This window comes from Sphingomonas bacterium (assembly GCF_028292945.1).
Classification (GTDB): Bacteria; Pseudomonadota; Alphaproteobacteria; order Sphingomonadales; family Sphingomonadaceae; genus Sphingomonas.
The window spans coordinates 1-56,956 of the sequence record NZ_JAQGLJ010000017.1; the positions used below are offsets into that span (position 1 = coordinate 1).

The following is a 56,956-nucleotide window of genomic DNA, read 5'->3' on the forward strand; positions in this document are numbered from 1 at the left end:
GGACGACGCGGCTGCCGACCGCGAACTCCTGGCGCATCTCGTCCTCGAAGGTCGGCATCGTCCTGCCGTCGAGCAGCAGCTTGAGGCTGACCTTCATCGTCTGCGGCGATTTGGTGCGCAGCGTCGCCAGGGTGGTGCGAGCGAATTCGCTGTGGTCCGCCTCCAGCGCGGCGATGACGTCTTCCAGCCGGTCCGACGCAAACAGCCGGTCGATTTCGTCGAGGTTCTCCATCACCACGGCGCCAGGGCCGGTCACGACCTTGCCATCCAACACCTCGCCGATGGCGTCAGGTCGCGCGGCGATCTCCGCCTTCACCTCGAGCAGCGATGCCGACGGGATGTAGTGCGTCGCCAGCCCCAGAAACGTGCATTCCGAGCCATCGAGCCGATGCCCGGTCAGCGCCAGATACTGGCCCATGCGTCCCGGCAATCGCGACAGATACCAGCCCGCGCCGACATCGGGGAACAGGCCGATCCCGGTCTCGGGCATCGCGAACCGCGTGTTTTCCGTCGCGACGCGGTATTTGCACGGCAGCGACAACCCAACGCCGCCGCCCATCGTCACCCCGTCCATGAACGCCACCGTCGGCTTCGCGTAAGTGAACAGCTTGTGGTTGAGCCGATATTCGGTGTGGAAGAACGCGCGCGCCGCGACCCCGTCCGCCGCGCCGGAGTCCGCCAGCATGCGGATGTCGCCGCCCGCGCAGAAGCCTCTTCCTTCGGCATGGTCGATGATGACCGCGCGCACGGAGTCGTCGGTCCGCCACTCCTCCAGCGCCGCCAGCATCGCTTCGCACATCGCGGTGTTGAGCGCGTGGAGCTGCTTGGGACGGTTGAGCCGCAGCCGGGCCATCGCGCCCTGGCGCTCGATCAGGACCTCGCTCATTGCCGCAGCAACTCCCGCCCGACGATCATGCGCATCACCTGATTGGTCCCCTCGAGGATGGAATGCACGCGCAGGTCGCGCCAGAAGCGTTCGATCGGATAGTCGCGCAGATACCCGTAGCCGCCGTGAAGCTGCAGCGCGCGGTCGACGATGGACGAGCCGTTGTCGGTCGCGAGCCGCTTCGCCATCGCCGAAAAGCGCGACTTGTCGGGGCTGTTCGCGGTCACCTTGGCCGCCGCGATGTAGAGCAGCGCGCGCGCCGCCTCCAGGTCGGTCGCCATGTCGGCGAGCGTGAACTGCGTGTTCTGGAAATCCGCGATCGGCTGGCCGAATTGCTGGCGCTCCTTGGTATAGGCGATGCTCTCGTCAAGGCACCGCTGCGCGCCGCCCAGCGAACAGGCGCCGATGTTGAGCCGCCCACCGTCCAGCCCCGCCATGGCGATGCGGAACCCCTCGCCCACCCCGCCGACCGCGTTGGCGACCGGCACGCGGCAGTCCTCGAAGATCACCTGGGCGGTTGGGCTCGCGTTCCAGCCCAGCTTCTTCTCGGGCGCGCCGAACGACAGGCCGGGCGTGCCGTTCTCGACCACCAGGCAGCTGATGCCCTTCGACTTCTCGTCCGATGTCCGCACCATGCAGACATAGAGGTCGTTGTAGCCGGCACCGGAAATGAACTGCTTGGTGCCGTTGAGCACATAATGGTCGCCGTCCAGCACGGCGCGCGTCGTCAGCGCGGCGGCGTCGGAGCCGGAGCCGGGCTCGGTCAGGCAATAGCTGGCGATCTTCGTCATGCCGACCAGATCGGGCAGGAACCGCGCCTTGATCTCCGCCGAGCCGTAGCGCTCGATCATCCACGTCGCCATGTTGTGGATCGAGATGAACGCACTGGTCGCGGGGCAGCCATAAGCCATCGCCTCCATGATCAGCGCCGCCTCCAGCCGCCCCAGGCCGATGCCGCCATTGTCTTCGGCGATATAGATCGCGCCGAAGCCCAGCTCGCCCGCGGCCTTCCATACCTCGACGGGATAGTGGTGCTTCTCATCCCATTCGCCCGCGAATGGCGTGATCCGGTCGGCGGTGAAGCGCCGTGCGAGCTCCTGGATTTCGCGCTGGTCGTCGGTCAGGTCAAACTGGTTCATCGCCGTCGACTGCTCCCGCGGCTGCGACGCGTCAACCGGGACTCAGCGCATCCAGCACAGCACGGATGCGGTCGAGCCGTTCGGCCGGGTCCTCGATCCGCTCGGCCAGCAGCAGCCGGCCGTTCTTCTCGATCAGCCCGGCCGCAACAGCGTCGCCGGCGATGTCCCTGCGCGGGGTGAAGGCGATCGCGGCGGGGCCGGCGTCGATCCGCTCGATCAGCGCCTCGGCGGCGAGGAGACGGACGGCGGCAGCGTCGAGCAGCGTGCGCGCCTCGGGCGGCGGCGAACCGAACCGATCCTCCAGCTCGGCCGTGAACGCATCGAGCGCGCCGGCGTCGGCCACTCGAGCCAGGCGGGCGTACAACGTGATGCGCGTCTCCTCCTCCGGCACCCACTCGGCGGGCCAGCAGCCGACGACGCCCAGGTTCAGCTCCGGCGTCCAGCGGTCGACCGCCTCCCCGCGCGCGACGCGCAGCCCTGCCTCCAGCAGATACTGGTACAGGTCGACGCCGATCAGCTTCATGTGCCCGGCCTGCTGATCGCCGATCAGGTCGCCCGCGCCACGCATGTCGAGATCGCGCGCGGCGATCGCAAACCCGGCGCCCAGCCGGTCGAAAGCCTCCAGCGTCTTCAGCCGTTTGACCGTCGCAGGCGCGATCGGGTGGTCGGGATCGGTCAGCAGCAGCACCTGCCCGCGCCGGCTGCCGCGCCCTACCCGGCCGCGCAGCTGATGGAGCTGAGACAGACCGAAGCGATCCGCACGCCACACGATCATGGTGTTCGCGCGCGGCACGTCCAGCCCCGCCTCGATGATGTTGGTGGCGAGCAGCACGTCGCCTGCCCCGCTCGCGAACGCGACCATTGCGTCGTCGATTTCGCCGACCGGCAGCTTGCCGTGTGCCTCGCCGATGGTCAGTTCGGGCACCAGCTTCTTCAGCCGCGCAGCCATCGGCGCCATGTCCTCGATCCGGCTGACGACGACGAAGCTCTGCCCGCCGCGCCCCTTTTCGCGGCGCAGCGCGGTGCGGACCGTCACCTCGTCCCATTCGGCGATCGCGGTGCGGATCGGCTGGCGGCGCGCGGGCGGGGTGGCGATGATCGACAGCTGTTGCAGCCCGACCAGCGCGGTCTGCAAGGTGCGCGGGATCGGTGTCGCCGACAGCGACAGGACATGCGTCGCGTCGCCGCCGAGCGCGCGCAGCTTGGCCTTGTCGGCCGCGCCGAACCGCTGCTCCTCGTCGATCACGGTCAAAGCGAGGTTCTTGTAAGCGGCGGTGACGACAGCGCCGGTGCCGATCACCACGCCGATCGAGCCGTCCGCCAGCCCCGCCTTGACGCGCTTCTTCTCGGCGGCGTTCGAAAGCCGGGACAGGCCGGCGACCTCGACGCCGGTGCCGGCGAACCGCCTGGCAAACGTGTCGAGATGCTGCCGCACCAGCACGGTGGTGGGCGCGGTGATCGCCACCTGCGCGCCTGCCAACGCGGCGACGGCAGCGGCGCGCAGCGCGACCTCGGTCTTGCCGTAGCCGACATCGCCGATCACCAGCCGATCCATCGGCTTGCCGCTGGCGAGGTCGGCGCGGACGGCGGTGATGGCGCGCGCCTGGTCGGTCGTCTCGGTGAACGCAAAGCCGGCGGCGAAGCGTTCGTACGCGGCAACATCGGGCTCGAGCACAGGAGCCTCGCGCCCGTCGCGCTCGGCGGCAAGGCGGGTCAGCTCCTTCGCGCTCTCCGCGATCGCGGCGTCGATCGCGCCGCGCCGCTTGGCCCAGGACGAGCCGTCGAGCTTGTCGAGCGTCACCGCATCGGCGTCCGCGCCATAGCGCCAGATCCGATCCGCCTCGGCCACCGGCACGAGGCGGCGGTCGTCGCCGGCATAGGTCAGCGCGATCGCGTCACCGTCCGGGAGCGATTCCAGTCCCGCGACCACGCCGATGCCGAAATCCTCGTGTACCACCACGTCGCCGATATGAATCTCGCCGACATGGGCACCGAACGGATCGGCGGCCAGGTCGCCCGTATCGGTCACGGCACGACTTCCGAGCAGATCGGCGGCGGCGATCGCGGTCACCATCTCTCCCCGCCAGCCGGTGTCGACAGGCATGACCAGGCTCAGCAGCGCGCCAGGCGACGCGGCGCGCACGGCGGCCCAGCTGTCGACCGGCTCGATCGACTGCTTCAGCGTTGCCGTGGCGCGCGCGCCGAGGAAGCGAAGATCCCGCTCGCCGCCGACCAGCACGATGCGCTCGCCGGCGTCCAGCAACGGCCTGGCGAAGCGGGCGAACGCACGCGCCGGGTTGCGGCCCTCGACGAAGCGCGGGATCGGCTCGCCTTTGGCCACGGGCACCTCCGTCACGCGGCCCATGAGCGACGCGTTCCAGCTCTTCGCATCCAGCACCGGCTCGCGTCCCCCGGCATCCTTGGCGAGCGCCACGAAACGGTCGCGCCGCTCCTCGACGCCCGGCTCGATCAGCACGATCGCGTCGGGCAGATGATCGAACAGCGACGCGGCCTCGTCGCTGTGCGGCTCGGCCAACCGGCCGACCTCCAGCCGCTCGATCGCTTCGGTGCCCAGCTGCGTGGCGGGGTCGTAGTGGCGGATCGCGGCGACCGTGCCGTCGACGATCTCGAGCCGCGCGGGGCTGCCGGCATCGGCGGGGAAGATGTCGATAGTGCCCCCACGCGCCGCCATCTCGCCCGGCTCGTCGACGCGATCGTCGGCGAAATAGCCGATTTCCAGCAGCATTGCGACGAACTGGTCGGAATCGAGCGCGTCGCCCACCACGACGACCGGCAACGCGACGTCATAGGCGGCGGGGTGCGCCTGCAGACGCGCGGCGGCCTCGGCGGTGGTGACCAGCGCGACGCGTGCGCCCTCCTTGCGCGCAACGAACACGCCGTGCAGCGCCGACACGCGCCGGCCGACATTGGCGGGCGAGGCCGGGCTGGCGTCGCCCGGCAAGGCGTCGCTGGACGGCAGGTGCAGCACGCGCGCGCGCGGGGCCGCTGCGGCCAGCGCGGCGGCCGCCGCCTCGGCACGCTGCTCATCGGCGAGGACGAGGAGGACATCGCCCTGCTCAAGCAAATCGGCCGCACGCGCGGCCACCGCGCCGACCGGCGCGCGTTGGATATTGGTCAATGCAGGAAGCTCCCTCTCGGTCCGGTAACGAGAGGGTGAGCGCCGTGTTCCAACATGCGCTTAGCGACGGTAATCAATGTTATGTCGCTCAACGAAGCGAGATAGCGCCTCCCAAAATCGCGACGATCAGCGACCTGCTTGCGGCCAGCATCGCGCCGAGCCGTACGGTAAGGCGAAGTTCAAGTTCCTTGATTTCCCGACGCAGGCGAAGCTCCGTCTCGCCAAGGTGACCGTCCAGCTTTGACTCGGTTTCCTTCAGATCCCGCTGTTTAACTAGATTGTCGAGCACAACACCGTCGAGCGCGTCCGCCAACTCCTCCGCAACAGCCCGCGCCATCCCAGCCGCCTCCATGCGGCGGACGAAACGTTGCTGTCGAACTGGTGAGTCACGACCATAACGTAAGCGGCACCCAGAGGCCCGTCACCCCATCGTCGGGATGACGAACGCGTCCTGCACCCTGCTCGGACCGCCGTCCTCGCTGCCGCGCGGGAGGGCCGAACCATCAGGCCAGCGCTGCGTCACCGTCTTGGTGCGGGTCCAGAACCTGACCCCTTCCATGCCGTGCTGGTTGGTGTCGCCGAACGCGCTGCGCTTCCAGCCGCCGAAGCTGTGGTACGCCACCGGCACCGGGATCGGCACGTTGATGCCGACCATGCCGACCTCGACCCGCGCCGCGAACTCGCGCGCGGCGTGGCCGTTGCGGGTGAAGATCGCGACGCCGTTGCCATACTGGTGCTCGCTGGGCAGCCGCACCGCGGTCTCGAAGTCGGGCGCGCGGACGATCTGGAGGACGGGGCCGAAGATCTCCTCCTTGTAGCTCTGCATCTGCGGCGTCACGCGATCGAACAGGCTGGGTCCGATGAAGAACCCCTCCTCATGCCCTTGCAAGCTGAAGCCGCGCCCGTCGACGACCAGCTCCGCGCCCTCATCGACGCCCGTCTGGATCCAGTTCTCGACGCGGGTCTTGTGCGCGGCGTTGACCACCGGGCCGTAATGCGCGTCCGCGTCGGTGCTCACCCCGACCCGCAGCGCCGCCATCGCCGGGATCATCTTGTCCCGCAGCGCGTCCGCCGTCTTGTCGCCGACCGGCACCACCACCGGCAGCGCCATGCAGCGCTCGCCCGCGCTCCCGAACGCAGCGCCGGACAAGTCCGCCACCACCTGGTCGAGATCGGCGTCGGGCATGACGATGCCGTGGTTCTTCGCTCCGCCCATCGCCTGCACGCGCTTGCCCGCGTCGACCCCGCGCCGGTAGACATAATGCGCGATGTCCGACGAGCCGACGAAGCTGACCGCCTTGATGTCGGGATGATCGAGGATCGCGTCGACCATCTCCTTGTCGCCATGGACGACCTGCAGAATGCCCTCAGGGGCACCCGCTTCCAGCATCAGTTCGGCGAGGCGCACCGGCACGCTCGGATCACGCTCGGACGGCTTGAGAATGAAAGCGTTGCCGCACGCGATGGCGACACCGAACATCCACATCGGGATCATCGCGGGGAAGTTGAACGGGGTGATCCCCGCGCCGATGCCCAAGGGCGTCCGCATGGAATAGACGTCGATCCCGGGCCCGGCGCCGTGGGTGTATTCACCCTTCAGCACATGGGGGATGCCGCAGGCGAACTCGATCACCTCCAGCCCGCGCTGTATGTCGCCCTTGGAGTCAGCGATCACCTTGCCGTGCTCGGACGACAGCAGGTGGGCGAGCGCGTCCATGTTCGCCTCGACCAGCTCCTTGAACCGGAACATGACGCGGGCGCGGCGCTGCGGGTTGGTCGCCGCCCAGCCGGGCTGCGCCTTGCGCGCGGCGGCAACGGCGATCTCCAGCTCGGCGCTGCCGCCCAGCGTGACGCTCGCCTGCACCTGGCCCGTGTTGGGGTCGAACACGTCGGACCTGCGCGTGCCGCCGCCGGCCCCGCCGACGATCAGATGATCGATTTGCCGCATGAAAACTCTCCTTGCGCGTCCTTTGGCACAGCGAAGCGAGACTGTCAGCGGGCGCTATGGTCTTCCGGCGGGCACCCACAGCGTGCGGCCATCCACCTCCACGGCGGCAACGCGGATGCCGAACACGGCGGCGAGATGATCCGGCGTCAGCACCTGCGCCGCCGGTCCGGCCGCGACGACGCGCCCCCCATCGAGCAGGATCGCGTCGTCGGCCGCGACCTGCGCCTGCAGAAGATCGTGGACCACCACCGCCACCCCCGCCCCGCCGGCCGCATGAGCGCGCAGCCGCTGCACCATGTCGATCTGATTCGCCGGGTCGAGCGCCGCCAGCGGCTCGTCGGCGAGCAGATAACGCGGGCTCCCGGCGAAGACCCGCGCGAGCAGGACGCGCGCGCGCTCCCCCCCCGACAGGGTGGCGACGGGGCGATCGGCGAAAGCGGCGGTGGCGGTCGCCTCCATCGCGTCGGCGACGGCGGTGGCGTTCTCGGCCGGCGAGGACCGGTGCGGATGGCGGCCGAGCGCCACCACCTCGCGCGCGCGCAGGTTCCAGTGAATGGCGGCATCCTGCGGCAGATAACCGATGCACCGCGCTTTCACATGGGGGTCGAGCGAAGTCACCTCGTCGCCACCCATCAGGACGCGGCCCTGCGTCGCAATCAAGCCGCACGCGGCGCGCAGCAGCGTCGACTTGCCCGCGCCGTTCGGGCCGAGGATCGCCGTGACGCGGCCAGGCGCGATCTTCGCGGTGACATCGTCCAGCACGATGGCACCGCCAAGCTTCACCGTAACGCCGACGAAGCTCAGCGCCATGACTGGCCCCCGCCGCGAAGCAGCAGCGCCAGGAAGAACGGCGCGCCGAGCAGCGCCATCGCCACCCCCAGCCGCACCTCGCCCGCACCTGGCGTCAGCCGCACCAGGCTGTCGGCGGCGAGCACGAGCGCCGCGCCGGCCAGCGCCGACGGCAGCAACAGCGCCGCCGGCCGCGCGCCGAACACCGGGCGCAGCAGATGCGGCACGACCAGCCCGACGAACCCGATCACCCCCGTCGCCGCGACGCCCGCGCCGACCACCAGCCCGGTGCCGGCGATCACCAGCAGCTGGACCCGCTCCATCCGCACACCCAGCGAGCGCGCCGCGTCCTCGCCCAGTGCGAGCGCGTCGAGCGAGCGGCCCGTCATGAAGAGCAGCGCCCCACCCACGATCATCGCCGGCGCGGCGCGCGCGAGGTCGGGCCAGCTGCGATCGGTCAGCGCGCCGAGCATCCAGTCGATCACCTCCGCCAGCGCCCATGGGTTCGGCGCGATCGCGATCAGGAACGCGGTCAGCGCCCCCGCGAGGCTCGCCAGCACCGTCCCCGCGAGCACGAACACCACCGGTCCGGCGGCCCGCCAGCTCAGCACCGCCAGCAGCGCCATCGCCGCGCCCGCGCCCGCCATCGCCGCGCCGAACACGCCCGCCTGCCCGCTCCCGAACAGGATCGCGGCCACCGCACCCAATGCTGCGGTCGACGACACGCCGACTACCGCCGGGTCGGCGAGCGGATTGCGCAGGAAGCCCTGCAACACCGCGCCCGACAGCCCCAGCGTGGCTCCGAGCAAGAGGCCGAGCAGCGCGCGCGGCATCCGCAGCTCGACGATGATGCGCGCGAGCGGGTCGCTGCCGAACCAGGCGGTGGGCGGCACCCAGACCTTGCCCGCCCCCAGCGACAACACAAGCAGCAGCGCGACCAGCGCTGTCACTGCCGTCAGCTTGGCTGCACGGCTCACGGCAAACTCGCCCTGATCGCGCGCAGCCGCGCCAGTGCGGGAATGATCGACGGCCCGCCGCAATTGATCAGTTCGCGGGGAAAGCTCGCCTGCGGAACATCAGGCAGCAGCTTGCGCCGCAGGTCGCGGGTCCGGCCGGCTCTGTCGGGCGCGATCACCACCGCCGGCGGGGTGGCCGCGAGCACCTCCACCGGCAGCCGCCCGGTATAGCGCAGACCGTAATCGGCGGCGGCATTGCGGAACCCGGCGCGGCGGAGCAGCTCGTCGAGCAGCGTGCCCGAACCGTTGGCGAGATCGCCGGAGAGGAGGAGAAGGGCGGAAGGAGTGTCTGGCGAGACGCCCTCCCGCTCTTCCTTCCCCGGCGGAAGCCGGGGAAGGGCCGAGGCAACAGCGCGCTCGACTTCCCCTGCCACCCGCTCCCCCCGCTCCCTCTCCCCAACCGCCGCCGCGACCTGGCGCACCTGCGCGACACTCGCCGCCACCGTCACAGGCGAGTCGAGCAGCACCACCCGCAACCCTGCCCGCGTATAAGCCGCCCGCGTCGCCGCCGGAGTGAAGGTCGATGCGAGCACCAACGACGGGCGCAGCGCGATCACCTCCTCCGCTGTGCCCGCCGTCACGCGGAACCGGCTCGCGACGGCCGACGGGATCGATGTCGCCCCTGGATCCTGCGAATAGTGGCTGATGGCGGCGATTCGCGCCGGCTCGACCAGCCGCACGAGCATCGCGTCGGCGCAGGGGTTCACCGAAACGATGCCGCCGCCGCCACGCACCTGCGTGCAGCCGGCGAGCAGGAGGAGGGTGGCGAGTGCCTTCAATCCAGCCTCAGCCGGATGCCGCCATAGGCCGCGCGACCGATGCTGCCATAGCCGGCGGCGGTCTGGTACGCCGCGTCGGCGGCGTTCTCGACGCGGCCATAGAGGCTCAGGCGATCGCCGAGCGGCAGTTCGGCGCGCACGCTCACCAGCGCGTAGCCGTCGAGGCGGACGCTGTTCGCGGCATTGTCGAAGCTGTCGCCGACCAGCGACACCGTGCCCCCGATCCGCAATCCGAACGGAAAACGGTAGTCGGCGTCAACGCTTGCGGTCTCCCCCGGGCGGCGCGCGAGGTCGCGACCCCGGTTCGCGCCCGCCGACCGGTTCTCGGCATTCAGGATCGTCACCTGCCCGCGCAGGGTGAGCGCGTCGGTGGGTTGCAGCGACAGCTCGATCTCGACGCCCTCCGCCCTGGCGCGGGCGATATTGTCGTAGGTCCCGAACGGGCGCCCGACGCAGATCGACCCCGCGGTCGCACGCTCAGCCGCCGAACAGGAGCGAAAGGCGATCTGATTGCGCGTGTCGCGGTGGAAGTAGGTCACTCCCACCGCCGCGCGTCCGTCCAACAGCGTCTGCTGGACGCCGGCATCGAAGCTCCACGCCTCCTCGGGCTGCAGCGTCGCGTTGCCGAACGAGGAGAAGAGCTGGAACAAGGTCGGCGCCTTGAACCCCTCGCCATAGCTCCCGCGCAGCACGGTGCCGCCGCCCAGCGCCAGCGCCGCGTCCGCCCCGGCGGTCACCTGCCCGCCGAAACTGTCGTGATCGTCATATCGCACGCCGCCGGTCACCGTCAGCGCCGCCACCGGCTTGACGATCGCCTGGCCATGGACGCTGGTGACGCCGGTGTCGGCAAAGGTGAAGCCATCATCAAAGCGGCTGTCCTCCCGCTCCGCGCCGACGACCAGGCGCAGGCCGTCGCTCAATCGCGCGTCCGCCTGATATTCGAACCGCTCGGTCCGGCCACGTGCGAGGAAGGAAGGCGTCGCGCTCGCCGCCGTCGCGAAATTGTCGCGGTCGATGTCGGCGATCGTGAACGCGACGCGATTGGCGACCGGGCCGACGCGGACGTTCAGCCCGGCATAGCCGTACAGTTCCTGCGCCGTGGAGCGTTCGGGCGTGTCGCCAAACGCATAGGTCGGTGGCGCGAACCCGTCGATCTGCGTGCGACTGTCGGCATAATAACCGCGCAGGTCGAGGCCGATCCCCTCGGCAATTGCCAGCCCCAGCCGTCCGGTCGCGCCGATCTGGCGATAGCCGTCGCGTTCGAGCCCGTTCGCCGCCGAGGAAATGCCGTCGGTGCGCAGCAGCCCTGCGTTGAGCGAACCCGACAGCGCGCCGGTGCGGCCCGACACGCCGGCAGTGGCATAGAGATGCTCGGCATAACCGCCCTCGATCTGCGCGCGCCCGGTCACATCGCCGTCGCGCAGTCGCGCCGGATCGGCCGTGACGACGTTGACGACGCCGCCGATCGCCTGGCTTCCCCAGGGCACCGAGTTGGGGCCGCGCAGCACCTCCACCCGCTCGACCGACCCGGCCAGCAAGGTGGCGAAGTCGAACCCGCCGCCCGGCGACGACGGATCGTTGACGCGGACGCCGTCGATCACGACCAGCGTCTGCTCCGCCTCCGCGCCGCGCAGCCGCACGGCGGTGAAGCCGCCGATCGCGCCGTTGCGAGTGACCGAAACGCCGGGTGTGGTGGCGAGGATGTCGGACAGCGCCACGGTCTGGCGGCGGTCGAGGTCGGCGCGGGTGACGACGGTGATCGCCTGGCCGGTGTCGGTGCGGTCCTGCTCGACGCGGGTGGCGGTGACGACGACGTCGCGGGGAGAAGTCGGCGTCAGCACGCCCTCGTTATTGCAGGCATCGCCGGGCTGATCGGATGGACAAGGCGGTACGGTCTGCGCGTGAAGCGGTGCGCTCGCAAGCAGCGCCACCCCGGCCAGGGTCGGAGAGGTAAACAGGGAGAAACAGGACACAGCAAAATCCTCAAACGCGAGGCGACCGACGGCCGGACGCCTTTCTGGCGTCGCTCACGCGAGGATTTCCCCTCGTTCGCCCGGCACACCCCGTCCGCGCAAAGGATCGACCGTGACGGGCAGGTCTCCTGGCTCCCGGCTCGAACGCGAACTCTCCACCTTCCCAGGCTTGCGCCCAGTGGCATACGGAGAGCCGCTTGCCGGTCACAGTTGCGGGGGCAGCGCCAGTCTTGGACTGGACTTCCCTTTTCAGCCTCTCGCGAGGCACCTGTCACGCGCGGCCCTGTGGCCTAGCGGGGTCGGTAGCGCAACCCCAGCCACAATGTGCGCGGCGTCGCGCGCTCCACCACACCGGGTCCGCTGATCCCGGCCTCCACGCGCGCGTCGGTGACGTTCTCGCCACGCGCTTCCAGCGCCAGAGCCGCGGTGAGCGGCAGCGCTAGGTATGCGTCGAGCGTCGTCGCGGGCGCCAGCGACCGGCTGTTCCCATCATCCTCGAACTGTGCCGCGACATGACGCACGGTCAGCGCCGCCGTCGTCGCGCCCCGCCGCCAGTCGAGCGTCGCCGAGACCTGATCCACCGGCGTCTGCGCCGGCCGCAGCCCATCCAGCGCCGCCGCCGACCCGGACGCCCGCACCCGCGCCGAGGCATGCGACCAGGACGCGCGCGCGCCGACCGCCCCCAGTCGCCACTCGGCATCGACCTCGAACCCCCGGCTGCGGATCGCGTCGAGGTTCGCCCGGCGACGAAAGGTGCCGGCGACGAAGCCGACCTGCGGGAACAAGCCCGGCCCCTGCCCTGCCGTCACATTGGCGATGGCATCGGTCAGCCGGTTGTCGAAATAGGTCGCCGCCAGCGTCACGCCGCGGCTCGGGACGAATGTAGCACCAGCCTCCCAGCCGTCGACATGCTCGGGCTTCAGCGTAGCGTCCGCTGCCACGGCATCCGCGCCGACGCGAAACGGGCGATACAGCTCGTTGAGCGTCGGCAGGCGCCAGCCGCGATACGCCGCCGCACGCAGCGTCACCGGCGTCACGGGCCGCCACGCGACGCCGGCGCGACCCGTCGCTTCCGTGCCCGTGCGCTCGGGGTAACGGGCATCGGCCAGCGCAACGCCGCCGGCGAGAGCGCGTTCGGACAGGAAGCCGCCGCCGATGCGCCAGCCGTCGAGCCGCCCGCCGGCGGTCAGCGTCAGCGTGCCAAGCTCGACGCTGCCATCGGCGAACAGCCCGGCGGTCAGGTTCTCGCCGCCCGCCACGCGCCGCCGCGTCGGCAGTGCAGCGACGAAGGTGAACAGCTCCTGCGTGCGTCCCTCCACATGCCGCAGATCACCGCCGAGCCGCAGCGCGAACCGCTCGCCCAGCGGTGGCTGCACCTCCACCCGCGCACCCAGCCCGGTCGCCGGCGTGTTGAACTGGTCCAGCGTCTGCGTCGCAGCCGTGCGCGCGGCGTCGATCGCGGCGAAGCTGGAGGAGAACCCGCGCGTCTGCAGATACGCCAGCGCCGACCACCGCCAACGGCCCTGCCCGACCAGCCGCACTGACGCATCCGCACCCTCGCTGCGATTGGCGGTGAACGCCGTGCCACGCTCGCGCCGATCGGTGAACGCGCTGACATTGGCCTGCAGCTCGGTACGGCCGAGCGCCACCACCGCGCGGGCAGCGACCGACCCCTGCTCGTAAGGCGCAGGCCGATCGACCGGGCCACGGTCCTCCGTCACGACCGGAATGAAGCCATCGCCACGCGCATACGCCGCGGACAGGGTCGCGAAGCCGCCCGCTCGCACCAACGCCGCCGAACCCTGCGCATCGAGCGAGCCACGGCTGCCGCCGCTCAAGCGTCCCGTCAGCGCGCCACCCTGGCCCGGCGCGGCGCTGTCGATCTCCACAACCCCCGCCAGCGCACCCGGTCCCGCGACGCCGCTGCCGCCGCCGCGCGTCACACGGATGCGGCCGATCCGGTCGGTGGCATAGGCCGGGAACGCCACCCAGCCGCCGAAGGGGTCCGCCTGGGGTACGCCGTCCAGCACCAGCAGCGCGCGGCTCGATGCGTTGCCGCCCAGCCCGCGCAGCGTGATGCCCTGGCTGGTGGGATTGGCCGAACGCGAGTCGGAGCGGCGGAACTGCTGCAAACCGGCGACATCGGCGAGTACCGACTCCAGCCGGTTCGCGGCATTCACCTCCGGCCGCTCGCGCGGGATCGTGACGATGTCGAACACGCGATCACCCGGCGCGTCGGCCAGGCCCCGGCCGGTGACGACGATGTCGGGGCGCTGCTGGGCCGCGACCGGAGCAGCCAGGAGGAGGAGCAGGTATCGCACCCGCGCGCCCTTCCCGATGCGGCGCGCGCGCGCAACCCTGCCGGCCCGTGCGCGTTCGCCCACGCCGTATCAGGAGACGGTCATTGAGCGTTTTCGGCAACATCTTCGGCAAGAAGCCCGCCGCGGCGGCGCAGGCCGCGCCCGTTGCCAAGCCCGCAGCACCGGCGGCACCTGTCGACGTGGAAGCGGTGCTGGAGCAGATGGCGGCCAGCAAGGGCGGCGGCGGCAGTGCCGAGCAGAACATGGCGCTGAGCAAGGCAGTGTGGAAGAAGCTGGCGGAGAACGGTGGCAAGGTGCCCGCCAGCCTCAAGGATTGAGCCCGGACCAACGCGTTGTACGCACCCGCATAAAGGTATCGCGATCGGCAGGCTTGAACCGGTGGTCGGGCGGGTGGACCTTGGAACCCTCTCCCGCGTGCGAGAGAGGGAGGGTAAACCTGCCAATTGAATCTCGAATATCGTCGGGCCGCTATCTGGCCACCGCGTCGCCGACCCGGACGAAGAAGCCGCACATGTCGGCCACTTCGCGCGGACCCGGGCGGAGCCGGTCGCCCAGCGAATAGCGGCGCAGCGCACGGCCATGCGCTTCCGGCCACCCGGCGGTCATCCAGCGGCCAGCGGTCTCGTCGGGCCGCCTGACCCAGCCGCCGCAATGAAAGAGGCATCCCGCCGATCGCCCGATCGCGCGCAGCCTCGGCGCATCGGCGGCGACATGCCCGCCGCGCAATGGCATGCGACCGAGCTTGTTCGCGGTATTGCGCTGCCGACGGTTGGACGCCGGCTGGATCTCATCCAGCAGATTGCGCAGGAATCCGTCCAGCTCGCGCAGGCAGTTGGCGGTGTAGCGTGCCCGGACGTCGCCGCCCGGCTCGTCCCATGCGCCCCAGCTATCCGACCGATCCGCCCAGAACGACGCCGCGCGTGTCAGCGTCGCCTGTGCCTGATCGACGCTCAATCGGCGACGGCTGCCGCCATCGGGCGCGCGGCGGCCTCGCGCTGGCGGCGCAGCGTGTCGGTGCGCTCGGCGCGGGCGGCCATCGCCTCCCAGGACGATGCCGCACGCTCGCAGCGTTCGCGGACATTGCTCAGCGCGGCGGCATCCGCATTGGCGCGCTCGGCCTCGGCCTGCTTGCGGTAGAACAGGGCGTTGTCGGTCATGAGGCGCTCCTCGCAGGGCAGGCAAGAGTCGCTGCACCAAGAGCCTTAGGCGCTTTACCGTACACCGCAAGCACGCCGGCCGGGTTGCCGGCTATAACCGAACCTCGATCAATACCGGGCCGTCGGCATGCGTCGACCGGACCAGCTGCGCGTGGAAATCCTCGGCCGTGTCGACCGCGACGGCGGGCACGCCCATCGCCCTGGCCATCGCCTGCCAGTCGATCGTGGGGTTGGTCAGGTCGATCATCGACGACGCGCGCGGGCCGGGTGCGCTGCCTGCCCCCATGTTGGCGAATTCGGCCTTCAGGATCGCGTAGCTGTTGTTGGCGAAGATGATCGTGGTGATCGGCAGCTGCTCGCGCGCCTGCGTCCACAGCGCCTGGATCGTGTACATGGCGCTGCCGTCGCCGGTCATGCAGAAGGTCCGCCGATCGGGGCAGGCGAGCGCCGCGCCGGTCGCGACCGGGGGCGAATAGCCGATCGAGCCGCCCATGTTGTTGATCATGTCGTGCGGCGGCGCGCCCGCCATATGGCCCATCGTCTCGCGGCCCGTGGTGAGCGACTCGTCGACGACGATGCAGCCCTCGGGGATCGCCGCCGCCAGCGCGCACGCGATCGCGACGGGGGTGAGCGCGCCGGTCGGCGCCGGCGTGTCGATCCGCTGCTGCACCAGCGGCGCATCGCCCGGCCCAAGCAGATCGAGCAGCATCGCCAAGGCGGCCGTGCTGTCCTCGTCCGCTTCGGCCAGCGGATGGACCTGCGTGCCGGGTGCCTTGAGCAGGCTCGGCTGGTCGGGATAGGAGAAGAACGCGACCGGCTCGGTCGTCTCGACCGTGATCAGGTGCTTGAAGTCCTTGAGGAACGCCAATGCGGGCGCGACGGAGTAGGGAATTCGCTCCAGCGGCGTGCGCCCCGCGCCACGCTCCATGCGCGCGGTGAAGAACTGCGATCCGACCCGGCAGCCCGCCGCGCCCGCCACCCTGCCGGCCAGCGCCAGCGCGGCCCCGCGCGTCGCCTTGTTCGCGAGGATGATGAGCGCCGGCTCGCCCGAGCGCAGCACCCGCGCGACCTGCTCGACGCGCGCCTGATCGGGCGCGCGCATCGCCCGCTGCGGCTTGGGCTGACGCACGATCTCCCCCGCATCGCGCCAGCTCGCATCGCCCGGCAGGATCAGCGTCGCAATGCGGCCGGGATGCTCGTTCGCCTTGGCGACGCCGGCGGCGACGTCGGTGGCCACCGCCTGCGGCCCGTCGATGCGGCGGACCCAATGCGACAAGGGCCGCGCCAGCCCCTCGATGTCGCTCATCAGCGGCGGATCGTAGCGCAGGTGCGCGGCCGAATGCTCGCCGACCACGTTGACCATCCCCGACGACGCGCGCCGGGCGTTGTGAATGTTGGCGAGGCCATTCGCGAGCCCCGGCCCCAGATGCAGCAGCGTCGCGGCCGGCGCGTCCTTCATGCGGTACCAGCCGTCCGCCGCGCCCGTCGCCACGCCCTCGAACAGGCACAGCACCGGCTTGATGCGCGGATTCTCCAGCGCGGCGAGGAAGTGCATCTCCGACGTGCCGGGGTTGGCGAAGCAGATCTCCACCCCCTGATCGGTCAGCGTCTCGACCAGATGTTCCGCGCCGTTCATGCCCGCGCCCGCGCCTGCACGCTACGATCGGCTGATATAGACGGTCTCCACGCACTGTTCGGCCGCGATCGCCAGCCCGGCCGCCTCGGCGGCGGCGTAGCTGGGATAGGGCTCGCTGCCGATCACCGCCATCGACTCCTCGTCGTCGGCCGGATCGCAAGCGCTCAACGCGCTCGTATTGAGCTCGAACGTCCCGTCCGCCTGCTCCTCGACGCTGATGCAGTCGCTCTCCTTGGGCGCGGTTTCGCCGGCCGGCAGCTTGATGATTTCCATAGGTCAGGCCTCCTCGTTCGATGCGTAACGCGCGAGGAGCGTATCAGGTGTCGGCCGCCGCCCGCAACGGGCGGCGGCCGGTATCCTCTTACAGCACGAAGTCCGCCTGGGTCAGCGGCTGGTCGGTCGTAGTGAACACGTCGATTGCCATGTCGGCCACCCCATTGCCATCGACATCGACCTCCACCTGCCACTCGCGTGTGGCAATCTGCGTGGCGCGGACCTGACCGGTGCCGTTGCCGGTGAAGATTCCGTCGGTCACGAAGGTAAAGGGCTGGTCGCCGGCCATGAGGGCGTCGGCATCGATACGGCTCAGGTCGATCAGGTCGTCGAGGTCGAAGTCGTTGAGGCTGTCGCGGCCGCCGCTCGCGACCGTCGACTCCGCCGCCGACTGGTAGCGGAACGTATCCGCCCCGGCGCCGCCGCCCAGGCCGTCCCGGCCGATGCCGCCGAAGATCAGGTCGTTGCCAGCGCCACCCCCCAGCGAGTCGTTTTCAGCGCCACCGAACAGCCGGAACGCGCCGTCCGTTTCCGCCGCGCCGTTGAAGTCCAGCCTTTCGCCCACCACCAGCGAAGCGCCGTTGACTGTCAACACCTGCCCGGCCGCGACGTTGCCGTCGGCGCTGGTGATATCGTAGCTGTACCGCTCGCCGCCGGCAAAGAAGCGCGTGTCCGCCGCGCTCATCAACGTCAGCGTCTCGATGCTGGTGAAGGTGTTGGTCTCCAGCGTCTCGGTGTAATCGCCCCGCAACACCACGATGTCGTTGCCGCCACCGCCGTCGAACCGATCGCCGGCATTGTAGCGCCCGTCGGCCAGGAAGAAGACGTCGGCCACCGCCCCGCCGGTCAGCACATCCGTACCTAACCCGCCATAGATCAGGAACCTGCCGTCGCTCTCCGCCGCGCCGTTGAAGGTCAGGCTCTCACCCGCCAGCAGCTGTGCTGCGTTGACGATCAGCCGCACGCCGCCTGCGACGTTCGCGTCCACCGTCGTCACCGCATAGCTGTTGGACGCCGACGTCGCCCCGAAGCGGAGGTCGTCGCCCGCCAGGAACGACAGCGTCTCGACGTTGACCAGGTTATCCGCGCCAAGCGTCAGCGGCGAGAAGCCGCCCTGCACCGCCACCACGTCCGCGCCAGCACCCCCATCGACCCGATCCGCCGCCGTCAGCCCCGTGCCGAAGTAGAAGGCGTCGTTGCCGGTGCCGCCGACTGCCGTGTCGTCGCCGCCGCCTTCCAGCCGCAGGAAGTCGTCACCCTCGCCGCCATCGACCGTGTCGTTGCCCGAGCCTGCGAAGAGCAGGTCGTTGCCCACCAGCCCGGTGATCGTGTCGTCCCCGGTAAAGCCGTAGAGCGTATCGTTGCCCGCCGTGCCGGTGCGCGTGTCGTTGGCGTCCAGCAGCGGCTGGGAAATCACTCCGGTGCCCTGCAGGAACGTGACCGCGAAGGGTATCGTCAATCCGGCATCGTCGTCGACGTTGATCTCGTTCAACGCTTCCCGCTGCGTCAGCCCGAATTCGCTGACCGCCAGCACATAGTCGCCTACCGGCAGGTCGAGCGTCAGGAGCGAGTCCTGACCCGTCGGGCCGATCCCGCCGTCGTCGTCGGTGGCGACCGGCACGCCCGCCGCCGTGAGCAGCCGGATCTGGCTGTCGCTACCCAGGTCGGTCGTACCGGTCGACCCGCGATTGCCGGCGTTGATGGTGATCGTGCCCGCCGTGGTCACGCTGAAGCTGACATAGGCGACGCGCAACGCGCCCGGCCCGGCCTGCTGATAGGTGCCGCTGGCGCCGAGCATGCTGCCGTCGGCGGCGGTCGTCGTGCCGTCGAACTCGAGCAGCTCGATACCCGTCAGCGTGTCGGTGCCCTCGTCGCCGTTCGCGGCGTCGATGTCGACAACCGTGATCGTGCCGTCCCCGTTGCGCGTGACGGTGTAACCGCCGGCGTCGCCGGTGAACACGGCGGTGTCGATCCCCTCGCCACCGTCGATCACGTCGTCACCGTGGTTGCCGGTGATGCGATCGGTGTCCGTGCCAGTGTCGATCACATCGTTGCCCGCGCCGCCGGTCACGCGGTCACTGCCGGCGCCGGTGCTGATCACGTCGTCACCGGCGACGCCGTCGACGAAGTCGTCGCCGATGCCGGTCGTGACCTGCAGGCGGTCGATGCCGGTGAAACCGAGCCTGAGCGTGCCGCCCGGGATGTTGCTGAAGCCGCTCGTGCCATCGGCGTCCGCGCCGGAGATGAAGATGAGCGCCTGCTCCGTCAGCTGGCTGTAATCCAGGATCAACAGATCGTCGCCGGCGCCACCGTTCGCGAAGTCGACCGCGGTGTTCGCGCCGGTGGTGCCGCTCGCGACCAGCAGCGTGTCGTTGCCCACGCCGCCGTTGACGCTGTCGCCGCCCGCGCCGCCGACCAGGAAGTCGTCGCCATCACCGCCGGTGATCCTGTCGTCGCCCATGCCGCCGTTGATATAATAGGGTCGCGCCGGGTCCAGCGCGGTCAACGTGTCCGCGCCCAGCGTGCCGAGCACGACCACCCCGAACAGGTTGCCGCGCTCTGCCCCGCCGGTGTCGCGGACGTCGAAGGTCTGGCCCGCGGCGGCGACGAAGGTGATGCCCTCGTCATCGTAACGGCTTTCGAACCCGATCAGCCCGCCGCCGGGACCCTGCCGCTGCAGGCGCACATTATTCAGTCCATCGCCATTGGGCGTGCTGGTGTCGAGCGCGTTGCCGTTGCCGACGCCGGTGCTGGTAAAGGTAAGGCGCACCGGCCGGATCGGGGCGGTCGTGAGAGTCACGTTGACCACGTCCGCGCCGTCGCCCAGGTCGACGGTGTCCCCGCCGTCGGTGGCGGCGTTGACATTGACCGTGTCGTTGCCCGCGCCGCCGTTCAGCGTGTCGTTACCGACCCCGCCGTTCAGCGTGTCGTCGCCGGCACCCCCGGTGAGCGTGTCGTTGCCTGCCCCGGTGCTGATGGTGTCGTTGCCGCCATGGGTGGTGATGATGTCGTCGCCACTGCCGGTGGTGATGTCGATACGCTCGATCGAGGTGAAGGCGACCGAGTTGGCGTCCTCGTCCCAATAGCCGGCGTCGAAGCCCAAGCGTGCCGCATCGGGGTTGTCGACGATCCGCGTCGTCGCGGCCGAGAAGTCGGCCACCAGCGTGTCGGTGCCCTCCCCGCCATTGGCCGGATCGTTGCCCTGGCCGTCGTAGCGCAGCGTGTCGTCGCCATCACCGCCGTTCAGCGTGTCATCGCCCGCCCCGCCGCTGAGCGTATCGTTCCCCGCCAGCGCGTTGATCGTGTCGTCGCCGATGCCGCCGTTCAGCGTGTCGTCGCCCGCCGTGCCCGTCAGCGTATCGTCGCTGTCGACGCCGGTGATCGTCACCGCGACGTTCGTGGCGCTACCGCCGGTGCGGGTGTAGGTGAAGCTGTCGCTCGCCGGCGTGTTCGACGCGCCCGATCCGACCGCCGGCGTCGCGTTGAACGCGCCATTGGGGTTGTAGGTGACCGTGCCGTCGCCGTTGTTGGTCGCGGTCGCACCCGACGTGAGCAGGATCGCGGTACCGACCGGCGCATCCTGCCCGTCGATCTGCGTGATCGGGGAATCGCCGTCGGGGTCGTTGTCGTTGGCGAAGACGTCGATGACGACGGCCGCGTTCTCTGGCGTGGTCGCGGTGTCGTCCACCGCCGTCGCCGAGTCGTTCTGCGCGGTGACGTTGACCACCAGTGGCTGACCGGCAACCGCCGTGTTCTCGAACGACCGCAAACGCCCGGTGCCGGTCGTTTCGCTGTCGTACTGGCCGATGACTGCATCCAGGTCGCCGTCGCCGTCCAGATCGACGAAGTCGGCGGTCTTGTAGCGGCCCGGGGTCGTGGCATCGAACGGATTGTCGCTACCGGTCAATGCGGTGAAAGCCTGGTTCGCGCCGTTGTTGCGGAACGCGAGCAGCGGCTGAGCTTTCTGGCCGACCAGGGCATCGAGATCGCCGTCGCCGTCCAGATCGAAGAAGCGCGGATTGGCGGCACCTCCCACCACGAGCCCGTCGAAAGGATTGGCCGTACCGGTGATCGCCGTGAAGGCTTGCCCAGCGCCATTGTTGCGGAACGCCAGCAGGCGACCACTGGTATACTCCCCAACCACGGCATCCAGGTCACCGTCGCCATCAAGATCGACAAAGCCGACCGACGAATAGCCGCCGACGTCGATGCCGTTGAAGGGATTGGCGGTCGTCGTCAGCTCGGTGAATGCGTTAGAGCCGTTCTCGTTACGGAACGAACGCAGCATACCGGTGCTGCCGCCGACCACGACGTCCTGATCGCCGTCACCGTCCAGATCGACCAGCGCGGGGGCCGCGAAATTTCCGACATCGACGCCGTTGAACGGGTTGGTTGCGTCGGTCAGTTCCACGAAGGGCGTGGTTCCGCCGTCATTGCGTAGAAAGCTTAATGTGCCGTCGACTCGGCCGACCAGAGCATCGAGATCGCCATCGGCGTCGAGATCGATGAACACGGGCTTTGGTACGATATCGACGAAGTTCGCGAAGCGATTGGCCGTGCCGGTCTGCTCCGTGAACGAGGGGGCGACGTCGCGCAGGCTGTCTCCCGCCGCGTCGATCACCTCGATCGCCAGCGTGCGCGTCGCGGTCGGCGTGTTGCTGGCGTTGGCATAGGTCAGGTTCTGGATCAGCGCATCGACCGCGACCGAGGTCGCGTTCGCGTTGAAGGTGACGGTCAGCGGCATGCCGCCCGTGCCGCCCGCGACTGTCCCGATCAGGACGTTGGCGTAGCTGACGTTCGCGCCCGACACGCCGATCTGACCGCCGCCCGTGCCCTGGTTGCGGATCGCGGCGACATCCTCGGCGAGCAGCCCGGACAGCGTCAGCGTGCCACCGTTGAAATTGCTCTCCGCATCCGTGAACGCCACATCGGAGTCGAGCAGCTGCGGCGCACCGTTGACCTGGTCTTCGGTGAAGGTGACGAGCGCGTCGAGGCCGGTGAGCGTGGGAATGTCGTTTACTCCGGTGATGGTGAAGCTGGCGCGGCCCGTGTCGCTGCCGCCCTGGCCGTCGATGAGCGTGTAGTCGAACGACGCCGGGCCGTTGAAATCGGCGGTCGGGGTGAAGGTGATGATGGTGCCGCTCAGCGACACCGTGCCGCCGGTCACCGCGGTGACGCCGGTGATGCTCGGCGTACCGCCATCGGCATCGGAGTCGTTGCCAAGCAACTCGGACGTCTGGATGGTGCGCGTCGTGTCCTCGATGGACGCGGCCAGCGCATCGTCCCCTGCAACCGGCGCGTCGTTCTGCGCCGTGACGTTGACGACCAGCGTCTGCGCGGGGCGGCCGGTGTTCTCCAGATAGGTCAGCGCATTGGCGAAGCCGCCACCGGCGATCGCGTCGAGGTCCCCATCGCCGTCGACGTCGCTGAACGCCACCGCGTTGCGCGCGCCGATCTGAGTGGCGAAGGCCGCGAAGGGATTGCTCGCGCCGATCTCCTCACGAAAGCTCGGTGCCGTGCCGGTGCCGACATTGCGGAAGAAGCGCAGGCCGCTGTTGTTCTGGCCCGACACCATATCCATGTCGCCGTCGCCGTCGACATCGGTGAAGCTGGGCGTACCGTAGACCCCGGTCGACACGCCGTTCAACGGATTGGCCGCGCCGGTCAGCTCGGTAAAGGCGAGCGAGCCGTTCTCGTTGCGGAATGACCGGAACAACCCCTCATTGTTGCCGATCACCGCGTCGAGATCGCCGTCGCCGTCGAGATCGACGAAGTCGGGCGCCGCCCTGAACACGCTGAACCCGCTGAACGGATTGTTCGCACCCGTCAGCTCGGCGAAGACCGGCGCGGCGCCGGCCGCGGCGGTGTTCTGGAATGAGCGGATCGCGCCGCTGTCCCCCTGCCCCACCACCAGATCGAGGTCGCCGTCATCGTCGAGGTCGACGAAATTGGGAAAGCCGCGGTTCTGATTGCCGAACACGGCGAACGGATTGTCCGTGCCGGTCAGCTCGGTGTAGGTCGCGACGCCGTCGTCGTTGCGGAATGCCTTCAGCACCCCGCCGCTCTGGCCCGAGACGAAGTCGAGATCGCCGTCGCCATCGAGGTCGGCGAACGCCGGCCTGCTGTAGCGCCCCGCGTCCAACCCGTTGAACGGGTTAGCCGTGCCGGTCCGGACGGCATAGACCGTGTCGCCGACGGTGGTCAGGTCCGCGCCCGCCGCGTCGGTGACGTTGACCGTCAGCGTGCGCGTCGCGGTCGGCGTGTTGCTGGCATTGGCATAGGTCAGGTTCTGGAGCAGCGCATCCACCGCCGCGCTGGTCGCGGCGGTGTTGAGCGTGACTTCGAGCGGTGTACCCGCCGTCCCGCCCGCGACGGTGCCGATGGACACGCCGCCAAAGCTGACATCCGCGCCGCTGACGCCGATCAGGCCGGAGGTGGAACCCTGGTTGCGGATCGCCAGCACGTCCTCGGCGATCGCGCCGGAGACACGAACAGCGCCGCCGCCCAGATTGACGTCGCCATCGACGAACGTGACGGCGGCGTCGAGGACCACCGGACCGGCGTTGACCGCACTCTCGGTGAACGTCACCGGGCTGGTCAGGTCGGCCATCGTCGGCGCGTCGTTGATCGTCGTGACGTTGACCGTCGCGGTCACGGCCGTGCTGGTCCCGCCGGCGCCGTCGGTCAGGACATAGCTGACCGTACGCGGCGCGGTGGCGGGATTTTCCGACACGCTGAAGAACCCGATCGCCTGCAGCACCAACTGAACACGCGCGGGCGTGGCCTGTGTATTGAAGGTTACGACAAGGGGGCTCGTGCCGCTGGTCCCGCCGGTATAGGTTCCGGCGACCTGCTGGTTGATGAACAGGTTGCCGTTCTCGATGCCGACGGTCGGCCGGCCTTGGTTGACGATCGCGATCCGGTCATCGGCGGTGCCGCCGGCGGTAAACCTGACCGTCAGCGTGCCGCCACTGAAATTCGCGGAATCGTCGACCACCGTGGCACCCGGTGCGATCCGCGTGACCGCCACATTCTCGGTATAGGTCAGCGTCGCATCGGTGCCCGCCGCCGCGCCGTTCAGGTCGACCACCGGCGCGTCGTTCTCTGCGGTGACGTTGACGACCAGCGGCACGCCGGTGTTGTTGGTGAACGCGCGAAAACTACTGCCCGAGCCGATCACGACGTCGAGATCACCATCCCCGTCGAGGTCGGCGAGACCCGGCGACGGCCGCGAGAAGGTAACCCCGTTGAACGGATTGGCCGCGCCCGTCAGCTGCGTGAACGTCTGGCCCACGCCATTATTGCGCAAGGCCGACACAAGGCCGCTGCTGGTCCCGACGATCGCGTCGAGATCTCCGTCACCGTCCAGATCGATGAAATCGACCGACGACTGCGCAGCAGCAATAAAGCCGTTGAACGGATTGGCCGTGCCCGTCAGTTCGGTGACCGGGACGTTATTGCCGTTGTTCTGAAACGCTCGCAGGTTGCCGCCGTAGACAGACGCGATCGCCAGATCGAGATCGCCGTCACCGTCGAAATCAACAAGCCCCGGCCCCGACAGCCGGGTGTCGATGATCGCGCCGAAAATGTTGGCTGACCCGGTCAGCGCGGTGAAAGCGGCACCGGCTCCGTTGTTGCGATAGGCGAGGATCGGAGAACCACTGTTGTTCGTGCTGATCAGGTCCAGGTCACCGTCCCCGTCAAGGTCGATAAACGCAGGGCGCGAATAGCTCCCGACATCCAGGCCATTGAACGGATTGGCCGCGCCGGTCAGCGCGGTGAAAGCCTGTCCGGCACCGTTGTTGCGATAGGCCAGGAACGTGCCGTTAACATCGCCGATCACCGCATCGCGGTCGCCATCGCCGTCGAGATCGATAAAGCGCGGCGACGGCAAAGCGCCTACGGTGATGCCCGCGAACGGGTTCGTTGCACCGGTCAGCTCGGTGAAGATCGACGGCCCGCCGATAAAGCCGCCGCCGTCGGTAATCTGGAGCAGCAGCGTCCGGCTGGCGGTCGGATTGTCGCTGACGTTGGCATAGGTCAGGTTCTGGATCAGCGCGTCGACCGCCGCCGTGCTCGCGCTGGCGTTCAGCGCAACGCTCAGCGTCGTGCCCACCCCGCCGCTGACGGTACCGAACGTGACGCCGCCATAGGTCACGTCCGTGCCGCTGACGCCGATCTCTCCCGCGCCCACGCCTTGGTTGTTGATCGCGACGCGGTCCTCGGCGAGCAGGCCGAACACGGTGAACGTCTCGCCCGCGAAATTGCCGCTGTTGTCGCCGAACACCACGTCCGCGTCGAGCAGCTGCGGGGTTGCGTTGACGAGGTTCTCGCCGAACGTGACGGGCGAGTTCAGCCCGGTCAGCGTCGGCGCGGTGTCGACCTCGAAGCGCTGGAAGCTGATGTCGAAGGCGCCCTCGGAGCTGTCGACGAACACAATCGTATGATTGCCGGCGGCGTCGGCGGAGATGGCGGGGTTATTCTGCGCTGACAAGGTTGTGGTGTTGACCAGCTGCTCCGCGCCACCGACGCCGCTGGCGTCGAAGGTGCGCGAGCGGATCGCGGTGCCGGTGGCATCGCCGCCGGTCTGGCTGTTATCGCTCCATGTCGCGACGAAGCCACCGTCCGCGAGGCGCGCCAGCGCGACCTCGCCCTGAGAACTGCTGGTCGTCGAATTGACCAGGAACTCCGTGCCGATCGGCACGCCCGCCGCCGAGACGATCTGCGCCTTGATCGACGTGCTGCTGGTGTCGCCGCCGGTGGCGCTGGAATCGGTCCAGGAGACGACGAAATCACCATTCGCGAGCTCGGTCACCGCGGGAAATTCCTGCGTGCCTGCGGTCGAGGTGACCAGGATTTCGCCGCCGACCTTCGCTCCGTCAAGGTCGTAACGCTGCGCGCGAATGTCGGCACCCTGCCCCGCCGCGCCGCTGGAATCCTCGAACACCACGACATAGCCGGTGCCGAGCGTCGTGATGGCGGGGCGATGCTGAAAGCCGACTGCGGTGGTATTGACCTGGTTCTCTGCGCTCGCGGGCGAACCGTCGGCGTTGAACACGCGCGTGCGGATCGCCGACAACGTCGCGCCGGCCCCTGTTTCGGAGCCGCCATTGTCAGCCCATGTCACCGCGAAGCGCCCGCCGGCAATCCCCACGATCGCAGGTTGATCCTGCCCCCCGGCGTTCTGCGGCAGTGCTGGGTCGTTGACGGCAATGTCGGCGGGAGTGGTCGCCACCCCGTTGGCGTCGAAGACGCGCGCGCGGATGTCTCCGCCCGTCGTGGAGTCGTCGCGCCACACCGCGACGAAGCCGCCACCCGCGAGGGCGCTGACGTCGACCAGAACCTGGTCGCCCGCGACAACCGTGTTGATGCGGAATTCGGCACCGAAGGCTGTGCCGTCGGCGTTGAAGACGCGACCGATGACATCGGTGTTGACCGTCGTCGCGGAAAAGACGGATTGCCATGTAACGACATACCTGCCGTCGGTCAGATAGGTGACCCGCGGTGCGGAGTGATTGCCCGTCACCGCGCCGTTTGCGTCCGTCTCGGTACCCGCGCGCTCGTAGGTCGTCAGCATGCCCGTATCCTCGCCACGGCCGAACGGCGGCGCCCATGCGCCGCCGCCAGCAATTGTTCCTCAGGCGATGCTTGCGACCCCGCCCCGCGCGCGGTCTCCAGCGCGGGCCGGCCCCCTGTCGCGCTTGAGGGCAACGGTTTCCGGCAGGTGTACTGTTAAAGCGTTGTTAGGCGGTTCGGAATAGCGTGCCGTCCCAAGTCTGGGATTCTTGGCTCGCGGTAATCTGCGTTTGCCCCGGATCAGGACAGGTCGCCCATCCAGCCTTCCCACCGGCGATACGCGACGCGGGTGCCGTCGTCGCGATGGGCGCGGACGTCGGCCCGGTAGGCGGTGGGCGTGACCCCGAACGCGGCCGCGAACAGTCGGCGCATCCGCGCCTCGTCGGCGAAGCCATGTTGCTCCGCCAGATCGGCAAACGCCGCCTCACTGCCCTGCTCCAGCGCATCGCGCACCGCCTGCAGCCGCCTCTTCTGGATGAACTGCGTCACGCCGCCCTGCGGCTCCATCAGCCGGTACAGCGCCGATCGCGAGATGCCGAGCGCGTCGCCGATCACATCGGCCCCCAGCTTGCGCCGCGACAGGTTCGCCTGGACGAAACCGCCGATCGCCTCGCGGCGCAGCACCTCTTCGCGACCGCGCTCGGTGCGCCGCGTCTCGCTGCCCTCCAGCGCACCACCCAGCAGTTCGACAAAGGCGTGCGACAGGCTGCGCGTCTCCGCCGTGTCGCCGGCGTGCCGCACCAGCGAGCGCAGGAAGTCGACCAGGATCAGCGTCGCGGGCGGGCGCAGCACCCGGCCGTGCAGGTCGGACACGCCGTCGATCGCTGGCGTCATCCGATAGCGCGCGATGCTGACGGTGATCAGGTGCGCGTCCACCGGCGTCTGGCGCGACGGCTCGCGCGTATCGAGCAGCACCACCTCGCCGGGCTCGACACGCTTGAAGCGGCTGGCGTCGCTGCCGTGCAACGTACCCGCCAGGACGGCATGCACGACCAGGTGATCGAACCCGTCCGTCCGCACCTTGCCCGGGTCGCGGAAATGGGTGACCCCGGTGAACCTGCGATCGAACAGGATCATGCCGTCCAGCCGCCACCCCGCGACCGTGGCGGCGAACGGGCCGTCGGCACGCTCCACCCGGGCCCCGTTCGCGTACAGCCGGGCATAGTCGGCGAAGGCCTCGTCGGGATCACGATCGGCACTGGCGAACAGGAACCCCTCGGTCACGCAATCATCGCCGTGTTCTCGCCACCCGCCCTTGTGCGCACGACATGCCGCCATGCCCGCGTGCCGGCAAGCGCCGCCGCGCCGGCGACCACCGCGGCCACCGCGACCACGGCGGCCAGTGCCAGCGCCAGGCTGTCGCCCGCCCCGCCCAATCGGTCGCTGGCCACGCCGGTCACCAGCGGCCCGATGCCGAACCCGACCAGCGACACGGTGGCGAAATACGCGGCGTTGACCGCCAGCCGATCGTCCGGCGCGACCAGCGGCTGCAATCCGATCAGCGCCGCCGCCGCCGCGAACCCGCCACCGATGCTGAGCAACCCGATCGCCAGCAGCGCGATCGGCAGCACGGGCGCGACCGCCAGCAACAGGCAGGCCGCCATCGCGACGGTCGCGCCCCCTGCGATCATCGGCCCCGGCGCCCACCCGGCGCGTTCGGTATCGTAGCGACCGGCGAGCAGGTGACCGGCGGGCGCGGTGAACAGGATCACCGCGCCGGTCAGCGCCGCGGCGGCGCCCGGCTCGACCGCGAACCCGCGATGCACGATCGAGCTCGCCCAGGCGCCGCCCGCCTGAACGATCAACACCGCCGCCGATGCGCCGGTCACATGGGCGATGAACGCGCGCGGATGCGCCGCCAGCGCGCGCAGACCGCCCGTGCCGTGCGGCCGCGTCGCCGCCGATGGAGGATCGGCGGATCGCGCGTCAAACAGCAGCATGGCAAGCAGCGCCAGATTGGGCACGATCAGCCACAGGGTGGCCATCCGCCACGGCTCCGCCAGGACGAGAGTCCCTCCCGTGGCGAGCGTCAGCAGCAACCCCGCGATCAGCAATCCTCCACTGCGTCCCGCCGCCGACCCCGCGGTGAACGACGAGATCGCCGTCGCCGGACGGTCGAACCCGCTCAGCAGCGCCAGCGCGGCCGGGGCGAAGCCCGCCTGCCCGATCCCGAGCGCGACGCGGGCCAGCAGCAGGTCGTCGAAACTGGTCGCGGCGGCGGACATCAGCCCCGCCACCGTCCACGCGATCACCGATGCGACGACCAGGCGGCGCGGGTCCGTGCGCGCGCCCAGCGCGCCGATCGCCGCCGCTCCCAGCGCGAATGGAAGGATAAAGGCGGGACCATGCAACAAGCCCTGCTCCGCATCGCTCAGCGCGAACCGATCGCGCAACACGGGCGCGAGCGCCGCCGGCAGCGCCCGGTCGGCATGGGCGCAGAAGTGCAGCGCGGCGAGAAGGAGGATGCTGGCGCGGCTGGAGCGCACCGACGCGGCTTCGATCCTGATCTCCGCTGTCCTTCCCCCCGGCCCTGCGGTTGCCTTAACCTGTATTGAATGCGACGTCGTGGCAATGGTCGGCCCAAAACAGGACAATGCTTCGCCGCCGCCGGAACGCATGCTGCTCGCCTCGCAGGGGTTTACCGGGTGGCTGGCGGCGAATGACTGCGCGGTGGCGCTCACCACCTATCAGGCCGGGCGGCTGTTCCTGCTCGGCCGCCGCCCGGATGGCGTTTTGCGCGCGCACGAACGTCGCATCGACCATTGCCAGGGACTGTGGACCGACGGGCAGTCGATGTGGGCCTCGTCCAGGGCGATCCTCTGGCGGTTCGAAAACGACCTCCCCGCCGGCCCCGATCGCCGCTTCGTACCCCGCGAAGGCCGCGTCACCGGCCAGATCGACATCCACGACATTGCTGTTGGAGATCGCAACTTCCACACCGGGGAAACCCCCTCGATCGGCCCCATCTTCGTCACCACCGGCTACAACTGCCTCGCCACGACCAGCGACCACGGCAGCTTCCGCCCGCTCTGGCGCCCGCCCTTCGTCAGCGCCCTCGTCGCGGAGGACCGCTGTCACCTGAATGGCCTCGCGATGCGCAACGGCCGCCCAGGCTTCGTCAGCGCGGTCAGCCGTTCGGATGTTGCCGACGGCTGGCGCGAACGGCGCCGCGACGGCGGCGTGATCCTGGACGTCGCAACCGGCGAGGCGGTAGCGACGGGACTGTCGATGCCGCATTCTCCGCGCTGGCATGACGGCCAGCTATGGGTGCTCAATTCCGGCACCGGCGAGTTCGGCCGCATCGACCTCGCCTCGGGCACGTTCGATCCCGTCGCCTTCTGCCCCGGCTATGCGCGCGGGCTGGCGTTCGTCGGCGGCCACGCGGTGATCGGCCTCTCGCGCCCCCGCCACAACCAGACCTTCGAAGGGCTGGCGCTGCAGGAACGACTTGAAGCCAAGGATGCGGTCCCGCGCTGCGGCCTGATCGTCGTCGACCTCCTCAGCGGTCGCACCGTCGAGTGGCTGCGCTTCGAACACACGATCGACGAACTGTACGACGTGGCCGTCCTGCCGGGTGTGGCACAGGCCGAAGCGGTGGGGTTTCAGGGGCCGGAGATCAACCAGCGCGTGACGCCGGACAGCTGACCGCTACTCCCGCGCCGCGCGCTGCGCCAGCTTCGTCAGCGGGGAGAAGATGTACGCCAGCACCGACCGCTTGTCGCCGAGCAGGCTAACGTCGGCGGTCATGCCCGGCCCGATCTGCAGCGGCTTGCCCTGCGGATCGAGGAAGCGCCTGCCCGCCGCGCGCACGCGGATGGTATAGTGGCTCTCCCCCGTCCGCTCGTCGACCGTGGCGTCGGGCGAGATGGTGTCGACCGCCCCATCCATCGCCCCGTAGATCGCGGAGTCGTAGGCCGTGATGTTGATGCGCGCGGGCTGACCCAGACGGACCGACGCGATGTCCTTGGGCAGCACCGTCGCCTCTATCATCAGCGAGTCGTTCGTCGGCACGACCTCGGCGATCGGCTGACCCGCGCCGATCGTGCTGCCGACGGTCGACACGAGCACGCGGTTGACGCGCCCGTCGACGGGCGCGACGATCACCGAACGGCGGACGCGATCGGCCAGCGCCGGCATCTGCTGACGGCGCGCGGCCATCTCCGCCTGCGCGGTCGCCAGCTCGGTGCCGGCCTGCGCGCGCCACTGCTGGCGGACCTGCGACAGCGCCGCCCGGGCTTCCGCCACGCCGCCCTGCGCACGCGAGATCGCCGCCTGAGCTTGGGCCGCGTCGCTGGCCGCAACGCTGGCCTGGCTCTGCAGCTGAACCAGCGTCAGGCGCGGTTCGATGCCGCGCTCCACCAGCGGCCGCATCAGGTCGAGCTGCTGGCGCGCCGAGTCTCGGGCAGAAACGCGTGATTGATACGCCGCCTGCGCCTCCGCGACGGCGCGTCCCGCCTGGCTCATGCGCGCGTTGGCCGCGGCGCTCAGGCTGGCGAGGTCCGCCATTCGCGCCGCGTGCAGCGAGCGTTCGATGCCGATCTGCTCAGCCTCGATCGTGCTTGTCGCGGCCGGATAGCTCGGCGTGCGCCCGTCGATCTCCGCCTGCAGCCGCGCGACCTTCGCCGCCAGTGCACCGATCGTCGCGCGGCTGCTGCCCAGGTCGGCCCCGCCCGCCAGCTCGCTCAACCGCACGACCGGCTGCCCGCGGCGGACGACTTGACCCTGCCGAACCAGAATCGCCTCGACGATGCCGCCTTCCAGGTGGGATAGCACCTGCAATCGTCCGCTCGGGATCACGCGACCGGCCGCGTGTACTGTGCGGTCCAGCTTGGTCAGCGCCGCCCAGATCACGAAGATGGTCACGAAGCCAAGGATCAACCACAGCAGCAGATTGGACGCCGAGCGCAGCTTCAGCCGGTCGGCATAATCCTCGAGGTTATGTTCGGCCATAAACTAGGCCGCCCTGGGGCGTGAAAGTTGCGATAGGACCTGATCGCGCGGGCCGTCGGTCACCACCTTGCCAGCCTCCACCACCACCACGCGCTCGACCAGCGCCACCAATGCAGGACGATGCGTGATCAGCAGGAGCGTGCGTCCCTTCACCTCCGCCTGCAATCGCGCAATCAGCTGACCTTCCGTCTGCTGGTCCATGCTGCTGGTCGGCTCGTCGAATACCAGCAGCGGCGGCCGGCCGGCCAGCGCGCGTGCGAGACCGATCGACTGGCGCTGTCCGCCCGACAGCCCTTCGCCGCGATCGGCGAGCACCAGGTCATAGCCGTTGGTCAGCCGGCTCATGAACTGGTGCGTGCCCGACAGCTCGGCCGCGCGCAGCATCTCCGCCTCGTCGATCCCGTCGCGATCGAGCGTGATGTTGTCGCGCACGCTGCCGCTCAGCAGCACGCCGTCCTGCAGGGCCGCGCCGATGCGACTGCGCATCGCATCGGGATCGAGCTGACGGATGTCGGTGCCGTCGATCAGCACCAAGCCTTCCTGCGGCTGGTAAAGGCCGAGCACGAGCCGTGCGATCGTCGACTTGCCCGATCCGACCCGGCCGAGCAGCGCCACGCGCTGCCCCGCCTCGATCGTCAGCGACAGGCCGTCGAGCGTCTTTTCGGCCGCGCCTGGGTAGCGGAACTCGACGCTCTTCAGCTCGATGCGACCGGCAAAGGTCGCGGGCTTCAGCCCGTCCTTCTCGGGTCCTTCGGATTGCGCTGCCATCATCGCGTCGATCTGGTTGTACGCGGTCCGCGTGGCCGACAGCCGGGTCAGCAGTTGCGCGATCTGGCCAAGCGGCTGCACCGCGCGGCCCGCGAGGATCGAGCACGCGATCAGGCCGCCCATCGTCAGCCGCTGGTCGGCGATCAGGAACACGCCGGCGATCACCGTGCCGGCATAGGCGAGCGTGTTGGCGGTCGAGGCGACCGTGATCGCGATCGTCGACACCAGCCGCTGCCGCATCGAACTGTCGGAATGGGCGCGGTTGGCGTGCTTCCAGCGCCGCCCGAGCAGTGCGGCGGCACCGCTGGTCTTGACCATCTCCAGCGCGCCGATCGTCTCGACCAGCACCGACTGCTTGTTGAGCCCTTCGTTCATCGACCGCGCCGCCAGCCGGTCCTGCGCCCCGCGCGTCAGCCACCCCGCGCCGATCACCAGCGGCACCGCCGCGAGCGGTACCAGCACGATCCACCCACCGATGATCGCGATGAACAGCAGGGTGACGAGAATGAACGGCACGTCCACCATCGCCGTCAGCGTGGCGGAAGCGAAGAAATCGCGCAGCGTCTCCAGCTCGCGCATCATGCCGGTCAGCGCGCCGGTCGAACCGCGCTTCTGGTCGAGCCGGATCGCCACCAGCCGCTTGAACACGGTGCGCCCGACCTCCTGGTCGATATCCGCGCCAGCCATGTCGACGAAATACGCGCGCAGCACGCGCAGCGCGAAGTCGAAGACGATGACGATCAGCAGCCCGACCGACAGGGCGATCAGCGACGCGACGGCGTTGTTGGGCAACACGCGGTCGTACACCACCATCGTGAACAGCGACGTGACCAGGCCAAAGATGTTGATCGCCGCCGCCGCGAGCGCGACCTTGCCATAGGTGCCACGATTGCGCAGCATCGGCTCGACCAGCCAGGGTGCGAAGCGCGGCCTGGGTTCGGGGACGAAGGTGTCGCTCACCGGTCCTGCTCCGCCGCCGGTTCGATCCCGAGCGCGGGCAACAGCTGGCCGGTACGCGCAAGCAGCACGTAACGCGCGGTGTCGAGCTCGATCGTGGTCTGGATATAGCGCGCCGCGACGCCGAAATAGTTGCTCTCCGCGCCCAGCAGGTCGAACAGCGTCCCGCGCGACACGCGGAAGCGTTCGGCCAGCACGTCGCGCGAGCGGCGGCTGGCGATGTAGTTGCTCTTGAGTGCCGCCTCCGCGTCGAACAGCGCCTGCAAGTCGGATCGCGAGATGTCCGCGTCGCGCCGCGCTTCCAGCCGGGTGCGATCGAGCCGCGCGGTGGCTCCGGTCGCGCGGGCGGCGGCCTGATCGACGCGCTGCATGGTCCCGCCGAACAGCCGCCAGCTGACGGTCAGGTCGGCGCGGATATCGAAGTCACGCGCCGTTTCGAACACGCCGTAGCGCCCGGCCGAAATCGCCGCACCCAGCTGAGGCAGCGTGTCCGAGCGCGCCGCGCGCGCGTCCTCGCGCGCCGCCGCCGCCCCTGCGGCCGCCGCCCGAACCGCCGGCAGACGATCAAGGTCGGGCTCGCCGGCGATGACCGGCGCGGGCGGATGACCGATATCGGCGGGCGGGTCCTCGCCGATCTGCGCCCGATAGCGCGCCTCCGCGCCAGCCAGCGCGCGCCGGAAATCGACCAGCTGCGCTTCCGCCGCCGCGCGATAGCTGTCGACCTGCGCCACGTCGCCCGCTGCCGCCGCTCCTTGTGCGATGCGGGTGTCGACCGCGCGGCGCAGATCCGCCTGGTCGGCCGCGAACGCCTCGCCCAGCCGCACGAGCGCGCGATAGCCGAACACATTGTACCACGCCCCGATCGCATCCAGCGCGACCTGCGCGCCCGCGTCGTCGATCCCCGCCGCCGCCTGGCGCACGCGCTGACGACTGGCCCGCACGCGCGCGTTACCCGCGCCGAAGTCGAACAGCGGTTGATTGACGCGCGCGGTGGCGTCGGTGCGTTTCGAAGGGCGTGAGCGCTCGAGCAGGTTGAGCGGATCGTTGGAAAACGCGCGGTCGACGATGCGAAAGTGCGTGAACTGGATATCGGCCGACGGCTGCTGTCGCGCGAGCGCCTCGTTCTTGATCGCCTCCGCCTCGTCGGCCTGCGCGGTCGCCTCGCCCAACCGCGGGTTGCGCGCGACCGCGGCGGCGATCGCCGCCCTGAAGCTTTCGGCGGATGTACTCTGCGCCGCGATGCGCAGCACCGGATCGCTGGCGAGGTCGACCCCGAACGGCTCCTCGCTCGGTGCCGGCAGCCCACCTGGTCGTTGCCGCAGCAGCGGCACGCGCGAGACGGGCGGCTGGCTTAACAGCGGCCCCTGCACCGCCGGTGTGGACGGCACGGCGAGCGGTCGCTGCACGGGAAGATCGGCGCGCGGCTCCACGTCCGCCTGGGTCGGTGTGGGCAGCGGCCGTTGATCCGGCCTGATCGCTGGCGGCGTCGCGCCACGCTGCGGCGCCTCCACCAGCGATGGCGGCGTTACCTGGGCAAGCACACCAGCGGGCGCCAGCAGGAGCAGCGCGCGCGCGCAGGCGTGGGGACACAGGGAACGCAGGCTCATCCGGCTCGCTTCTGAACGCCGTTCAGCCACGGCGGCCGGGCCTTGCCCGCTTCGCCACGGATACGCAATGGACGCCGCCATCCTCATCAGTTCACACCCGAGACCTTGCGCAGGAAATGCCCGGTCGACACGCCGCGGAGCAGCGCCAGTCGGTAGTGCATCACCTGGTCGTCGCGCTGCCATTGCGCGCCCACCGGCCAATCGGCGAGCAACGCGCGCGCACGCGGCAGATCGATCAGTCCCGCCGCCAGCGAGTCGCGGCCGATATGGGCGATCTCGTCCGCCAGGGCAGCGCGATCGGCATCAAGCCCTTCGAACCAATCGGCACCCTGATAGCCCTTGCGGGTCTCGTTCGCCGTTTCGGGCGGGAGTCGGTCCGCAAAGGCGCGACGCGCCAGCGCGCGGGTGATTCCGCCTGCAAGATACTGTTCGGGCGGCACGGACAGGCAGAACTCCACCAGCCGCCGGTCGGCGGTCGGATCGCGCAGGTCGATGCCCCAGCCCCCCAGCACGCCCTTCGTATAGTTGCCATAGTCGGTTGCCGCGAACAGCCCCAGCTGCGCCGCGCCCGGCGTGCCGACCGGCCAAGCCGCAGGTTGCGACGCCGGATCGGGCACCGCCTCGGGCGTCACCAGGCTGTAGTCGCTCAGCCGCCGTCTTCTGCCCGTGAACCGGAGAACGCCCGCCCTCAGTGCGTCCGGCAGCAGCGGTCCAAGCGCCGCGTTGGCGATCGTACCCACCCGCGTGCCCCGCCGCCGTAGCGCCAGCGCCTCGCGCCCCAGCGTCAGCAACCGGCCGTGCGCGAGCAACTGGTGCAGGCGATCGAATCCGTGGTGACTGAAGCTGGCATTGCCCATCGCTCCGGTCAGCAGCACCCGCACACCCCGCGCCCGCGCGGCGTCGCGCAGGGCGTTCGCCCAAACCCCGTTACAGATGTTGAGCATGGGCCGCTCGTACAGATATGCGTCGCGATCCAGCGCGGCGAGCGGCGAACCCCGGTTCTCCACCCGCACATGCGTCACGTTCGGGTACAGCGCCGCCACCCGTGCCGCCGCGGGTCCTTCGTCGGCGAAATCCCGCGGGTCGGACTTGAAGCCCGCGCGTGGCACGGCGGTGAGTGCGGTTACCCGTCCCCCGCTGGGCGCGAGCAGGCGGGCGGCGGTCGCCGCAACCGTCGCGCTGTCCAGCCCGCCGCTCAGCGTCGAGCCGACATGGTCGATCGCACCCCGCAGCCGGGCGGTGACGGCGCGATCCATCTGCTCGCGCATCGCCTCGGCATAATCGTCCGCGTGCGGCAGCATCAGCGGCCGTGGCTCCGGCCGCCAATAGCGCCGCGTCCGCACGCCATTACCGTCGATCACGACCAGGTGGCCGGACGCTACCTTTTCGATGCCCTCGAAGAAACTAGCTCCGCCCGTTTCCGTCTGCAGGGCCAGAAAGGCCGCGGCCGCGTGCGGGTCGGCGCAGCGCCTAATCTGCGGCAGCGCGTGCAAGCCCTTGGGCATGGACGCGAACGCCACGAAGCCGTCGCCGCGATGGAAGTGCAAGGGTCGCTGCCCGAAGAAGTCCCGCGCCAGCACCAGCCGCCGTTCGGGCGCATCCCACCAGGCAAAGGCAAAGTCGCCCACCACCCGGTCGAGCGCGCCCAGGCCCCAGCGATCCAGCGCCACGCCGAGCAGGGAAGCATCCGAGACGCCGGCCGGCCGCTCGACGCCAAGCGCCGCTTCCAGCTCCGCCCGATTATCGATCCGGATATCGGCGGCGAGCAGCCGACCGGCGGCGTCGCGGAGCACGCCACGGTCGTGCGCGTCCTCCGGCACCAACCGGTGTAGCCGCCGCCCCAGCGTGGCGGCGCCGTCGACGCGAACGCTCGGCGCGTCGGGCGCATAAACCGCCTGCGCGGCAAGCATGCGTTCGCACGCATGCCCGGCCAGCGCCGTTCCGTCACCCGACCCCGCCTGCCAGAACCCGGCCAACGCCGTCATATCGTGGTGTCAAATCTGCCGGCGATCAACGAACCGCCGCTAGGCCGCCCGCCGCCGACACCCGTTCCCTTACGACTTGTTGACCTGATCGTCGCTTCGCGGGCCAACGCCGTTCTCCGCGTCGCCAGCCGCCATGGTAACGACTTCAGGCGTGAGCCACACCGCGCGCTGATCGGACGGCTGCTGCGTGCTGGGCGTGATGAGATCGGACATGAACGAATACTTCCCCTAGGAATCACTCAGTAGCCGAATTGCATGATTCGCCCTAGGCGACAAGCCGTGCCGACGGGAGCGCGAGCGTTGCGCGCGCACCGTCCCGAACAGTGGGACAAACTGACGAATGGACGCAGATCTGGTGGCATCACGTGCCGCGCCGTTGATGGAAACGGCCATCGACGGCGACATGGTGGCGCTCGATATCGAGAATGGCGCCTGTTTCGGATTCAACGCCACCGCGACACGGATCTGGGCGCTGCTGGACACGCCCATGCCGATCGCGGCCGTGGTCGATCACCTGGTGGGCGAGTTCGCGGTCGATCGCGCGCGCTGTCGCGACGAGGTGACGGCGCTGCTGCGACAGTTAGAGGGGCGCGGTCTGGTCCGGCTTGAACCTGCCATCTGACTGCGCGCGCGGGGCGTGTCTTGATCGCCCCCCCTCCCCCGCTCGCGCCTCGCGCCAGCGCCGTGCCAGCACCCGCACCGGATAGGCCCAACGACTGCCGCCCACATGCGGGTCGGGCGTGAGCTTGCGCCGCATTTCCACGGTCCGATAACGCCAGCCCGGCAGCAGCAGGAACTGGGCGAGATGGATGGGCAGCGTGCCCCAGGTGCGCTCGGCGGCGGCGTCATAGCCCTCCTCGTCGAGCATCATGCGCGCCGCGGCCCAGGCGAGCAGCCGCGCGGTGCGATCGGCGTGCAACGCGGCGGCGAGTTGCGGCGTCAGCACTGTTCCAAAATGACGATGGGACAGCAGCAGCGCCTGGCCCGCCGCACGCCCGGCGCCCAGCGCCTGCGATCGGTGGTAGAGCCGCTCCGTCTCCAGTACGTCACCTCGTGCGAGCAACGCCGCCACGTCCGCCAGCCATTTCAGCCGCCGCCAGCCGCTCGCCGCCCCGTGCACGCACAGATAGGCGAACAGCGTGTCGGTCGTCAGCGTCGGCAACACCATGCCCGGCGACAATTCCACCAGCTGTGCCGGACTCCACGCGCCGACATCCGGCAGCAGCAGCGGGTGGTCGACCAGCGCGCTATGCAGTTCGACATGGATGCCGCTCATTTCGTGGCGCCAGACGGATTCCTTGGAAAAGGCGTGCCATTCCGCCAGGCTGACCGTGCCCGGCGATGGCAGCGAACACCGATACCCTGCCTCGCCCAGCACCGCTGCGGCTGTTTCGAGACGGGCGGGCGCGACCAGCAGGTCGATGTCCCACCCCATCTTCACGCCGAGATCGCGATAGGCGAGCATGCCCAGCGCGACGCCCTTTACCAGCAGCGCCGGGACATCCGCCGCCGCCATTCGCCGGTGCAGCCGCACCGATTCGGCGGCGAGGCGAAGGTTGTCGGTAGCGATGCGCCGCGCGTCGGCGGCGAGCGGCGCAGCCGGCAGGCCTGCCTGGCTGAGCGCACGGTACACCAGCCCCTGCACCCGGTGCCGCCGCGCCAGTGCCGCGAACAACTGCCAGTCCACGCCGGCAGCGCATCGCGCCACGTCGGCTGCGTTCACCGGCCACCGGCAACAGGCGAGCAGCAGGTCGACAGTCGATGAGGTGGCGCGTTGCGTTGACATCGGATCCCGTGCGACACGCCGCGCGTGCGACCCCACCCTAGACCGGATCGAGCGATCGAGGCCAGCGAGCCATGACGCGCCCACTCCGCTGGCGAGCGGCCGTGCACAACGCGGACGTCCTGGCCGAGGCGGGCGCGGCGCTGATCCTCGCCTCGCTGGCGATCCGCTGGCTGCCGTTCGCGCGCGTGCTTGCCCTCGCGGGCTGGCAAGGAGCCCCGCGACGGGTCGATGCCGCTCTGGCGAGGCGCGCGCGCTGGGCAGTGGATCGGCTGGCGGACGTCGTGCCCTGGCGTGCCGTGTGCTTTCAGCGCGGGCTGGCGCTGCATTGGATCCTGCGCCGCCGGGGCATGGCGTCGTTGCTGCACTATGGTGTCGGGCGCGAGGGCGACGGGGTCAGCGCGCATGTCTGGGTCTCGCTCGACGGCGCGGTCCTGATCGGCGCCGAAGAGGCGGCGCTGCACCCGTGCCTGCTGGTCCGCCCCCTCCCGCTGCCAGTCGACGCGCCGGCGACGTGATCGCGCGCCGCTACGCTGTCTTCGGTCTCGACATCGCGTCGCAGATCGAGTTGCCCGACCTCGCGCCGGGCACCGATGCGCCCGCGGACGTCACCATCCGCCTGGGGACGGTCGACAGCGACGCGCGAGGGCCTGGCCTGGACGTACAGGGCGACATGGCCGTGCTGGTCGTGCCCGACGTGGCGCGCTTTTGCATCGCGGCCGGGCGCGACATGACGGTCGAGCCGGCCCCCGGAGCCGCCATGCGTGACGTGCGGCTGTACGTGCTCGGGTCGGCGATGGGCGCGGTGCTGCACCAGCGCGGATTGCTGCCGCTCCACGCCAACGCGGTCGGCATCGGGAACGGCACGGTCGCGCTGCTCGGCCATTCGGGGGCGGGCAAGTCGACGCTGGCGGGCTGGTTCCACGATCGTGGCCATCGCGTGCTGTCCGACGATGTGTGCGTGGTCGATCCGGACGGTCGCGTCGCACCGGGCATCCCGCGTCTGCGGCTATGGCGGGACGCACTCGAGGCGAGCGGACGCGATCCGGGCGATCACGCCGTCTCCTATGCCGGCGCGGACAAGTTCGACGTGCCGATCGCGGCAACGGAGGATCAGCCGCTGCCGCTGCGGGCGATCTATCTGCTCGGGCGCGCGGAGCCGACGACGATCACGCCGCTGACCGGCGCCCACGCCGTTGCCGCGCTGGTGGCGAACACCTATCGCGGCAGCTATGTCCGCGCTGCTGGCCTTGCTGGCCGGCATCTCGCCGCCTGCACGGACCTCGCCCGGCGCGTGCCGGTCTTCGCCTTCGACCGGCGGTGGGACCAGGCGTGCATCGACGCGGATGCCGCGGTGCTGGTCGCGCATGCGCAAGGGCTCGCCGCGCGATGACCGGCCGCGCATCGCTGGTCGCGTTTGCCGCCGATCTGTGCCGCTTCGCCGGCCGACGTGGCGCGGCGGCGCTGATCGCGATGCTGGCGGGAGCGGTCGCGGAGGGTGTTGGGCTGGCGGTGCTGTTGCCGTTGCTGGCGCTGGTGCTGACGCCCGCGCGCGCAGGCCCTGGTGCGCTGGTCGATCGCGCGTTGGGCTGGACCGGCGTCGAAGGGCAGCTTGCGCTGCTCGCCCTCGTGCTCGGCGCGTTCGTCGTGGCGATGCTTGCGCGGGCGCTGGTGCTGACGTGGCGCGACCGCGTGCTGATGTCGCTGCAGATCGATTTCGTCGCGGCACTGCGGGCGCGGCTGCTGACCGCGCTGGCGCAGGTGCGGTGGAGCGACATCGCGACGATACGCCACGCACGCATCGCGCAGGCGCTGGGGGAGGATCTGGAGCGTTGTGGCGCGGCAACGCACACCGTCCTGCAGATCGCCGCAATGACCGCCATGCTGGCGACGCAATGGCTTCTGGTGCTGCTGATCAGCCCGCGCCTTGCGGCCGCCATGCTGCTGCTGATCGCGATGGCGGCGCTGGTCTTCCTCCCCTCGCTGCGGCGCGTCGGGCGGGCCGGGTTCGGGCTGGCGACCGGCCGGCTGGGTGCTGCCCATGGCACGGCTCAGCTGCTCGGCGGCTTGAAATCGGCCCTGGCCGAAGGCACACAGTCGTTGTTCACCGCGCAGCTTGCCCGCCTGGGGGCGGAACAATCGGCGAAGCGACTGGATTTCCTGCGCCGCACCGGGCGCTCTCGCATCGTCGCCGCGACCGGGCTGGGGGTCACCGGCGCGCTGGTGATATTCGCCGGCGTATGGCTCGGCTCGTCACCGGTGGCATTGCTCGCCACGCTGGCGATCTTCCTGCGCATGGCCGGACCAGCGCTGACGATGCAGCATAATGCGCAGACGCTGACCGATCAGCTCCCCGCGCATGCTGCCCTGGCCGAGCTGGTGGGCGAGCTTCGCCGGAACGAGGTGCTTTCCACCCAGACCCGCACCCTGCCGCGTCGCGCGGAGATCCGCCTACAGGAAATCGGCTATCGCCATCAGCAGGGCGCCGGCGTTGACGGCATTTCGCTTACCCTCTCTCCCGGCGAGATGATCGCGGTGATCGGCCCGTCGGGGGCCGGCAAGACCACGCTGGTCGACCTGCTCGCCGGGCTGTTGCGACCCCAGACCGGATCGATCACGATCGGCGGGGTGGCGCTGGACGGCACGACGCTCGCCGATTGGCGCACGCACATCGCCTATGTCGGGCAGGACAGCTTTCTGCGTCACGACACCGTGCGTGCGAACCTGCTCGCCGGAGCCGCCGTGATGGAGGAGGAGGCGATCGCCGACGCGCTGGCGATCGCCGGCGCCGACGACCTGCTCGCAGGCCTGCCCGACGGGCTGGAGACGGTCGTCGCCGAGCGCGGCGCGCGTTTGTCGGGTGGTCAGCGTCAGCGCATCGCGCTCGCCCGCGCGCTGCTGCGTCGCCCGGATCTGCTGATCCTCGACGAAGCGACCAACGCGCTGGACCCCGCGGCCGAGCAGGCGGTGCTAGCGCGGCTCGCCGCCCTGCGGCCGCGGCCGCTGATCGTGATCGTGGCGCATCGCCCGGCACCCCAGGCGGCGTGCGACCGAGCCATCACGCTGGAGGACGGCCGGATCGCGAGCGACACCCTGCGCGGCTGAGACGAACGCTTAGTGGAAATCGTGGCTCTTGATCGGGATCACGTCTTCCGGATCGCAACCGCTGCGAAACGGAGAATGATAGTCGCTGCGAACCTTTGGCTTCCACCCCGGCTCGCCCCGGTCGGGTGAGCCGCCGCTGCCGGGGCGGCTCAGCTTTGGCATGTCGATGTCGCCGACCTGGCGCAGCATGGCGGTATAGTCGTGGATGCGGTCGGCGATGACGTGGATGACCTCTCCCTCGCGCTGCACCACGCCCGTCACGCCGATCATCGCCGACGACATGACGACGGTGCGCTGCGCCTCGAACCGGTCGGGCCACAGGATGATGTTGGCGACGCCGGTCTCGTCCTCGATGGTGATGAACAGCACGCCCTTGGCGCTGCCCGGCTTTTGCCGCACCAGGATGATGCCGGCGATGTCGACCCGGCGACCGTCCTTGGTCGCCTTCAGGTCCGCGCACCTGATGATGCGCCGGCGGGTGAATTCCGGACGCAGGAAGAACAGCGGATGTTGGCGCAGCGTCAGCTGGGTGGCGCGGTAATCCTCCACCACCTCGCGCCCGGCCGTCAGCGGCACCAGCGCGACCGGCTCTTCGCGGCGTTCGGCATATTCGAGCAGCGGCAGCGCGGTCTCGCCCAGCCCGCGGATCGCCCAAAGCGCCTGCCGCCGGTTCAGCCCCAGCGCATGAAAGGCGTCCGCCTTGGCAAGTTTCTCCAGCGTGGCGAGCGGCACGCCGGAGCGACGCCATAGGTCCTCTACCGATGCGAAAGGCCTCGCCTCACGCGACGCGAGGATGCGTTCGGCGTGGGCGGCGGCGACGCCATGCACGATGCGCAGGCCCAGGCGCAGGGGGAGCAGATGCCCTTTCCCCTTCAGCAGCCGCGTGTCCCAGTCGCTGTCGTTCACACACACCGGGCGCACCTCCACCTGATGCTCGCGTGCGTCGCGGACGATCTGCGCCGGCGCATAGAATCCCATCGGCTGCGCGTTGAGCAGCGCCGCGCAGAACACATCGGGATGATGGCACTTCATCCACGACGAGGCGTAGGCGATCTTGGCGAAACTGGCGGCGTGGCTCTCGGGAAAGCCATAGGAGCCGAACCCCTCGATCTGCTTCACCAGCCGCTCGGCGAAGTCGGGACCGATCCCGTTCCTGGCCATGCCGTCGATCAGCTCCTGTTTGAACTGGCCGACCCCTTGCGTGTATTTGAACGTCGCCATCGCCTTGCGCAGCTCGTCGGCACGGCTAGGCGAGAAACCGGCGCCGACGATCGCGACCCGCATCGCCTGTTCCTGGAACAGCGGCACGCCGAACGTCTTGCCCAGCACCGCCTTCAGCTTCTCGCTGGGATAGTCGAACTCGATGTTCGGATTGGCGCGCTTCTGTTCGCGGCGGCGTAGATAGGGGTGGACCATGTCGCCCTGGATCGGACCGGGGCGGACGATCGCGACCTGGATGGCGATGTCGTAGAAGGTCTCCGGCTTCATGCGCGGCAGCATCGCCATCTGCGCGCGGCTCTCGATCTGGAACACGCCCAGCGTGTCCGCCTTCTGGATCATCGCGAAGGTGGCGGGATCGTCGACCTGCAACTCCGCCGAGGACAGCGTCAGGTCGATGCCCTTGTGCGCGCGCAGCAGGTCGAACGCGCGGTTCATGCAGCCGAGCATGCCGAGACCCAGAATGTCGACCTTCATCAGGCCGAGCTCCTCGATGTCCTCCTTTTCCCATTCCACCACCCAGCGGTTGGGCATGGCGGCAGGCTGGATCGGCACCAGGTCGTGGAGCGGATCGCGGGTGAGCACGAAACCGCCGGGGTGCTGCGACAGGTGCCGGGGCGTGCCGATCAACTCGCGCGCGAGCTCCAGCGTCAGGGCGAGGCGCGGATCGCCCCGGTCGAGGTTGAGCGCGTCCACATGCCGGTCGGCGACGCCCTCCTCCGACCAGCCCCAAACCTGCCCGGCGAGCGCGGCGGTCATGTCCTCGGGCAGACCCAGCACCTTGCCCACCTCGCGCACCGCGCCGCGCGCGCGGAAGCGGCTGACCACCGCCGTCAGCGCGGCGTGATCATGACCGTAAGTATTGTAGATCCACTGGATCACCTCCTCGCGGCGCTCGTGCTCGAAATCGATGTCGATATCGGGCGGCTCGCGGCGGTCGGGGGAGATGAAGCGTTCGAACAGCAGCTCGTGCTTGACCGGGTCGATCGAGGTGATGCCGAGCACGTAGCAGATCATCGAATTGGCCGCCGATCCGCGCCCCTGGCACAGGATGCCCTGGCTGCGCGCATAGCTGACGATCGAGTTCACGGTCAGGAAATATGGCGCATATTCCATCTGCGCGACCAGCCGCAGTTCGTGATCGAGCAGGTCGAGGTAACGCTGGTCGGGCACGCCATCGAAGGGTGCTCGTTGGAACAAGGCGTCCAGCGCGCGCCGCGCCAGCGCCGCCAGCGCGGCCTGCGGCGTCTTGCCGCTGAACACCTGCTCTTCGGGATATTGATAGCGCAGTTCGCGCAGCGAAAAGGTGCAGCGTTCGACGATCGCGTCGATCGCGGCAAGCGCTTGCGGGTGATGGGCGAAACGCCGTGCCATCTCCGCCGGGGGTTGCAGGCAGCGATCGGCGGATCGCTCGCGCCGCAGTCCCAGATCGTCGATCGTGCGCTTCTCACGGATCGCGGTGACAACGTCCTGCAGCACGCGCCGATCGGGATGGTGGTAGAGAACGTCGCCGGTCGCGAGCGGCTTCAGGCCGAAGCGGCGCGCGTAACCCTCCAGCTGGTATAGCCGCCGCATATCATCGGGCCGGCGCTGGTGCGTCAGGCAGACATGGCCACGCTCGGCCCCGAAGATGTCCGCCATCCAGCGCAGGTCCGCCTCGTTCGCGCCCTGGGAAGCGGATACCAGCGAGGCGACCATTCCCCGGGAATGAGCGGCGACATCCTCCCAGTGCAGGAAGCATCGGCCCTTTTCGCCGTGCTTGGTATCGGCCCGGGCGTTACCCAGCGTCAGCAGGTTGGTCAGCCGCGACCAGGCGGCGAGATCCTCGGGCCAGACCAGCAGCGACGCGCCGCTGACCAGATCCAGCCGACAACCCGTGACCAGCCGGATATCGATCCCGCTGTCCCGCTTGATCTCGTCGCAGGCGTAGAGCGAGCGCACCAGCCCCGCGACCGAGTTGCGATCGGTGACGCCCAGCGCCGACATACCCATCGCCGCCGCGGTCGCGAACAGCTCTTCGGGCGACGACGCGCCACGCAGGAAGCAGAAGTGGGTGGTGGCCTGAAGTTCGGTGTAGGTCATACACGGGCCAAGGCAGAACGGCTTGGTATGATGCCGTACAGCATCGAGTTACCGCCCATGGAGGAACCAGCGCAGGTCGCCTGTCTCCGTCCGGACGCCGTCGCCGCGGCGGTATAGCCAGAAGCGCTCGCCCAGTTCGTCCTCCACCCGGAAATAGTCGCGCACGGACAGGCGCTCGCCCGCGCGGCGCCACCATTCGCCGGTAATGCGCTCGGGTCCCTCGGCGCGGACCACGCGATGGGTGACACCGCGCCAGGTGAAGCGGCGCGGCGGCTGATCGGGCAGTTCGGCGACCACATGATCGACCGGTTCGGGACGGTGCAGCAGCCGCACGGGCCGTGGCCAGCGTGGATGCCAGGGATGATCGCGCGCGCGTTCGTCCAGCCGGCGTACGTCGTCCGGCTTCAGCGCCTCCGCGCGTCCGGGCAGCGCATCGAGCGGCGATGTCATGGCGAGCGAGCGTTCGGGCACGTCGCTTTCGACGGGCGTGACGCGCCACAGCCGGGGCAGGCCGATGCGATTGGCGATGGCGTCCACCAGCGTCGTGAGATCAGGCTCGACCGGCCCGGACAGCGCGCGGGCCAGCGACTCCGGCCCGAGCGGATCGGCGCGGCGGACATGGAGCGCGATCGCATCCAGGCCGTAGCCGGGTTCGATCTCCTCGATCCGCCTGAGCGCCAGGCGGAGCATGTGCGCAGCGTCGCGGGTGGGACGCGCAAAGCCGAGCCGCAGCCGCTGTACGACGCCGTCGACGCGTGCCGCGACCAGCTCCACCGCGCGCGCGCCCTGCCCGGCCTCGGCCAGCGCCACCGTCAGGCGTGGCATCAGCTCCCCCAGCCAATGCTCGATCGCTTCGGGGGTCGCGATCGGCTCGGCGAAGCGCTGCTCCACCGCGATCCGGGTCGGCGGCACTACGGGATCGAGCGGCTCGGGCGCGTGGCCGGTCGCCTGATCCAGCCGGTCGGCGATCGCCCGCCCGAAGCGGCGCACCAGCGGCGCGCGCGGCATGGCTGACAACTGCCCGATTGTGTCGACGCCGAGCCGGGCGAGCAGTTCAAGCGCCGACCCGTCCAGCCGCAGCGCGGCGACGGGCAGCGGCGCGATGGCGGCGGCCTGCTCGCCCGGCCGCACCATGCCGCCCCCGAACCGTGCCAGCGCCCAGGCCGCACCGGCGGTATCGGCGATCGCCACGCGGGCGGTCACGCCGTGGCGGGCGAGCAGGCGAACGAGACGGCGCAGAAAGCGCGCTTCGCCGCCGTACAGATGTGCGACACCGGTCAGGTCGATAAACAGCCCATCGGCGTCAGACACCGCCACCATGGGTGCCCAACGGCGCGCGAGCAGCTCGGCCAGCGCCAGCAGATCGGCGGCGTCGCCCGCCGGGTCCGCCTCGCGCACCGCCAGTCCAGGCACCTGCGCGCGCGCCATCGTCAGCGCGGTGCCCGGCGACAAGCCGAGCGCGCGGGCGGCCGGGTTGCACGCGGCTATCTCCACCCGCGACCCGATCTTGTGCGTGGTCACCAACGGCGGCTCCGCGGACGGTGAAGCATCACCAGGCGGCGGCTCGTCGCGGCACACGCGCGCGACGACGCTGCCCAGCGTGCGGCCGGTCTGGAAGAAGCGGCCCTGCGCACCCGTCGTCACGGCGGGTCCGCTCTTCCCGTGATTGTCGGGGTGCGGCCCCTCGCCCGGAAACTGAACGGCGGGCATGGCGGCGAGCTGCTGCAGGGTCGGCGGAGCGATATACCCGGCCTCGCCGCCATGTCCGTCGCGCGCGCTGCGCCGGGGATTGCGTCCGGAAAGCTTCTGCGCGCGCCGCGCTATCACATCCTCGCCAGGGCCGTGCACCGGCGGCACGGCGGCGGCGCGCGCGATCGACAGCGCCGCGACGGGCGCTTCGTTGCGATAGCGCTCGCGCTTGTCGTCGCTGCGTAAGGCCGCGCCGCGCCCGGCTTTGGACGGGGCGTCCTCGCCCGGAAATTGCAGCGACGGCATCGAAGCGGTCATGCGCGCGGTCGGGCCGAACTCGTCCGAGGGCATCGGCCGGAATGGGTGATCGATCACCTCGCTCTTGCGCGACAGCTCGCCCGATCTGGGTCGCTGGTGCGTCGGCAGCGCAGCGACCGCCGCGTGGAGGTCTTCGCCCTGCCAGCCCCGCGCGCCGGGCCTGAACGGTGGAACGGCCGCCTCGCTGCGCCGCGACAGCTCGCGCAACGGGGCAGGCGCGGCGACCCGCTCCTCGGGCGGACGCGACAGGCCCCTCCTGAACGGATTGTCCGCCGCCTCACTGACCCGGCCCAGCTCGCGTTGTGGCGGCCGTCGGTGCCCGGGCAGCGCCTCGACCGCCGCCGTCACCTGTGCGCGCGAGTCCGCCAGCCCACTGCCGGCGGCAGGGTCACCACGCGCCCAGCGCGCACCCGGTCGCCAGCCCCCTTCCCTGGGCACCGAGCACTGGCTGGCGCGCTCGGCCGCCGCGTCGGCACCGATCGCGTCGAGGGCGGCGCGTCCGTCGGCCTCAGCCGGCGGCACGTGCCGGCGCTCGCGCCGCCGCAACCGGTCGATCGACCAGTGGGGCAGGTAGAGCGAGGCGACCCGCTTCATCGGCGGCCTCCACGATGAGTTCGAAGGGATCGCCGCCGCGCTGCCGCACGCACGCGACGCGCCAGCATGCCCGTCCCATCCCACCCCAGGGAACGGGCGCGGACGGTGCGCTGCCGATGCGCCAGCGGGTGAGGGCGGCGGACGGGATTGCGAACGGATCGCCGCCACCGCGCGCGGGCCGTTTCAGCAGCAGCGCGATCGTGTCGCCGCCCTCGGCCGCCAGCTGCAGCCGCCGGGTCTGCGCGGTGGCGACCCGGCCAGCCTCGCCGATCACCGCGCCCAGCGCGCGGTGCCGCAACCCCTCTTCGAGCAGCGCCAGCAGCTCGGCGTCGTCGCGTGCCTCGGCATACAGCACCCGGCCGGGGTCGAGCCCCGCCTGGTACAGCCCCGGCGCGAACAGGTCGCGCGTGCGGACCACCCACAGCACGGGGCCATGCGTGCGCGCCGCGATGCCGGCGATGAACAGCGTCGCCGCGGCATCATTGCCCCAGCCGGCTCCTTCCGCAGCGACCTCGTGCAGCGCCGGCTCGAGCCCGCCACCGCGGAGCCGATCATCGAGCAGGCTCAGTCCAAACGGCAATACCGGACGCTGGTCGGGCGCATGACCCTCGATGGCGCGTAATTTGTCGCGCAGCGTGGCGAGCGCCGTCGACGATGGGGATGGATTCGACTCGCCGCGCATATGTTCTTGTTTTGTTCGGCAGATCGCAATGAGTCAATCCGCTGATATGCGCAGCTATCGTGCCGACGTGGGGTGCCAGTCGCCCTTGCCGATCAGCGAACGTGGAACCCGGCCGCTCCATGCTCGTCATCCTCATCTCTCGCACGCCCGGCGAGAATGTTCGCCAGCTCGTCCAGCGTGTGCGGCACGTCCAGATGCTCCGCCCCCAGGAACAACCGCGACCCCTCGTCGCGGGGCAGCGCGTGCGTCAGCTTGTCGATGTCGACCAGCGCCTTGCCCGTGGGAAACAGCTCGATCTGTACGAACCGCATGGTCTTTTCCTCTTCACTATCTGCTTTGGACAACGATCAGGTCGGAGATACCGCGTGCCGCGAAAACATCCTTCAGCGGGATCGTGACATCCGCGAGCAGGTTCGGTTCGACGACCGCAGCCTCCAGCACCAGCGATCTTCCCTGCACATAGTCCCTGACCGCGTTGACGCAGTCCAGTGCCACGACGCGGCCCTGGCGCAGATAGATGACGGAGAAGCTCCGCCCCGCCGGATCGCCCCGAAGCACCTCCGCGTCATGGCCGACGGACAGGCCCACCGTCTGCAGCTTGAGATCATATTGGTGCGACCAGAACCAGGGCACCGCCTCATAGGGCTGCGGCTCGCCCGTGATCGCGCGTGCGACCGCGGTCGCCATGTCGTTGGCGTTCTGGACGGACTCGAGCCGGATCGTCGCCCCGTCGGCGAAGCGGCTGGCGTGCGATGCGCAGTCCCCAACCGCATAGACATCGGGCAGCGAGGTGCGGCCGAACTGGTCGACCATGACGCCGTTGCCTCCTTTGGCACCGGCGTCGAGCAGCGACGCGACCGCGGGTACGATGCCGATGCCCACGATCACCATGTCGGCCGGCAGCACCTCGCCCGTCGCCAGGCGAACGCCGGTGGCGCGCCCGTACGACTCCTCGATGCACTCCACCGCCGCGCCGAGCCGGACCTCCACGCCATGCGCGCGGTGCTCCGCCTCGAAGAACCGTGACAGCGCCACGCCCGCGACGCGCGCGAGAACGCGGTCCTGCGCTTCGAGCACCGTGACCTGCTTGCCGAGCCTGGCGAGTACGGCCGCCGCCTCCAGGCCGATATAGCCGCCGCCGATCACCACCACGCGGGTGGTGGTCGCGAGCTCGTCGATCATGCGGTCGACATCGGCGCGGCTACGCACCGAATGGACCCCCGCCAGGCTGTGCCCGGAACAGGCGAGCCGCCGCGCATGCCCGCCGGCCGCCCAGATCAGCGCGCCATAGCCGATCGTCTCGCCGCTATCGGTCGAGACCCGACGCGCGTCCGGGTCGACCGCGACCACCTTGCGGCCGGTCAGCATCGCCACCTCGCGCTCGGCCCAGAAGGCGGCGGGGCGGATCAGGATGCGCTCGAACGCCCTGTCGCCCGCCAGATACTCCTTGGACAAAGGAGGGCGCTCATAGGGGAGCTCCGGCTCCTCGCCGATCACCGCGACCGTGCCGGCGAATTTGCGCTGGCGCAGCGCGATCGCCGCGTTGGCGCCGCCATGGCCCGCGCCGACGATCACCACGTCGTAGCGTGTCACCGCAGCCGCTCCGCATGCCAATCGAGGTGATCGGCCATGAAGGTCGAGATGAAATGGTAGCTGTGGTCGTAGCCGGGCTGGATGCGCAGGGTGAGGTCGATCGCCGCAGCCGCGCAGGCATCCTGCAGCAGTTCCGGGCGCAGCTGCTCGGCCAGGAAGGGATCGGCGTCGCCGACATCGACCAGCAGCTCGCCGACGCGCGCACCATCCTCGATCAGCGCCACCGCGTCGTGGGGGCGCCACGCGGTGCGATCCTGGCCGAGATAGCCGCCGAGCGCCTTGGCACCCCATGGGACCTGGGAGGGCGCGGCGATCGGCGCGAACGCGCTGACCGCGCGGAACCGGTCGGGAAAGGTGAGGCCGATCGTCAGCGCGCCATGCCCGCCCATCGAGTGCCCGGTGATGCCCTGCCGCGCCATGTCGGCGGGGAACTCGGCGGCGATCAGCGCCGGCAGCTCGTCCGTGACATAGGTCCACATGCGATAGTTGGCCGCGTAAGGCGACTCGGACGCATCGACGTAGAAGCCCGCACCCAGCCCGAAATCATACGCCCTGGCCGGGTCGTCCGGCACGCCGTCGCCACGCGGCGACGTGTCGGGAGCGACGAAGATCAGGCCCAGCTCCGCGCAGGCTCGGCGATACTCGCCCTTGTCGGTGACGTTGGCGTGGGTGCAGGTCAGCCCCGACAGATACCAGACGACCGGCAGCCTCTCGCCGTCGGCGTGCGGGGGCACATAGACCGAGAAGGTCATCGACGTGCCGGTCGCCATCGACGCGTGCCGGTAGACACCCTGCACCCCGCCATGCGCCCTGGCGGTCGACAGCGTCTCCATCAGTACACCACCACGCTGCGGATGCTTTCGCCCCGATGCATCAGGTCGAAACCAGTGTTGATCTCGTCCAGCGTCAGCGTGTGGGTGATCATCGGATCGATGGCGATCCTGCCGTCCATGTACCAGTCGACGATCTTCGGCACGTCGGTGCGGCCCTTGGCGCCGCCGAACGCGGTGCCGCGCCAGTTGCGCCCGGTGACGAGCTGGAAGGGACGGGTGCTGATCTCCCTGCCTGCCTCCGCGACGCCGATGACGATGCTGGTGCCCCAGCCGCGATGGCAGCACTCCAGCGCGGTCCGCATCACCTCGGTGTTGCCGGTGCAGTCGAAACTGTAATCGGCGCCGCCGTCCGTCAGTGCGAGCACCGCGGCGATCGTCTCCTCCCGGCTTTGTCCGCGACTGTTGATGAAGTGGGTCATGCCGAACTGCCGGCCCCAGGCTTCGCGGTCGGGGTTGATGTCGATGCCGACGATCGTCGTCGCCCCCGCAAGTCGCGCTCCCTGAATGACGTTGAGGCCGATGCCGCCCAGGCCGAACACGACCACCGTCTCGCCGACCTGCACCTTGGCGGTGTTGACGACGGCGCCGATGCCCGTGGTGACGCCGCAGCCGATATAGCAGCTCGTCCTGAACGGCGCGTCGGGCCTGATCTTGGCCACCGCGATCTCGGGCAGCACGGTGAAGTTCGAGAAGGTCGAACAGCCCATATAGTGGAAGATCGGCTGCCCCTTGTGGCTGAACCGCGTGGTGCCGTCGGGCATCAGTCCCTTGCCCTGTGTCGCGCGGATCGCGGTACACAGGTTGGTCTTGCCGCTGAGGCACGACTTACACTGGCGGCATTCGGGCGTGTAGAGCGGGATGACGTGATCACCTGGCCGAACGCTGGTGACGCCCGCGCCGACCTCGCGCACGATCCCTGCGCCCTCGTGGCCAAGGACCGACGGGAACAGTCCTTCGCTGTCGAGCCCGTCCAACGTGTAGGCATCGGTGTGGCAGATGCCGGTCGCCATGATCTCGACCAGCACCTCGCCGGCTTTTGGTCCCTCAAGGTCGAGTTCGACAATCTCCAGTGGTTGCTTGGCCTCGAATGCAACGGCGGCACGGGTCTTCATCGTTCTTCCTTCCGTGGTGACGCCGTCCAGGATAGCCGGGTGCGCCGCCCCCCACCATGTCGTGACGGTCCGGACGCTTGAGCAGCAGGCGTTGTTCAAATTGCAAGATCTGCATGGCAGACCCGTTGCCCAGATCAAGGCGCGCCATGACCGACCAGTCACGGCAGCCATCGAATTTATTGCGCCTCGTCCGGCACATAGCGCTGTCGGGCACGTTCCATTCGCCCACGGAGAGGATGCGCGTGCCGGACAACCAATCAGACGACCTGCGCCGCATCGGCACGCGCCTGGAGTGGATCTATCCAGCTGATCACGACGATGACATGGCGACGATCATCGGCCCGTTGTTCAGAGAACCCTGGGTCGCCAACGGATCGAGTGCCGATCCTGCGGAAGCCTCGGAACCACAGTCGCAGAGCTGAACAGCCTGCCAAGCTGCACATCCGGCAACGAGCCAGTCACCTCTCGCTAAGCCTGGCGATGCCAATCGCAGAATGCGGCTTGCTTATCACGGCCGCACTGGGGGAAGCAGGGCGGAGCCGTTGCGTACTACTCCGTCCTGCTTCTTCCTTCCTCGTTGAGCCGGACGACGGTGAATTGGTCCCCGGCGCCTGGCTTGGCGACAAAAAGCGTCGTCAGTGAAAATTCGAGGCGCGACATGGTGCCCAAGGGTTCCGCCGCCCGCTACATGAACGATGGCCAAGCTGACCTCCACCCGACGCAGGCCCTCTTCGGTCCTGCGCTCCTTTCTGCATAGCGAAGCCTCCGGCGGCATCCTGCTCATCGCGGCGGCGGCGCTGGCGATGGCTGTCGCCAACAGCCCGGTCGCGACGAGCTACTTCCACCTGTTGCACCTCTATCTGGGGCCGCTCTCCGTTCTTCACTGGATCAACGATGGCCTGATGGCGGTGTTCTTCCTGCTCGTCGGGCTGGAGATCAAACGCGAGTTCGTCGACGGCAATCTGAAGACGTGGGCGGATCGACGTCTCCCGATCATCGCCGCCGCCGCCGGCATGGCCGTGCCGGCGATCATCTATCTCGCCATTGCGGGCCCATCGTCGTCGCTCGCGGCCGGATGGGGGATCCCGGCCGCGACCGACATCGCCTTCGCACTGGGCGTCCTGGCGTTGCTGGGAAGCCGTGCGCCGGCCTCGCTCAAACTGCTCCTCACCAGCGTCGCGGTGATCGACGACATGGGTGCGGTGGTGATCATCGCCGTCGCCTACACGGCGCAGCTCAACCTGGTCGCGCTGGCGGGCGCAGCGGTCATCCTGACGCTGCTGTTCGGCATCAACCGGGCGGGAGAGAAGCGGCTTTGGCCCTTCGTCACGCTTGCGGTCGCGCTCTGGGCGGCCGTATTGCTCTCCGGCGTCCACGCGACCGTTGCCGGCGTGCTCGCAGCATTGGCGATCCCGATCCGGCCAAGCCCCGGCGTGCCCGACGACATGGGGTCACCCCTGCATCGCCTGGAGCACGCCATTCAGCCATGGGTCGCGTTTGGTGTCGTGCCCTTGTTCGGCTTCGCCAACGCCGGCGTATCGCTGCGGGGCTTCGGCTGGGCCGAGGTGTTCGCGCCGCTGCCGATCGCCATCGCGGCGGGGTTGTTCCTGGGCAAGCAGATCGGTGTCTTCGCCAGCCTTCGGATCGCTGTTGCGCTTGGCGCGGGCCAGCGCCCTTCGGGAGCAAGCTGGCCGCAGGTTTATGGCGTCGCCATGCTCTGCGGCGTCGGCTTCACCATGAGCTTCTTCATCGGCGGCCTTGCCTTCGACGACGCTGCGTTGGAACCGGGCATGAAGATCGGCGTGCTCGGCGGGTCACTCCTGTCGGCACTCGCCGGCTATGCCGTGCTGCGGTTGAGCGGCGGGAGCCGAGCCTCTCCGCCGCCCACGGGCTGACGGTCGAAGCTCCACGCTGTCCGTCAGGCCCGGCTCTCCTCGACAATCCCGAGCTTTCGATAATGCTTGCTGAGCCTTCTCAGTGCCGGCGTCACCAACATGCCGTGCATGAGGATGGAAGCCGCGATGATGAGGCCAAGCGTGCCCCACAGGCTGTACTCGTAGTCGAAAGCGGCGTGATTGAACCCATAGCTCAGATAGTAAACCGACCCCAGACCGCGGATCCCGAAAAAGGCGATGATCGCCAGCTCCAGCTTCGGTCGCTTGACCCCGATCAGGCTGATCCAGCCGGCGAGCGGACGGATGATCAGCAACATGATCGCTGCGAACGTCACTTCTTTCCAACCGATGCCTTTCAGCAGCCCGGCAGCGAGCATGCCGCCGAACAGAAGCAGGAGGAGCATCATCACCAGCCGCTCGGATTCGTCGGCGAAATCGTGCAGCCGCTTGTTGAAATCATGCCCCTGCGCGGCCCGGCGGATCATCAGGCCGGCCACGAAAACGGCCAGGAACCCATAGCCGTGAGCGAACTCGGTCGCGGTATACACGACAAGGGTCGCTCCCAACGCGATGAACCCATCGCCGGTTCTCGACAGGCGGGTGCCGGACGGCAGACGGTAGATGATCAACCCGACCAGCCAGCCAAGGCCCGCTCCGACGACGAGCCCGGCGCCAAGCTTCCAGAGCACGTCATCCAGCACCCACTCCGTGAGGACGCTGGCGGTGAGGCTCCCGGCGGCGGCGATGGCGATCGCCAGATGGATGAACGGAAAGGCGAGCGCGTCGTTGAGACCGGCCTCGCTGGTGAGGGCGAACTTGGCTTCCGCCTCTTCCTCGTTCTGGTCATGGTCGATCTGAACGTCGCCAGCGAGCACCGGGTCGGTCGGGGCCAGCGAGCCGGCGAACAGCAGGGCGGTCGCGAGCCCGAGGCCGAGAAGCTGATGTCCGAGCAGCATGACGAGCAGGATGGTGAGCGGCATCGCAATGCCGAGCAGCCGCCAGGTCACGTTCCAGCTCTTCCAGGCGACGGCCCGCTCGATCTTGAGCCCGCCCCCCATCAGCGACACGATGACGATCAGCTCCGCCGCGCGCTCGACCAGCGCCGGCGTCTTGTCGGGGTGCGGAGCCCAAGTGGAGAACGGCGCGAACGAGAACAGGATGAAGCCGATCGCGACGCAGACGATCGGCAGGGAGAGCGGCAGCCGCTTGAGGAGGATCGGCAGCCACGCGACCAGCAGGATCATCGCTCCCAGACCGAACAGGATCCCGAAATAATGTTCCGCGAGCTTGGGCGCCTGGGCGGCGAGAGTGGACGCTTCGGAGAGCAGCGACAGCAAGGGCAGGTCCTATCCGTGAGCAGGCTTCACGGATGGTGAACTGCAGCGTCGTCCCTAACGACCGATCGCCCGCAATGTGCCGAACGGAGCCAGGAAGTCGCTTCTGCTGGATCTTCTCCAGCGAATGCCGGCACATGGACGGCTCGACCGGGCAAGCGCCGCACCTCCGCCGCCCTTGCCATGTGGGCGGACGGTGGCAAGCGGGCTTGCGAAATGAAGCAGACGAAAAAGGCTGGCGCACCCGACATGAAAGCGATGGGCACTCAGATCATTGGGAAACTCTCGTGCTCAGGGCAGCGTGACGACGGTTTTCTACGTCTGCTCAGGGTTCCGCGCCGCTCACGAGTCACGGGTTTCGCGAGCTAGAGTTTTCACCGTCTCAAGCACTTGTCGATTTGGACCGCGCTCCACGATAAAGCCGCAGCGGACGGTAAACCCGTTCGCGCGAGACGGAGGAGGAAGTCGCCTTTGAGCAATCGATGCACCTTGCGCGCGGCTACGCCGATCGGACGCCGACCAACGCTCATGAACGGATGGCGCACGTGACAAGGACGACCGCTCTGCAGACCGAGTCACTTCCCATCACAGCATCGCCCGAGGAACGAAGCTATCTTCGCTCGTCGACGCTTGAAAAGGTCCTGGAGCACCGACTGGTGGGAGAGCTTGCCTCCGTGATGTGGCTTCGTGGCGACCACGATCTCGAGGTGCTGCGGGGCGAGGTTGATGCCCACGGATACGACGTGGTCCTGGAGGCGAATGGAGTTCTGCGCCACATTCAGCTGAAGGCGATGATGGCCGACGGGAAGCGGAGCTCCGTTTCCGTCAACGTGCGGTTGGCGAGAAAGCCGTCCGGCTGCGTCGTCTGGATGCGATATAATCCGGCGGACCTGGCTCTCGGGCCATTCTATTGGTTCGGAGCGGAGCCTGGCGCGCCTCTCCCGCCCCTCGGCAGCCGAGTAGCGAAGCACACGAAGTCGAATTCCCAAGGACAGAAGACGGAACGTGAAGGACATCGCGTTGTCCGCGCGAGCGTCTTCCAGCGTCTCGAGACCGCGGCCGATCTGGCTGAGGCCCTATTCGGTCCGCCCGGCTTCAGCAGGCGCACGGAACTGCTGCGTCGGCACGTGTCCTCGCGGGCCGCCGCCCGCAGGGCCTGAGTGGCTGCTGGCAATTCACCGCGGCGAATTCTGGAAAGTGCCGCATGACCTCGGCTGGGCCGATTCGACGGGCTTGGCGCATTTGGGCGACGGCTATGAACTCGCAAGTTTCGAGGGCCATTCGGATCCATTCCGCGTCGCGGATCGGCGGCTGGAATCCGCCCTCCACGCCGGCGAATGGGACGGCGACCTGATGGTGCGCTGGGAGCTCGCTGTTCTTCGAGCACAGGCGATGGCGGATGGCGGATGGCGGATGGCGGATGGCGGATGGCGGATGGCGCCAAAGGAGCCGGAAGGGCGAATTTTGCAAGCGCTCGAGGCGCTTTGTCGCCAGCTCGCTACCGCGCTGGACACAGGCGCAGGAGCGCCAGAGGTTTGATCGATGAGAGACACCTCGTCCTAGACGACGAAGCCAAGCGATCGTCCAATTTCCGGCTCCCGTGGGAGGAGGGCGGGCGTGCGGCTATCATGAGGAGCTTCGAGCCGCGGCAGGCACCGAAGCCTCTGGAACGCTGACCGGCCCGCGCACTACGAACCTGAGAAGTGATATTTGTTTCGTAACCCCCTTGCAAAGATCAACCTTGCATCGTATTGCTCGCTCATAGCAACTATAACGCAATGGACGAGCAACATGATGACCTACCACGCCAGCCTTGCGC

At 69.3% G+C, this 56,956-nt stretch carries 41 protein-coding genes and 1 riboswitch; of the genes, 10 read left to right on the top strand and 31 right to left on the bottom strand.

Annotated features, from left to right (window positions below; genetic code table 11):
• The 10 genes from JWN21_RS02200 to JWN21_RS02245 form a co-directional block, all read right to left on the bottom strand.
• On the bottom strand, positions 1–886 hold an 886-nt coding region (locus JWN21_RS02200), incomplete at its 3' end, for an enoyl-CoA hydratase/isomerase family protein (RefSeq protein WP_299645769.1).
• Entirely contained in the window at positions 883–2,025 is a 1,143-nt protein-coding gene (locus JWN21_RS02205; RefSeq protein WP_299645770.1) for an acyl-CoA dehydrogenase family protein, read from the bottom strand. The genes JWN21_RS02205 and JWN21_RS02200, both read right to left, overlap by 4 nt.
• A 31-nt stretch (positions 2,026–2,056) precedes the next feature.
• Entirely contained in the window at positions 2,057–5,164 is a 3,108-nt protein-coding gene (locus JWN21_RS02210) for a DEAD/DEAH box helicase (RefSeq protein ID WP_299645771.1), read from the bottom strand.
• Positions 5,165–5,252: 88 nt separating this feature from the next.
• A complete protein-coding gene (locus tag JWN21_RS02215) occupies positions 5,253–5,501 on the bottom strand; it encodes a hypothetical protein (RefSeq protein WP_299645772.1) in 249 nt (82 codons plus the stop codon).
• Positions 5,502–5,585: 84 nt separating this feature from the next.
• Entirely contained in the window at positions 5,586–7,112 is a 1,527-nt protein-coding gene (locus JWN21_RS02220) for a CoA-acylating methylmalonate-semialdehyde dehydrogenase (protein ID WP_299645773.1), read from the bottom strand.
• Positions 7,113–7,166: 54 nt separating this feature from the next.
• Positions 7,167–7,922, bottom strand: a complete 756-nt coding sequence (locus JWN21_RS02225) for an ABC transporter ATP-binding protein (RefSeq protein ID WP_299645774.1) — start codon at positions 7,920–7,922, stop codon at positions 7,167–7,169.
• On the bottom strand, positions 7,913–8,878 hold the full coding sequence (locus JWN21_RS02230; RefSeq protein ID WP_299645776.1) for an iron ABC transporter permease: 966 nt from the start codon (positions 8,876–8,878) through the stop codon (positions 7,913–7,915). The genes JWN21_RS02225 and JWN21_RS02230 overlap by 10 nt, the downstream gene beginning before the upstream one ends.
• Positions 8,875–9,696, bottom strand: coding sequence for an ABC transporter substrate-binding protein (locus JWN21_RS02235; protein WP_299645778.1), 822 nt, complete (start codon positions 9,694–9,696; stop codon positions 8,875–8,877). Before JWN21_RS02235 ends, JWN21_RS02230 begins: the two co-directional genes overlap by 4 nt.
• Positions 9,693–11,669 carry a TonB-dependent siderophore receptor gene (locus JWN21_RS02240; RefSeq protein ID WP_299645781.1) on the bottom strand — a complete coding sequence of 659 codons (1,977 nt, stop codon included), beginning with the start codon at positions 11,667–11,669 and terminating at the stop codon, positions 9,693–9,695. Before JWN21_RS02240 ends, JWN21_RS02235 begins: the two co-directional genes overlap by 4 nt.
• 100 nt (positions 11,670–11,769) lie before the next feature.
• Positions 11,770–11,956: riboswitch (cobalamin riboswitch) on the bottom strand.
• A gap of 3 nt (positions 11,957–11,959) precedes the next feature.
• Positions 11,960–13,990 (bottom strand): TonB-dependent receptor, encoded by a 2,031-nt coding sequence (locus tag JWN21_RS02245; protein WP_299645844.1) that lies wholly within the window; start codon positions 13,988–13,990, stop codon positions 11,960–11,962.
• A gap of 83 nt (positions 13,991–14,073) precedes the next feature.
• On the opposite strand from JWN21_RS02245, the gene JWN21_RS02250 reads away from it, so the two are divergent.
• Complete coding sequence (locus JWN21_RS02250) at positions 14,074–14,307, top strand: hypothetical protein (protein ID WP_367182898.1); 234 nt, start codon at positions 14,074–14,076, stop codon at positions 14,305–14,307.
• A 151-nt stretch (positions 14,308–14,458) separates the two neighbouring features.
• Here the strand turns inward: JWN21_RS02250 and JWN21_RS02255 are convergent, their stop codons facing one another.
• The 7 genes from JWN21_RS02255 to JWN21_RS02285 form a co-directional block, all read right to left on the bottom strand.
• A complete protein-coding gene (locus JWN21_RS02255; RefSeq protein ID WP_299645783.1) occupies positions 14,459–14,944 on the bottom strand; it encodes a hypothetical protein in 486 nt (161 codons plus the stop codon).
• Entirely contained in the window at positions 14,941–15,147 is a 207-nt protein-coding gene (locus JWN21_RS02260; protein ID WP_299645785.1) for a hypothetical protein, read from the bottom strand. The genes JWN21_RS02255 and JWN21_RS02260 overlap by 4 nt, the downstream gene beginning before the upstream one ends.
• Positions 15,148–15,238: 91 nt before the next feature.
• Complete coding sequence (locus JWN21_RS02265; RefSeq protein WP_299645787.1) at positions 15,239–16,783, bottom strand: acetolactate synthase large subunit; 1,545 nt, start codon at positions 16,781–16,783, stop codon at positions 15,239–15,241.
• Positions 16,784–16,804: 21 nt separating this feature from the next.
• Positions 16,805–17,056, bottom strand: coding sequence for a hypothetical protein (locus JWN21_RS02270; RefSeq protein ID WP_299645789.1), 252 nt, complete (start codon positions 17,054–17,056; stop codon positions 16,805–16,807).
• 88 nt (positions 17,057–17,144) lie between these two features.
• Positions 17,145–26,633 (bottom strand): FG-GAP-like repeat-containing protein, encoded by a 9,489-nt coding sequence (locus JWN21_RS02275; RefSeq protein WP_299645791.1) that lies wholly within the window; start codon positions 26,631–26,633, stop codon positions 17,145–17,147.
• Between the two features lie 239 nt (positions 26,634–26,872).
• Positions 26,873–27,856, bottom strand: coding sequence for a helix-turn-helix domain-containing protein (locus JWN21_RS02280; protein WP_299645793.1), 984 nt, complete (start codon positions 27,854–27,856; stop codon positions 26,873–26,875).
• Positions 27,853–29,118 carry an MFS transporter gene (locus tag JWN21_RS02285; RefSeq protein ID WP_299645795.1) on the bottom strand — a complete coding sequence of 422 codons (1,266 nt, stop codon included), beginning with the start codon at positions 29,116–29,118 and terminating at the stop codon, positions 27,853–27,855. The genes JWN21_RS02280 and JWN21_RS02285 overlap by 4 nt, the downstream gene beginning before the upstream one ends.
• On the opposite strand from JWN21_RS02285, the gene JWN21_RS02290 reads away from it, so the two are divergent.
• On the top strand, positions 29,096–30,277 hold the full coding sequence (locus tag JWN21_RS02290) for a TIGR03032 family protein (protein ID WP_299645797.1): 1,182 nt from the start codon (positions 29,096–29,098) through the stop codon (positions 30,275–30,277). The two genes, JWN21_RS02285 and JWN21_RS02290, sit on opposite strands and share 23 nt — an antisense overlap.
• A 3-nt stretch (positions 30,278–30,280) precedes the next feature.
• Here the strand turns inward: JWN21_RS02290 and JWN21_RS02295 are convergent, their stop codons facing one another.
• From JWN21_RS02295 to JWN21_RS02315, 5 genes are all read right to left on the bottom strand, one after another.
• Positions 30,281–31,582, bottom strand: coding sequence for an HlyD family type I secretion periplasmic adaptor subunit (locus JWN21_RS02295; RefSeq protein WP_299645799.1), 1,302 nt, complete (start codon positions 31,580–31,582; stop codon positions 30,281–30,283).
• A 3-nt stretch (positions 31,583–31,585) separates the two neighbouring features.
• Positions 31,586–33,310, bottom strand: a complete 1,725-nt coding sequence (locus tag JWN21_RS02300; protein ID WP_299645801.1) for a type I secretion system permease/ATPase — start codon at positions 33,308–33,310, stop codon at positions 31,586–31,588.
• Positions 33,307–34,914, bottom strand: a complete 1,608-nt coding sequence (locus JWN21_RS02305) for a TolC family protein (RefSeq protein ID WP_299645803.1) — start codon at positions 34,912–34,914, stop codon at positions 33,307–33,309. The genes JWN21_RS02300 and JWN21_RS02305 overlap by 4 nt, the downstream gene beginning before the upstream one ends.
• Before the next feature lie 86 nt (positions 34,915–35,000).
• A complete protein-coding gene (locus JWN21_RS02310; RefSeq protein ID WP_299645805.1) occupies positions 35,001–36,899 on the bottom strand; it encodes an asparagine synthase-related protein in 1,899 nt (632 codons plus the stop codon).
• Positions 36,900–36,968: 69 nt separating this feature from the next.
• The gene (locus tag JWN21_RS02315) at positions 36,969–37,112 is read right to left on the bottom strand and encodes a hypothetical protein (RefSeq protein WP_299645807.1); all 144 of its coding nucleotides are present in this window, start codon (positions 37,110–37,112) and stop codon (positions 36,969–36,971) included.
• Between the two features lie 166 nt (positions 37,113–37,278).
• On the opposite strand from JWN21_RS02315, the gene JWN21_RS02320 reads away from it, so the two are divergent.
• Positions 37,279–37,521, top strand: coding sequence for a PqqD family protein (locus JWN21_RS02320; protein WP_299645810.1), 243 nt, complete (start codon positions 37,279–37,281; stop codon positions 37,519–37,521).
• Here the strand turns inward: JWN21_RS02320 and JWN21_RS02325 are convergent.
• Positions 37,480–38,622 carry a nucleotidyltransferase family protein gene (locus JWN21_RS02325; protein WP_299645812.1) on the bottom strand — a complete coding sequence of 381 codons (1,143 nt, stop codon included), beginning with the start codon at positions 38,620–38,622 and terminating at the stop codon, positions 37,480–37,482. The genes JWN21_RS02320 and JWN21_RS02325 overlap by 42 nt on opposite strands.
• A 134-nt stretch (positions 38,623–38,756) precedes the next feature.
• On the opposite strand from JWN21_RS02325, the gene JWN21_RS02330 reads away from it, so the two are divergent.
• The 3 genes from JWN21_RS02330 to JWN21_RS02340 are packed head-to-tail and all read left to right on the top strand — an operon-like array spanning position 38,757 to position 41,787.
• Positions 38,757–39,200, top strand: a complete 444-nt coding sequence (locus tag JWN21_RS02330; RefSeq protein ID WP_299645814.1) for a lasso peptide biosynthesis B2 protein — start codon at positions 38,757–38,759, stop codon at positions 39,198–39,200.
• Positions 39,197–40,075, top strand: coding sequence for a hypothetical protein (locus tag JWN21_RS02335; RefSeq protein ID WP_299645816.1), 879 nt, complete (start codon positions 39,197–39,199; stop codon positions 40,073–40,075). The genes JWN21_RS02330 and JWN21_RS02335 overlap by 4 nt, the downstream gene beginning before the upstream one ends.
• Entirely contained in the window at positions 40,072–41,787 is a 1,716-nt protein-coding gene (locus JWN21_RS02340; RefSeq protein WP_299645818.1) for an ABC transporter ATP-binding protein, read from the top strand. Before JWN21_RS02335 ends, JWN21_RS02340 begins: the two co-directional genes overlap by 4 nt.
• Before the next feature lie 9 nt (positions 41,788–41,796).
• Here the strand turns inward: JWN21_RS02340 and JWN21_RS02345 are convergent, their stop codons facing one another.
• The 7 genes from JWN21_RS02345 to JWN21_RS02375 form a co-directional block, all read right to left on the bottom strand.
• Positions 41,797–45,087 (bottom strand): error-prone DNA polymerase, encoded by a 3,291-nt coding sequence (locus JWN21_RS02345; protein ID WP_299645820.1) that lies wholly within the window; start codon positions 45,085–45,087, stop codon positions 41,797–41,799.
• 48 nt (positions 45,088–45,135) lie between these two features.
• Positions 45,136–47,688, bottom strand: coding sequence for a DUF6504 family protein (locus JWN21_RS02350; RefSeq protein ID WP_299645822.1), 2,553 nt, complete (start codon positions 47,686–47,688; stop codon positions 45,136–45,138).
• The gene (locus tag JWN21_RS02355) at positions 47,603–48,370 is read right to left on the bottom strand and encodes a protein ImuA (RefSeq protein WP_299645824.1); all 768 of its coding nucleotides are present in this window, start codon (positions 48,368–48,370) and stop codon (positions 47,603–47,605) included. Before JWN21_RS02355 ends, JWN21_RS02350 begins: the two co-directional genes overlap by 86 nt.
• 92 nt (positions 48,371–48,462) lie before the next feature.
• Entirely contained in the window at positions 48,463–48,681 is a 219-nt protein-coding gene (locus JWN21_RS02360) for a hypothetical protein (RefSeq protein WP_299645826.1), read from the bottom strand.
• 16 nt (positions 48,682–48,697) lie between these two features.
• Complete coding sequence (locus JWN21_RS02365; protein WP_299645828.1) at positions 48,698–49,963, bottom strand: FAD-dependent oxidoreductase; 1,266 nt, start codon at positions 49,961–49,963, stop codon at positions 48,698–48,700.
• Positions 49,960–50,796 carry an S-formylglutathione hydrolase gene (fghA, locus tag JWN21_RS02370; protein ID WP_299645830.1) on the bottom strand — a complete coding sequence of 279 codons (837 nt, stop codon included), beginning with the start codon at positions 50,794–50,796 and terminating at the stop codon, positions 49,960–49,962. The genes JWN21_RS02365 and fghA overlap by 4 nt, the downstream gene beginning before the upstream one ends.
• Entirely contained in the window at positions 50,796–51,908 is a 1,113-nt protein-coding gene (locus JWN21_RS02375) for an S-(hydroxymethyl)glutathione dehydrogenase/class III alcohol dehydrogenase (RefSeq protein WP_299645832.1), read from the bottom strand. Before JWN21_RS02375 ends, fghA begins: the two co-directional genes overlap by 1 nt.
• Before the next feature lie 146 nt (positions 51,909–52,054).
• Between JWN21_RS02375 and JWN21_RS02380 the strand changes: the two genes are divergently transcribed.
• Both JWN21_RS02380 and nhaA read left to right on the top strand, forming a co-directional pair.
• Positions 52,055–52,330 (top strand): hypothetical protein, encoded by a 276-nt coding sequence (locus tag JWN21_RS02380; RefSeq protein WP_299645834.1) that lies wholly within the window; start codon positions 52,055–52,057, stop codon positions 52,328–52,330.
• A 273-nt stretch (positions 52,331–52,603) separates the two neighbouring features.
• On the top strand, positions 52,604–53,803 hold the full coding sequence (gene nhaA, locus JWN21_RS02385; protein ID WP_299645836.1) for a Na+/H+ antiporter NhaA: 1,200 nt from the start codon (positions 52,604–52,606) through the stop codon (positions 53,801–53,803).
• Positions 53,804–53,826: 23 nt separating this feature from the next.
• Here the strand turns inward: nhaA and JWN21_RS02390 are convergent, their stop codons facing one another.
• A complete protein-coding gene (locus JWN21_RS02390) occupies positions 53,827–55,140 on the bottom strand; it encodes a cation:proton antiporter (protein ID WP_299645838.1) in 1,314 nt (437 codons plus the stop codon).
• 479 nt (positions 55,141–55,619) lie between these two features.
• On the opposite strand from JWN21_RS02390, the gene JWN21_RS02395 reads away from it, so the two are divergent.
• Both JWN21_RS02395 and JWN21_RS02400 read left to right on the top strand, forming a co-directional pair.
• Positions 55,620–56,297 (top strand): hypothetical protein, encoded by a 678-nt coding sequence (locus JWN21_RS02395; protein WP_299645840.1) that lies wholly within the window; start codon positions 55,620–55,622, stop codon positions 56,295–56,297.
• A 37-nt stretch (positions 56,298–56,334) separates the two neighbouring features.
• Positions 56,335–56,676 (top strand): hypothetical protein, encoded by a 342-nt coding sequence (locus JWN21_RS02400; RefSeq protein ID WP_299645842.1) that lies wholly within the window; start codon positions 56,335–56,337, stop codon positions 56,674–56,676.
• Positions 56,677–56,956 lie beyond the last annotated feature (280 nt).

What these genes read in the sequence shown, in the direction of transcription:
- JWN21_RS02305 (WP_299645803.1), bottom strand. Translation starts at nt 34,914, where the DNA reads ATGAGCCTGCGTTCCCTGTGTCCCCACGCCTGCGCGCGCGCGCTGCTC.
- JWN21_RS02265 (WP_299645787.1), bottom strand. Translation starts at nt 16,783, where the DNA reads ATGAACGGCGCGGAACATCTGGTCGAGACGCTGACCGATCAGGGGGTG.
- nhaA (WP_299645836.1), top strand. Translation starts at nt 52,604, where the DNA reads ATGGCCAAGCTGACCTCCACCCGACGCAGGCCCTCTTCGGTCCTGCGC.
- JWN21_RS02345 (WP_299645820.1), bottom strand. Translation starts at nt 45,087, where the DNA reads ATGACCTACACCGAACTTCAGGCCACCACCCACTTCTGCTTCCTGCGT.
- JWN21_RS02340 (WP_299645818.1), top strand. Translation starts at nt 40,072, where the DNA reads ATGACCGGCCGCGCATCGCTGGTCGCGTTTGCCGCCGATCTGTGCCGC.
- fghA (WP_299645830.1), bottom strand. Translation starts at nt 50,796, where the DNA reads ATGGAGACGCTGTCGACCGCCAGGGCGCATGGCGGGGTGCAGGGTGTC.
- JWN21_RS02215 (WP_299645772.1), bottom strand. Translation starts at nt 5,501, where the DNA reads ATGGCGCGGGCTGTTGCGGAGGAGTTGGCGGACGCGCTCGACGGTGTT.
- JWN21_RS02205 (WP_299645770.1), bottom strand. Translation starts at nt 2,025, where the DNA reads ATGAACCAGTTTGACCTGACCGACGACCAGCGCGAAATCCAGGAGCTC.
- JWN21_RS02295 (WP_299645799.1), bottom strand. Translation starts at nt 31,582, where the DNA reads ATGGCCGAACATAACCTCGAGGATTATGCCGACCGGCTGAAGCTGCGC.
- JWN21_RS02330 (WP_299645814.1), top strand. Translation starts at nt 38,757, where the DNA reads ATGACGCGCCCACTCCGCTGGCGAGCGGCCGTGCACAACGCGGACGTC.
- JWN21_RS02315 (WP_299645807.1), bottom strand. Translation starts at nt 37,112, where the DNA reads ATGTCCGATCTCATCACGCCCAGCACGCAGCAGCCGTCCGATCAGCGC.
- JWN21_RS02270 (WP_299645789.1), bottom strand. Translation starts at nt 17,056, where the DNA reads ATGGAAATCATCAAGCTGCCGGCCGGCGAAACCGCGCCCAAGGAGAGC.
- JWN21_RS02220 (WP_299645773.1), bottom strand. Translation starts at nt 7,112, where the DNA reads ATGCGGCAAATCGATCATCTGATCGTCGGCGGGGCCGGCGGCGGCACG.
- JWN21_RS02350 (WP_299645822.1), bottom strand. Translation starts at nt 47,688, where the DNA reads ATGAAGCGGGTCGCCTCGCTCTACCTGCCCCACTGGTCGATCGACCGG.
- JWN21_RS02380 (WP_299645834.1), top strand. Translation starts at nt 52,055, where the DNA reads ATGACCGACCAGTCACGGCAGCCATCGAATTTATTGCGCCTCGTCCGG.
- JWN21_RS02275 (WP_299645791.1), bottom strand. Translation starts at nt 26,633, where the DNA reads ATGCTGACGACCTACGAGCGCGCGGGTACCGAGACGGACGCAAACGGC.
- JWN21_RS02375 (WP_299645832.1), bottom strand. Translation starts at nt 51,908, where the DNA reads ATGAAGACCCGTGCCGCCGTTGCATTCGAGGCCAAGCAACCACTGGAG.
- JWN21_RS02320 (WP_299645810.1), top strand. Translation starts at nt 37,279, where the DNA reads ATGGAAACGGCCATCGACGGCGACATGGTGGCGCTCGATATCGAGAAT.
- JWN21_RS02355 (WP_299645824.1), bottom strand. Translation starts at nt 48,370, where the DNA reads ATGCGCGGCGAGTCGAATCCATCCCCATCGTCGACGGCGCTCGCCACG.
- JWN21_RS02260 (WP_299645785.1), bottom strand. Translation starts at nt 15,147, where the DNA reads ATGACCGACAACGCCCTGTTCTACCGCAAGCAGGCCGAGGCCGAGCGC.
- JWN21_RS02290 (WP_299645797.1), top strand. Translation starts at nt 29,096, where the DNA reads ATGCTGGCGCGGCTGGAGCGCACCGACGCGGCTTCGATCCTGATCTCC.
- JWN21_RS02225 (WP_299645774.1), bottom strand. Translation starts at nt 7,922, where the DNA reads ATGGCGCTGAGCTTCGTCGGCGTTACGGTGAAGCTTGGCGGTGCCATC.
- JWN21_RS02310 (WP_299645805.1), bottom strand. Translation starts at nt 36,899, where the DNA reads ATGACGGCGTTGGCCGGGTTCTGGCAGGCGGGGTCGGGTGACGGAACG.
- JWN21_RS02395 (WP_299645840.1), top strand. Translation starts at nt 55,620, where the DNA reads ATGCACCTTGCGCGCGGCTACGCCGATCGGACGCCGACCAACGCTCAT.
- JWN21_RS02360 (WP_299645826.1), bottom strand. Translation starts at nt 48,681, where the DNA reads ATGCGGTTCGTACAGATCGAGCTGTTTCCCACGGGCAAGGCGCTGGTC.